This window comes from Kitasatospora sp. NPDC097643, from assembly GCF_040302625.1.
Classification (GTDB): Bacteria; Actinomycetota; Actinomycetes; order Streptomycetales; family Streptomycetaceae; genus Kitasatospora.
In genome coordinates, this window is the sequence record NZ_JBEOSA010000078.1 from 1 (window position 1) to 41,203 (window position 41,203).

The window sequence follows — 41,203 nt, forward strand, 5'->3', positions numbered from 1 at the left end:
GCTTGGGGCGCGCCTCGTGTGCGTGGGGGGGCGGGGGCGTTGTCTGTCCCCGCGGGGTGCTCGGTCAGGTAGGTGGGCTGCGGTTTGCCGACCTGGGGGCGGGCGCCGCGGCACGCGTCCGGCGGCGCCGGCGTCAGGTGGGTGTCGTTCGGCTCCCGCCCGGCCCGCGTTTCCCGATCGGTCATGACCGCGAGCCTACGGGATCCCGATGGTCGGGCGGCCTGCCGGAGCCATCGGAAATCCGATGGCCGCCATCGTCGTGCCCATTGGTCCCCGATGGTCGGGCACGGCTAGCGTCGAGGACGTGAGCGCCGCGGTGGTCCCACCGCGGCGGGGACCGCACCCCTGGAGACAGCACCATGGCCACCATCCTGTTCGTCATGACCGGCGCGACCGTCTGGACGCTGAACGACGGCACCGAGCACCCGACCGGCTTCTGGGCCGAGGAGGCCGTCGTTCCGTTCCAGGCGTTCACGGCCGCCGGACACCGGGTCGTGGTCGCCACCCCGGGCGGCGTCGTCCCGGTCGCCGACCGGTCCAGCCTCACCGACCCGGCGATCGCCGAGGCCCTCGACGGGATCGCCGAGCTGCGGCGGCCGGTGAAGCTCGCCGAGGTGGACCCGGCCGACTTCGACGCCGTCTTCTACCCCGGTGGCCACGGCCCGATGGAGGACCTGGCGGTGGACGCCGAGTCCGGCCTGCTGCTCACCCGGGCCCTGGCCTCCGGTCGGCCGCTCGGCGTGGTCTGCCACGGCCCGGCGGCGCTGCTGGCCGCGCAGGACGAGGACGGCGGCTCGCCGTTCGCCGGGTACCGGGTCACCGCCTTCACCAACGCCGAGGAGATCCAGGCGGGTCTGGCCGACAAGGCGAAGTGGCTGCTCCAGGACCGCCTGGTGGAGCTCGGCGTGGACTTCCAGGAGGGCGAGCCCTGGGCGCCGCACGTGGTCGTCGACCGCAACCTGGTGACCGGGCAGAACCCGGCCTCCTCCGGCCCGCTCGCTGCGGAGCTGCTGCGCATGCTGGGCTGAGCGTGCTGGGCCGAGCATGTTGGGTTGAATGGCCGGGCTGACCCTCGGCCGCGTTCGTTCCGGGCCGTCGCGCTGCACAGCACAGCGCGGCGGCCCGACCGTGTGCGGCTGGCGCTCGGCCCCGCCGGGCAGGCCCTGCACGAGGTCGAAGGCGATGGGGAAGTGGCCGTCCCAGATCCGGCGGGCGGTCTGCTCGGGGTAGGGCGCGGTCGTCGAGCGGGCGTCCAGACCGCGGGTGACTCGCGCTCACCGGGTTCACCACGCTGCCGGAACTGGACGTGGTCGCGCCCCGGGACGTCCTGGCGGCCGTCGACCAGCACCTCGACCGGCTCTTCGGCGCCCGGCGGGAGTGAACGCGGGAGTGGGCGGTGTGGGAGTGCGCGCGGGAGTGGGCATGGGAGGCTACCCCGGTATCACCGCAGCCTGTGACCGGGAGCACCGCCATGGACCGACCCCACGCCGCCCTCCGTCTCGACGCCACCGCCTCCGGGCACCCGGCCGGGATCCTCGATGCCGCCGAGCAGGCCGAACGCCGGGGCATGGACCGGCTGGTGGTTGCCGAGACCGCGTACGACCCGTTCCTGCAACTGGCCCGCGCCGCCGACCGGACCACGTCGATCGAGCTGGCCACCGGCATCGCGGTGGCCTTCGCCCGCACCCCGATGACGCTGGCCTACCAGGCCTGGGGGCTGCACGCGGCCTCCGGCGGACGGGCCGTCATCGGGTTGGGCTCGCAGGTCAGGCCGCACATCGAGAAGCGCTTCGGGATGCCCTGGGACCGGCCCGCCGCGCGGATGAGCGAGTACGTCCAGGCGGTGCGGGCGATCTGGCACAGCTGGCAGACCGGCGAACGGCTGCGCTTCCGGGGCGAGTTCTACACGCACACGATGATGACGCCGGTCTTCTCACCCGACCCGGTCGACGCGGGGGTGCCGCGGATCCTGCTGGCCGGCGTCGGGCCGCTGATGACCCGGACCGCGGGGGCGGTGGCCGACGGCTTCCTCAGCCACCCCTTCACCTCGGTCGCCTATCTGACCGAGCAGGTGCTGCCCGGGCTGACCGAGGCCCGGGCGCGGGCAGAGGCGGAGCAGGCCCCGTGGACCGGGCGGCCGTTCGAGATCACCGGGAACGTGCTCACCGCCACCGGCCGAACGGAGGAGGAGCTGGCGGCCAACCGGGCCGCGCTGCGGGAACGGCTCGCCTTCTACGCCTCCACCCCCGCCTACCGGCCGGTGCTGGCCCAGCACGGCTGGGAGGAGTTGCAGGAGCGGCTGCACCCCCTGTCGGTGCGCGGCCGCTGGGCGGAGATGGCCGCGCTGATCGACGACGAGGTGTTCGACACCTTCGCGGTGGCGGGGTCGGTGGAGGAGGTCGCCCGGGAGATCCGGCGACGGTACGCGGGCCTGGTCACCCGGCTGTCCGTCAGCCTGCCCGAGGACGCGGACCCGGCGCTGGGGCTGGACGTGCTGGACGCCGTGCGCGGGCTGGACTGAGGCGGGCGGAGTCGGGCAGAGGCACGCGGAAATCGGCGCCGATCGGTCGTTGACCGGTCAAGTCCGATCAGTTCCGGGCAGTCGGGTCGCGGGGCAGGCCGGGGGAGGCAGGATCGCCACGGCAGGCGGGTGAGGGCCGCTCGGGGCGGCACCGCCTTCCGGCCTGTCATGGCTTGGCCACCCGTCGACGACCGTGGGGGTGCCCGCTTGTCCGCGACCGACGATCCCACCGACCGTACCGCCGTCGCCGAACTCGACGACGCCGGCGGCACCAGTGACACCGGCCACCTCGGCGGCACCAGTGACACCGGCGACCTCGACGACACCGACCTCTGCGAGCTCGACGAGCTGGCCGACCTCGACGAGTTCCTGCGCGTGTGCGCCGAGTTGACCGGATTCGACGAGCCCGAGCTGCTGGCCACCGGCATGGCGCACGAGCATCACCGGACCACCCTGGCCCACCGGGTCCGCGACGACCACGCGCTGGTCCACCTCTGGTACGTCGGGGCCTGGCCGGGCGAGGCGCCGAGCTCCGCCCGGGCCCACGACCAAGGGCTGGTGTGGCGCACCTTCCACACCGACCCGCCCGGCGCCGCCGCCCCCGGCCACGGCAGCTGGGCCGAGCCGCCCCGCGGCGCCGAGCCGGCCCGAGGAGCTGAGGCACCCCGCGGCGCCGAGCCGGCCCGAGGGTCCGAGATGCCCCGCGGAGCCGAGCCGGCCCGAGCGGGGGAGCAGTGGTGAGCGGGCGCTGGGACGCCGTCGTGGTCGGGGCGGGCTTCGCCGGATCACTCGTCGCCCACCGCCTCGGCGCCCAGGGCTGGCGGGTGCTCGTCCTCGAAGCCGGCCGGACCGCCCGCCCCGGCCCCGAGACCGCCACCGCCTACCGTGCCGCCGGCGGCGGCCCGCCCACCTCGGCCTACCCGCACAGCCCCGACGCGCCCTCGCCGGACGTCGGCGACCTCACCGGCCACCCGGACGGCGGCTTCACCGCCACCGGCCACCTCCGCCAGCACGGGCCGCTGCCGTACGCCAGCGGCTACCTGCGCGCCAACGGCGGCACCGGACTCGCCTGGACCGGCCTCACCCCGCGCATGCACCCCGAGGACTTCCGCACCGGCGACCTCGGCCGCGGCCGCAACTGGCCGATCGACTACCACGACCTCGAACCCCACTACCGCGCCGCCGAACAGGAACTCGGCGTGGCCGCCGACGCCGAGGAACAGCGCACGGCCGTCGGACTGCCCATGCCCGAGGGCTACGCCTTCCCCATGCGGGCCATCCCGGCCAGTTACCTCGACCGGCAGCTCGCCGGCGCCCTCGACGGCCGGGCCGTCCACGACCCCGCCATGCCGGGCCCGGCCCGACTCGCCGTCACCGGCACCCCGCACGCCCGCAACGGACTGCCCACCCGGCCCGGCGACCCGGTCGGCCCGCCCTGCGCGGGCAGCGCCAGCTGCGTCCCGGTCTGCCCGACCGGCGCCAAGTACACCCCGCTGCGTACCCAGGCCCGCTGGGCGGCGGGCGTCGAACTGCGCACCGAGGCCGTGGCCGCCCGGATCCTCGCCGACCCGGTGACCGGGCGGGCCACCGGGGTGGAGTACCTGGCCGGCGGCGCCACCCACCGGGTGGACGCGGACCTCGTCGTCCTCGCCGCGCACGCCGTCGAGAACGCCCGCCTGCTGCTGCTCTCCGGTCTGGCCAACCGCAGCGACCAGGTCGGCCGGAACCTGATGGACCACCCGGCGCTGCTCACCTGGGGGCTGATGCCCCGCCCGGTCGGCCCGTACCGGGGACCGGGCTCCACCAGCGGACTGGAGGCCTTCCGGTTCGGCCCGGCCCGGGCCCGCCGGGCGCCCTTCCGGATCGAGATCGGCAACTGGGGCTGGGCCTGGGCCGGTGGACCGCCCGAGGCCGAGGCCGCCGAGCTGATCACCGCCGGGCTGCGCGGGAAGGAACTGCGCGACCGGCTCGGCGACTGGCTCGGCCGCCAGTTCTCGCTCCAGTTCGAGCTGGAACAGCCCGCCGACCCGGCCAATCGGGTCACCCTCGACCCGGACCGGCGGGACCCGCTCGGCCTCCCGCTCCCGGCCGTCCACTACGACCTCGACGAGTACGTCCGCGAGGGCATGGCCTCGGCCCGGGCGGTCTCCGACCAACTGTTCGCGCTGCTCGGCGCCGAGGACCACACCGGCTACCCGGCCGGGCCGCGCTGGCCCGGCCGGCTGGAACACCGGGGTACGGCCTATGGCTACCGGGGAGCCGGCCACGCCGGCGGCACCCACATCATGGGCGACTCGCCCGCGACCTCCGTCGTCGACCCCTGGCAACGCTGCTGGGACCACCCCAACCTGTACGCCGTCGGCTGCGGCTCGATGCCCTCGCTCGGCACCTCCAACCCCTCGCTCACCATGGCCGCCCTCGCCCTGCGCAGCGCCGAGCGGATGCACCAGGACCTGCTGGAGCTGCGCCGCCTGCCGACGGTGACCGTCGCCGCCCCTTCCGCCACCGACCGTTCGACGGACGTCCCTTCGCCCGCCGCTCGTTCGACCGCCCTCCCGGAGACGCCATGACCGGACTGCCGCTCCCGCCCGTACCGGAGCCGTACCACCTGCCGTTCCACTACGGCGCCCTGCACAACATCGGCGTCGACTACCTGGTCGAGCCCGAGCGGGCCCGTGAACTGCTGCGCAAGCGCCACCCCGGGCTGACCGCCGCGGTGTTCGACGGCGGGGCCTGCGTGTCGCTCAACTACCAGCTGTACTTCGCCCAGTACCCGAACGGCGGCGGCATCACCCAGGAGGTCGAGATCAACCTGGTCGCCCACCCGGTGTTCGCCGAGGACCGCCTGCCGGTGCTCAACTACGGCCAGTACGCCCGGGGTTACGACCAGACCAAGCTGCTCGGCATCGCCCGCCTGCACGTGCTCTGCGACAACCCGCTGGCCATCGACGCCGGCCGCCGCCTCTACGCCGAACCCAAGCACCCCGGCTGGTTCGAGACCACCCTGCCCTCGCTCAACGCGCCCGCCGTACGCGAACGGTGGTCCTTCTCCTGCCGCCGGGCCACCCTCGAACCCGACGGGCTGCGCCGCCACGACGAGCAACTGCTCGCCGTCGAGGCGGATCTGATCGGCCTCACCCCCGAACCGGTCAACAACACGCCGATCACCGGCTACGGCACCGACGAGGAGGGCAAGTTGCTGGCCGGCCCGCTCAACGTCTACCAGCCGTACCGCTACTACGCCCTGGACGACCGCACCGCCGACCGGGTCCGCCTCGACCTCGGCAACCCGGCCGAGGAGTCCGCCCGCGACCTCGCCCACCTGATCGCCGACGCCCCGGCTGCCGGCGTCTGGACCTACCAGTCCCCGCCGGTCGCCGCCCACAACCGGGCCTACTACGTCCGGTGACGCCACCCCCGCCTCCGGCCGCCGCCGGGCCCTTCCCGCCCGGCAGCACCGCCGTGCGCCGGGACATCGTGAACGGTGACGTCTGGACCGCCATGCCCCTGCGCGTCCTCGCGGGGACGTACTGACCCTCGCCGCCCACCCGGGCATCGAGACCCGATCTGTCGGACCACACCTGGAAGGACGAGGACGAGTACGCCAAGGCGCGGCGGCTCGGCCTGATCGACGAGGCCACCCACCGGCTGGTGGAGGCCGCCCGAGGCCTGGCCATCGGCCAACTCCGCGAGCGGCAGGGGCCGTTCGCCGCCGATCCCGACCTCTGGGCCCTGCCGCAGCCGGGATCCCTGCCCACCTTGCCGCCCACTGCGCTCAGCACGCCCACGGCGCGGGCCTGACGGGATCCTGTGGCGTCCTCGGGCGACCCTCGGGCGGTCCGGCCCCTGGTGCGGCCGGCCGGGCGGGGCCACAATGCGGGCATGCGGAGACGGCTCGCGGTGGTCGGCCTGGTCGCGGTGGCGGCGCTGTCGGGCTGCGGTGGCGGCTCTGCCGAGCCCCCGCCCGCCGTGGGCGCTCCGCCGTCGGGCAGCCTGCCGGCGCACAGCCTGCCGTCGGACAGCGCGCTGGCGGACTGCGTCGCGGGCATCACGCCCTGGCTCCAGATGTATCTCGACGGCGGCACGGATCTCGGCGACTACCAGGAGATGGGCCTGTCCAGCGCCCAGGGCGGCGCACTCCGGGAGCTCCAACGGCAGGCCGCTGCCCTCCGGGCGCAGGGACCGCTGCCGGCCGGCTGGGTCGCCACCGAGGTGCAGCGGTCCTGCACCGCGATCGTCGCCGCCAGGGCCACCGGCACCACCAGGCCGACCGGCTGGCCGTAGCCGCTCGCCCGGCGGCTAGGGTGAGCTGCTGACATGGACGAGACGGTGATGGACCACGAGCTTTCCGACATCGAGGCGTTGGACCACCTGCACGACGGTGGCGACTACCGCAGGCTGGCGCAGCGGACGGCGAGCGCGGACGTGCTGCGTGAACTGGCCCGCTGTGACTACCCGTTCGTCTGGCACGCCATCGCGGGGAACCCGGCCGCGCCGAGCGACCTGCTGGCCGCGCTGGCCGGGCGGCGGCACAGCACCTACAACGACAACCGGCTTCTCCTCCTCCTTTCCGAGCACCCGGCCGGCACCGGTGCGGCTCTGGACGCGCTGCTCGACACCGTGGCCGGGCGGCTGCGGGACGGCGAGCGCCCGTACGCGGCGGTGCTGAACCTGGCTCGGCGGTCCGACGTGCCCGCCGAGCGGGTGCGTTCGCTGGGCCGCCTCCCGGGGGCCTCCGCCCGGCTTCGCAGGGGGATCACCCGGGCGCTGGCGGCGCGCCCGGGGCCGTGCAGGCGGGCCGTCACTCCGTCACCGTCGTGAGCCGGCGGGCCGGCGGGACGAACATGCCGTCGTAGTGCTCGGCCGCGATGGATGCCGAGTAGATGTCGTGGACACCGATCAGGGGCGTGGCCCCGGGCCTCGCGATCTCCTCGCGGAGCCGCCGACCGTGGCCCGACGTCGTGTATCCGTCCGGCTGCGGCCGGTCAGCGCAGCAACGCGAAGACCAGCGCGGAGACGCCGCCGAGCGCCGTCCCGGCGAGCACCTGGGCGCGGGTGTGCGCCCGCAGCACCAGCCGCGACCAGCCGACCGCCAGGGGCACGGCCGCGGCGAACGGCAGCAGCCACGCCCCGAAGGCCAGCGCCAGGATCATCGCGACACCGCCCGCCACCGCGTTGTGGATCGAGATCTGCCACCCCACCGTGACGGCCAGCGCCGACAGCAGGCCGACCAGCATCGCGACCACCAGCGCGCGCACGTCCGCCGGGGCGTGCAGGCCGTACAGCAGGGCCAGTCCGGTGACCACCGAGAGCAGGCTCGCGGCCATCGGCAGCACGCGCTGGCGGCGGATCCGGATGTGCTTGTCGGTGAGCGCGCCGCGCCGCACCCCGAGCAGGATGAGGCCGATCGGCACGACGCCGCAGAACAGCGCCGCGAGCAGGCCCCAGCCGACCCCCGACCAGTCGGCGGTGCCGTGCGCGCCGATCACCAGCAGCAGGCCGATGACCAGGTTGGCGGGCGCCAGCGTGTCGGTCACCAGCCGCGCGGCCCGTTCACGCGGTGAGGCGACGGCGTAGGCCGGGGGCTCCGGCGGGACGAAGGCGCCGGTGCCGTTCACGCGGGCCGTCCGGAGCCGGTGGGCACGGGCGCGAAGCCGGGCTCGGCTATGCCGGCCGGAAGGTCGGGGAAGCCGGGCGTGTCGGGGCCGACCGGCGGGGTGGTACGAGGCACGCGGACGAGCGTACCGGTGGGCCTCAGGCTGTCGGCACCGGCCGGACGGCCCGGCGCTCGCGCAGCGTCCGGAGCACCCGACGGGTCGCGCGGGTGGCGACCGGCGGCAGCAGGTCCAGCGCCAGGCGGCGCGGCGCGGACTGCTGGACCGGCGCCTTGACCTGGTAGTTCAGCCGCAGCACGGGCTGCCCGGCGATGGTGTCCTCGTCCACGGTGTAGCCCTCGGCCCGCCAGTCGCGCTCCAGCAGCACCTGCCGGGCGGCCGCGGCGTCGCCCCAGGTGCCGTAGAACTTCATCGGGGTGAGCAGCACCGGCCGCAGGCCGCTGGTGAAGACCGCCTCCCAGACCGCCGCCGAGACCCCCGGGGTGTGCTCGGAGCGGTAGTCGTCCAGCGCGACCAGGCCGTCCTCGGCCAGCGCGGCCCGGCTGACGGCGATGTCCCCGGCGACGTGCTCGTACAGGTGGGAGGCGTCGACGTGGACGAAGCGGCAGCTGCCGGCCGCGATCCGGCCGTCGGCCAGCACCGAGGTGGGCGCCTGCACGATCTCGGGCAGCTCGTCGTGGAAGGCCAGGTAGTTGGCCTCGAAGGCGCTGCGGGTGAGGGTCTTGCGGTACGACATCGCCATCTCGGCGGCGTTGTCGGCGTCCCCCGCGTCGGAGTCGAACAGGTCGCAGACCGTCAGCCGTTCGCCCGGGCGGAGGTGGTCGCCGAGCAGGACGGCGCTGCGGCCGAGGTAGCTGCCGAGTTCGAGGATGTCGCCGGTGACGCCGGCCGCGCTCTGGGCGGACAGCAGGTGTTCGAAGGCCGCCCGGTCGAGACGGAAGAACCAGCCGGGGATGTCGTCCCGCTTCAGGGGCGCGGGGCGGGCTGCGGTCTCGGCAGTGGGCACGGCGGCCTCCTGGGGGCGCGGGGCGCGGCGAAGGGCTCACGTCGCGGGGGTGGTGCGGACCTGAGGCGGATCATCATAGCGACGGCCGACCCCCTGCGGACCAGGGTGGAACCGAACGGATTCCCGGTGATCGTTCAGGCATCCGGGGCTGGTCGGGCGGCGTCCGGCGAGGGGGTCGTCAGCTGCGCGATCGTCTCCGTCAGCCAGGCCCGCTCGGCCGTCCCGGAGGCCCGCGCGACCAGCAGCATGCCGCGCCGGAACGGGTTCGGCTCGCTCTCGGCGGTCACCGGCCGGCCGTCCCCGTCGTAGAAGAAGCTGCTCGGCGCCTCCAGGAACGCCAGCCGGCGGCGGAGCACGGCGGCCTGCTGCGCCGGGTCGGCGAGGTGGTGGAGGAAAGCGGCCAGGGCGAAGAAACGAATCTGGTCGGTGATCTCCGCCTGCTCGGGGTCGGCCAGCCGCCGCTCCAGCTCGGCCCGGCCCTCCTCGGTGAGCTCCAGCGTCTGGCGCGGCGCGGCGCCGCTGCCCGGTTCGGTGCGGCGGAGCAGCAGCCCGGCCTTCTCCAACCGGGTGATGGCGGGGTAGAGCGCGCCGTCGCTGACCGGCCGGACGTGCCCGGTCAGGCCGGTGATCCGGGACTTGAGCTCGTAGCCGTGCAGCGGCTGGTCGTACAGGAAACCGAGGATCGCGAGCGTCAGCACGGTTGAAGCCCTTTCGTCGGAGTGCGCCCCGTGGCGCGGCCATGCTACCTCTCGTCGAGATACCTCGTATCGATGTATCTCTCATCGAGATGCCTCTTGCCGAGCTACCTCGACACGAGGTATCTCTATTCGAGGCGGTCCGAGGGGCTGTCCGGTGCCGCCCGGTGGGCGGCCGAGTGGGCGATGCGCGCGGAACACGCGGCGCAAGGGGAGGACACATGCGCGGGCACCTGCCGCGACTGACCGCACTGGCCGGGCCGGTCTACGCCGAACTGCTGTCCGGCGTGGTCGCCTCGGTGATCGGCACCTACTGGGTGGCCGGCCTCGGCGGGTCGGCCGTCGCGGCCGTCACCCTGGCCGGCACCGTCGAGAACCTGCTGCTCGGCCTCGTCCTGGTGGTCAGCTCCGGCACCACCGTCCGACTCTCCCGCGCCCTCGGCGCCGGCGACCACGAGGACGCCGCCCGCACCGCCCGCGCGGCCTGGCGGCTCTGGGCGGTGGGCAGCCTGGCCCTCGCCGTGCCCGGCTTCCTGCTGCGCGAGCGCCTCGCCGGTGCCTTCCTGGACGGCCAGGCCGCCGCACTCGCCGCCGACTACCTGACCGTCGCCTTCCCGGCGTTCGCCCTGTTCTCCGGGCAGCGCGTCGCCGACGAACTCTTCAAGGGCGCCGGCGACACCCGCACCCCGATGCGGCTCGCCCTGCTGTCGAACGCGCTGCTGCTCGCCCTCGACCCGCTGCTCGTCCTCGGCGCCGGACCGCTGCCCGCCCTCGGCGTGACCGGCGCGGCGCTCGCCCTGGCGCTCTCCCGGGCCGTCGCCTTCGCCGTCACCCTGCGGCTGCGGCCGCGGATGTCCGCACCCGCCGGGGGAGTCGGCGCGGCGGCCCGCCGGATCGTCCGCGCCGGAGCGCCCTTCGGCCTCGACTTCACCGCCCGGATGGCCGTCGGGACGGCCCAACTCGCCCTGGTCGCGGGCTTCGGCGTGGCGGCGGTGGCCGGATTCGGCGTGGGCTACCGGGTGTTGCTGATCGTCACCATGGCCTTCTACGCGCTGCGCCAGGCCGCCGCCATCGAGGCCGCCCGCCTCACCGGCGCGGGGGACACGGCGGCGCTGCGCTCGCTCGGGCGCGACACCGGGCGGCTCGCGGCGCTGGTCGGCGCGATCGCGGCGGTGCTGAGCGCGGCGCTGGCCGGGCCGGTGACCGCGCTGTTCACCGACGACCCGGCGGTGGCCGGCCAGTCCGTGGGCTTCCTGCGGATGGCCGCGCTCTACCTGCTCCCGTACGCGCTGGTGGTGGCTCTCGCCGGAGTGCACCAGGCGGCGGGCGCGGGCCGGGCGCTGGTGCTGTCCGTGCTGGTCGGCCTGGCCGCTCAACTCGCCGCGGCCGCGGGCCTGTCCGGGCCGCTCGGGGTGGCCGGGGTGTGGCTGGGGCCGGCGGTCGGGGCGGTGGTCCAGCTGGTGCTGTTGGTGCTGCTCACGCGGCGTGCGCCCGTCGGGGACGCACCGGTGGCGGCGGGCGGCGCGGAGGTGCTGGAGCGGGTGGGGTAGCGCAGTCGTCCGGCGTGGACGGCGAGGGCGGACGGCGTGTGTGGACGTGGACGGCGTGCGTGGACGGACGGGGGGGCGCCGCAGCGGGCAGGGGAAACGGCGGGTGCCCCGGCCGCGCGCCGGGGACGGGCGGCGCGGGCCGGGGCCGGGAGGTGGTGCGGGGGCCAGGAGGTGGTGCGGGTCAGCCCGTCGTGGCCGGGGTGGGCGGGACGGTCATCAGCGGGTGGAAGTGGGCGAGTTCGGCGGGCTCGTCGATCGGGTGGCCGTCGGCCTCGATCCAGGCGTGGGCGCGGAACGGCTCGGTGCGGACGCCGGTGCGCCAGGTCGGCCAGGTGCCGCGGGTGCGGCACAGCAGCGCGGCGGCGATCGAGCGCTGGAGGCAGCCCTGGCCGGCGCAGCGCATGCTGAGCGCGACCACTGCCTGCCGGGCGGCGAGGGCCTCGGCCGGGTCCGCCGGGCGGGCGCCGCGCCGCAGCCGGAGCAGCAGCCGGCGGATGCGGGCCGGGGGCATCCGTTCGATCAGCCGGGCCGCGCCGATCGCGGCAAGCGCGGCCGGGCGTTGGCGCCACGGCGGCCGGCCCGCGCGGGTGGCGTGCGCGTGCAGGCTCATCCGGTGACCAGCCCGGCGGCGCGGAGGCTGTCGTGCAGCCGGGTGATGTCGGTCCGGGCCTGGTCGGCGGTGACCGGGAAGCGGTCGCTGAGGTCGGTGGCGATCTCGTCGGGGCTCCGCCCGTCGAGCAGGGAGCGCAGGATGAGCAGCCCGGTGCGGTTCAGCTGGAAGTACCGGCCGGAGTGCTCGTCCAGCACGACGGCGCCGCCCCCGGTCGGGGTGAGCGTGACATCGGGGCGCAACTCGACGGCCATTCAGGCTCCTTCGGGGGCGACGGTGACGGGGGTCCGGCCGCTCTCGTGCGCGCGCAGCCAGTGTTCGCAGGCGAGCGTGGCGTCCAGGGCCGCGTACGAGGTGCCGGGCGGGTAGAGCCCGAGGCAGGCCTGCCGGAGCGCGTCGGGGTCGACGAGCCCGGCGCGGGCGAGGGCGCTGTCCTCGGTGAGCGCGGCGAGTTGGGCCCGGTGCCGGGCGAGTCCCTGGTGCGCGTCCGGACTGAAGTCGCCCTTGCCGGTGCGGCGCAGGAGTTCGGCCGGGACGTCCGGTGCGACGGCGGCGGTGAGCAGCGGCTTGTAGTGGAACGGCGTGCCGCGGACGGCGAGTTCGGCGGCCAGGCAGGCGTCGAGCACCTGGTCGTCGAGGAAGGGCACGCTGTACGGGGTGCCCACGCGGGCGGTGGCGTCGACGAGCTGCCGCATCGCGGACGCGCTCTGCCGGACCATGTGCAGCACCTGGTGCTGGGCGTGTTCGGGGGCCAGCGGTTCGGCCTCCGGGCCGGGCAGGGCCCGCAGTTGGGCGCGGACGAGCTCGGCGGCCCGGGCGGTGGCCCAGGGCGGCAGTCGGGGTTCGAGCCCCCAGCCGAGGAGTTGGGTGGTGCGCGGCGGTTCGCGACGGGTGAGGTGGTCGGCGGCGTGGTCCAGCCAGGTCCGGTACGGCCGGGGGTCGGCGAGGGCGGTCAGTGCGGCGGGCAGGCTCCAGCGCAGCCGGGCCCGGTGGCCGCGCAACTGGCGTGCGGCCAGCGCAGGGTGACGTGCCGTCAGAGACCGCAGGTAGGACGGCAGGGCCTGGAGGACCTCGTCGCCGCCCTCGCCGCTGATCCGCAGCCGGGCGCCGCGCGCGGCGAGCAGCCGGGCGACGGCCTCGTCCCGGGCCCGGGTGCGGGTCCAGGCGAACGGCTCGTCGCCCTGCGGGCCGGCCGTGTCGACGTCAGCGAACATCGCGGGCAGGTCCTCGGGCGGCAGGACGAGCCGCCGGCCGGGCAGGTGGCCGGCGGCCTTGTCGGCCCAGGCGGCGTCCTCGTGGTGCGGGTCGAGCGAACCGACGGTGACGGTGAGCAGTTCGGCCGGGCCGTCGGCGGCCAGGAAGCAGAGCGGGGTGGAGTCGAGGCCGCCGGACAGGTCGGCGGCGACCAGTCCGCCGCTCCGGGTCCGGGTGGCGACGGCGCGGCGCAGGGCCTGGCCGAGGGCGACCGCGGCCTCCTCCGGCGCACGGCGGGGCGCGGGCGGCTGCCAGTGGGTGAACGTGCGGGCGGGGCGGCCGGGGGTGAGCACGGCCGCGTGGTGCGGGGGGACGGCGGTCACGCCGGGCCAGAGCGGCAGCCCGTCGAGCGGGTGCGGCAGCGGGTGGACGAGGCGCAGGGCGAGCCGCTCGACGGACGGGGTGCGACCGGTGCGAGCGGCGAGGACGTCGGCCCGGTCGGACAGCACGGGGACGCCGTCGATTTCGGCCAGGTGGAGGCGGCGCAGCCCGGAGAGCGCGCCACGGGCGGTGACGGTGCCGTGGGCGGTGGCGAGGAGGTGGAAGCAGCCCGCGAGGTCCCGGCCGAGGGCGAGGACGTCCTGCGGGTCGCGGATCCGGTCGGCCCGGCGGCGCAGTTGCTCGGGGTCGGTGTCGGCGGTGCCGAACACGGCCAGCGCGACCGGTCCGGCGTGGACGACCACCGGCTCGTCGGCCGGCCAGTGGCCGAGGATCCAGGGGCGTCCGCTGGGGTGGTGCAGGGCACGGCGCTCGGCCGTGCCCCACACCGCGGCCACCGCGGACGCGGCGTCGGTGTCCGGCAGGACCACGAACCAGGTCCGCCGGTGGCCGCTCATTGCTCGGCCCCTCAGATGAGGTAGAAGCCGTGGCCGTCGAACACGTCTCCGATGATGAAGCCCTGGGTGAGGGCGGCGAAGTCGCCGAGCTCGATCAGCATCGGGGTCTCGTAGACGTCGGTCATGACGGTTTCCTCTCGTTCACGGGGAGTTGGACGGGAGTGCTTGCCGGCGAGGACCACTCTTCCGTGCCGACCGGGTGGCGGACAACGGGTATCGGGAGCTTCGGCCGGAAGATGGTCACGGTCGGTGATGGGTGGTGACTGAGCGGACACCTCCGCTCCTGGGGCGGCCGGGTGCGCGTGTGTCGGGAGGCGATTCACCGGGCACCGCGCGTCGCTGCCGCTGTCCGCCGTCCGGGGGCCGACGGGGTCCGTAACCGGCCGCACGGTCGGCCCGCGGCGGCGGTGCGGGGGCTGGATTCGGCCGGGTCGGAGTAAAGGGGGCGCGGCCCCCGCGCGCCTCGCCCGCCTCGATCCCCCTGGCGTGCGCCGGATCTGACGGCTCGTCACGGACATGGCGAAGCCCCGGTCGGCGGGGTGGGCCGGACCGGGGCCGGGGTCGAACCGCGGGGGTGCGCGCTACTTCGGCGGGTCGTCGCGGAACTGGTTCTTGACCTGTTCCTGGGTGGCGTCCACCTGGCCGCTGAACCTGCTCTGGGTGCGGTCGTCGACGGCGTCGCCCGCCTTGTCGACGGCCTTCTCGGCCTGTTCCTCGTGGCCCTTCAGCAGGCCCTTGAGCTTATCCAACATGGACATCTGGTCACACTCCTGGATGAGACGGCCCCACCACTCCAGGATCACCGAGCCCGCCCGTGTCCGCATCCTGCCACCCCGCGCGGCGGGCTTGGCAGGCTCGCTCGGGTCATGTCAAATCGGGAGTCCACGGACCGTCGGAAGGACTCGCCTTGAAGCTGCGCACCCGCCGTCTGACCACTCCGCTCGACCGTCCCGCCGCCCGTACTGCCCGCGCCGCCCGCGGTGCGGGTGTCGCGCTGACCGCCGCCGCCGTGGTGACCCCGCTGCTGCTGGTCGGGTCCGGTACCGCGGCCGCCGATCCGGACCCGGCGCGCCGGGCGGCGAAGCTGGCGGCCCGGCTGGTCGAGGAGAGCAGCGCCGAGGACGCCCGCGACACCCTGGAAGCCTTGCAGGACATCGCGGACCGCAACGGCGGCACCCGGGTGGCCGGTTCGCCGGGGCACGAGGAGTCCGCCCGGTACGTCTACGAGCAGGCCCGCCGGGCCGGGCTGAAGGTCTCGCGCCAGGACTTCGTGTACACCTTCTTCGAGGCTCGCTCGCAGCGCCTGGACGTGGTGTCGCCGCAGGCCGAGAGCGTCCCGCTGATCGCCATGACCTACTCGGTCAGCACCCCGGACGCGGGCCTGAACGCCGAGTTGGCGGTCGTTCCGGTCGGCGCCGCCACCGGCTGCGCGCCCACCGACTACCCGGCCGGCGCGGTCACCGGGCGGATCGCCCTGATCCGGCGCGGCGGGTGCAGCTTCGCCGACAAACAGGCCGCCGCGGCGACGGCCGGCGCCGCCGCCGCGATCGTCTACAACAACACCGACGGCGACCTCAACGGGACCCTCGGGGACCCGGCGGCCGGCCGGATCCCGACCGCCGGGATCACCCGGGCCGCCGGGGAGGCGCTGGCCGCCAAGGCCGCCACCGGCCCGGTCCGGATCGCCCTCGACCTGCGGACCTTCATGGAGCCGCGCAGGACCTGGAACGTCCTCGCCGAGACCCGGGGCGGCGACGAGAACAACACCGTGTTCGTCGGCGCGCACCTGGACTCCGTCCCGGCCGGGCCCGGCATCAACGACAACGGCTCGGGCTCCGCCGGGATCCTGGAGGTCGCGCGCAACCTGAACGTCCACCCGGTGAGGAACAAGGTGCGGTTCGCCTGGTGGTCCGCCGAGGAGTTCGGTCTCAAGGGCTCGGAGGCGTACGTGAAATCGCTCTCCGAGGCCGACCGGAAGAAGATCCGGCTCTACCTCAACTTCGACATGATCGCCTCGCCCAACTACGCCCAGTTCGTCTACAACGGCTCCGGCAGTTCCGGCGGCGGCGCGGGCCCCGAGGGCTCGGCCCAGATCGAGCGCGACCTCACCGCCTACCTGGACGGCCGCGGCCTGCCGCACGACCCGGCGGCCTTCAACGGGCGCTCCGACTACGGGCCGTTCATCGAGGCGGGCATCCCGGCCGGTGGCACCGACACCGGCGCGGAGGTGGTCAAGTCGGCGCAGCAGCAGGCCCGGTACGGCGGCACGGCGGGCGTGGCCTTCGACGCCTGCTACCACCAGGCCTGTGACGACGTGGACAACATCGACACGGCTGCCTTCGACGTCAACATCGACGTGATCGCGCACGCCGTCGGCACCTACGCCTGGGACCTCTCCTCGCTCCAGCGGCCGGTGCCCCCGCAGCAGCCCCCGGCCGGTCAGCCGGGTGGCGGGCAGGGCGGTGGCGGGCAGGGTGGCGGCGGTCTGGCCGAGGACCACGCGCACCCGGTCACGTCCTGAGGCCGGCAGGCCGGCTGGCCGGCCAGGCCGGAGGCCCCGAGGGGCCCGACAGGCCCGGGTGGGCCCGCTGCCGTCCTCGGGCGGCGGGCCCACCCGCCCCGGCGACGCCCCGCGGCACCGCCATTCGGGTGCCCCTCGGGGCGTCGCCCCAGGTGGCGGGCGTGCCGGGACCGTAGCGGAGGCCACTGACAATTCGGCCCCGGGCCCTGTACGGTGCCGCGCGGAGCGCATCGACCGAGACCCGGTGGGTGCGCCGGGCCCGGTCCTGACACCATGGGACCGAGATCACGACACCGTGACACCCTCGGAGGAGTCAGCAACATGAGCACGCACTACGACGTCGTCGTCCTCGGCGCGGGCCCCGGCGGCTACACCGCCGCCGTCCGCTCCGCGCAGCTCGGCCTGAAGGTCGCGGTCATCGAGGCGAAGTACTGGGGCGGCGTCTGCCTGAACGTCGGCTGCATCCCCTCCAAGGCCCTGCTGCGCAACGCCGAGCTCGCCCACATCTTCACCAAGGAGGCCAAGACCTTCGGCATCAAGGTCGAGGGCCAGGTGACCTTCGACTTCGGCGAGGCGTTCCGCCGCAGCCGCTCGGTGGCCGACGGCCGGGTCAAGGGCGTCCACTACCTGATGAAGAAGAACGGCATCACCGAGTACGACGGCTGGGGCACCTTCGTCGACGACCACACCCTCCAGGTCGCGCTCAGCGGCGGCGGCTTCGAGGTCGTCACCTTCGACCACTGCGTCATCGCCGCCGGGGCCACCACCCGCCTCCTCCCGGGCACCAGCCTCAGCGACCGCGTGGTCACCTACGAGGAGCAGATCCTCACCGAGCAGCTGCCGGAGAGCATCATCATCGCGGGCGCCGGCGCGATCGGCGTCGAGTTCGCGTACGTGCTGCACAACTACGGCGTGAAGGTCACCATCGTCGAGTTCCTGGACCGCGTGGTGCCGCTGGAGGACGTCGAGGTCTCCACCGAGCTGGCCAAGCAGTACCGCAAGCTCGGCATCGAGGTGCTGACCTCGACCCGGGTCGAGTCGATCGACGACAGCGACCCGAACGCCAAGGTCCGGGTGACCGTCAGCAAGGACGGCCAGCAGCAGGTGCTGGAGGCCGACAAGGTGCTCCAGGCGATCGGCTTCGCCCCGCGCGTCAACGGCTACGGCCTGGAGAACACCGGCGTCAAGCTGACCGACCGCAACGCCATCGCGGTGGACGGTCGCGGCCGCACCAGCGTCGACCACATCTTCGCGATCGGCGACGTGACGGCGAAGCTGATGCTCGCGCACGCCGCCGAGGCGATGGCCGTGATCGCCGCCGAGACCATCGGCGGGGCGGAGACCATGGAGGTGGACTTCGCGATGATCCCGCGCGCCACCTACTGCCAGCCGCAGGTCGCCTCCTTCGGCTACACCGAGGCGCAGGCCCGCGACCTCGGCTACGACGTCAAGGTCGCCAAGTTCCCGTTCACCGCGAACGGCAAGGCGCACGGCCTCGGCCACCCGATCGGCTTCGTCAAGGTGATCTGCGACAACACCCACGGCGAACTGCTCGGCGCGCACCTGATCGGCCCCGAGGTCACCGAGCTGCTGCCCGAGCTGACCCTGGCCCAGCAGTGGGACCTCACCGTCCACGAGGTCGGCCGCAACGTGCACGCCCACCCGACGCTGGGCGAGGCGGTCAAGGAGGCCATCCACGGCCTGGCCGGGCACATGATCAACATGTGACACGGCAGGTGGCCGAGGGACCTGGCAGGGCCCGCCCGAACTTCCGGGCGGGCCCTGCTGTTTGACCTCTGCCTCACCCCTGCTCAGGGCTCGTCGGCGGGGGCCCGTCGGCTCACAGCCAGCCGCGCCGGGCCGCCTGCACGCCGGCCTGGAAGCGCGTGGTGGCGCCGAGCCGGGCCAGCAGCACGGACACCCGGCGCACCACCGTGCGCCGCCCCAGGCCGAGCCGCCGGGCGATGGCCTCGTCGGTGGCGCCGCTGGCCATCAGGCTGAGGATCCGGCGGTCCCGGTCGTCGATCTGCAGGCCGACGCCGTCCACCGAGGCCGGGACGGCGAGCTGCCAGAGCGTCTCGAACACCGCGGCGAGGGCGCGGAGCAGGGCGGACGGCCGGATCAGCAGTGAGACGACACCGCTGTGGGCGTCGGCGGGCAGGGTGACGATGGCGAGCTCGTCGTCGCCGAGGGCGAGTTTGAGCGGCGGGTCGTCCAGGGTGCGGGCCTGCTCCCCGGCCGCCATCATGCGCGCCATGTTGGGGCCCGCGACCGGGTCGTCGAAGGCGGTGCCCTGGTAGATCGAGCGGTAGACCACCCCGGCGGCCATCCGCCGGCGCTGCAACACCTCCTGGTCGAGGTAGAAGGCGGTGCTGCCGGAGTACGGCGGCACGTCGATGACCCGGACCTGGCGGCGGGCCACGAGCTGGAGCCGCCGACTGGCCGCCTGCACCTGGGCGATGTCCTCGACCACCTCCAGCGCGCCGTAGCCGCCGGCGTCCCGTCGGGCGTACCGGTACAGCTGTTCCAGCTCCGCCCCGGCCCGGCGCGCCCTGGCCTGGCGGGCGGCGTCGCACTGGAGCACGGCCTCGACGACCCGGCCGGGCGGCAGCGCCTCCCAGGTGCGGTCGGGGTGGTCGGGTCGGTCGGGGTGGTCAGGTCGGTCGTGGTGGTCGTGGTGATCGGAGGCGACGACGACGCCCTCGTCGGCGAGCTTCCCGAGGACGGTCCGGACGGCGTCCTCGTCGAGCCCGGCTCTGGCCGCCAACTCCGCTACCCGCGCCCGCGGATGGCCGACCAGGCAGCGGTAGACCCGGCCGCGCTCGGAGCCGGGATCGAGCACGTCGTGCACGAAGCCCCCTGTCGTCGTCTGGGTTCCGCCCGGTCGGGCGGGTGCCCGGAACCTACCCGGGTGTGCGGCGCACATGCGCCAGTGGCCCAGGTGCGCCGCCGATCTCCCTGGCGTCGGGGAGGCGGCGCGGGAAAAGTTGTCGGTGTCCAGACAGTTCGACGGGTGCCGGAACCTGCGGCCCCATGACGCCGAAGGGCGACCCATGACCCCAGCCCTGCCCGCGCGACGTCCGTCCCCGGGGCGCCCGTTCGCACGGCTGCTGCGCGCCAGGCCGGTGCTCGCCGCCCTGGCCGGCTGCCTGCTCCTGCTGGGCCAGGCCCCCGCGACGCACGCCGAGACCCCCGGCCCGCCGCCGATGAAGGACGGCTACGGGCTGACCCAGGTCGGCGCCGCCACCGGCAGCGCCACCAACTTCGTGCTCACCGTCACCACGCCCCAGGTCGCCGGGCAGCACACCATCCGGATCCTGCTGCCCGCCGACTACGCGGCCGACCCGGCCAAGCGCTACCCCGTCCTCTACTTCCTGCACGGCGCCTCCGACAACCCGAGCGACCCCGCGCTGGCCTTCCCGGCCCTGACCGCCGCGCAGTCGATGATCACGGTCATCCCGGACGGGGGTCTGCGCGGCTGGTACACCGACTGGCTCGACCAGGGCACCGCAGCCGGCGCGCAGAACTGGGAGACCTTCCACCTCGACCAGGTGGTCCCGTTCGTCGACGCCAACCTCCGTACCCTGACGGGCCGGAGGAGCCGGGCCGTCGGCGGCCTGTCGATGGGCGGCTTCGGCGCGCTGCACTACGCCCAGGACCGGCCGGAGCTGTTCGGCCAGGTGCTCACCATGTCCGGCGCGAACGACCTCTCCGCCGACGAGATGGTCATCCGCGGCGCGGTGGTGGGCACCCTGACCAACGTCGGCACCGTGCTGTGCGGCTCCAGCGCCGGCAAGCCCTGCGGCTACGACTTCGGGCCGACGGTGTCCAGCGACGCGGTCTTCGGCTCGCCGTACCCGGTCTTCAACGCCGACTGGCGCTGGAACGCCGTCGACCCGGCCGCCCGGCTGGGCCGGCTCGCCGACACCGGCATCGCCGTCTACACCGGCAACGGCAACGGCAACCCGGCCGACATGGAGTTCTGGGCCGAGGGCACCGCCAAGCGCGTCAAGGACCGCCTGGACGCCCTCGGTTACCGCTACCACTACGTCGACTACGGCAACGGCGCCGGCTGGGGGCCCGGTTGCGACGGCGGCCACACCCCGGGCTGCTGGGCGCAGGACCTCGTGGACTACGTCCCGCGCCTGGAGGCCGCCTTCGTGGCCGCCGGCGCCTGAGCCGCCGGGCCTGCTTGGGCCGCCTGAGCCGGCGTTCGCATCCCCCTGTTCCAGGATCCCCGACGAAAGGACCCGACCCGTGCCCACCACCGCGACCCCGCGCCGCCAGGCGCCGCCCTGGCTGCGCCTGATCGCCGCCGTCCTGGTGACCTGTTGCGCCGCCCTGGGGCCGACGGCCGCCCCGTTCGCGACGCCCCGGGCCGCCGCGGCCACCGCCGACTGTGCCGGCCCGCAGCAGTGCCTGACCCTCAGGTCCCTCAGCAACGGCCGCCAACTCGACGTGCAGAACGGCTCGATGGGCGACGGCGCCTACATCGTCACCAACTCGGCGCCCGGCTACCACCAGTCCTGGCGGCTGAACGTCGACCCCTCCGACTCCTCCTTCACCATCGTCAACAACGACACCGGCAAGTGCATCGACCTCGCCGCCTGGTTCACCCCCGCCCTGCGGCAGCAGACCTGCGCCGGGCAGGCCGGCCAGCGCTGGTTCCTCCAGCCGGTCGCCGGGTCCGCGGACGCGTTCATGATCCGGCACCAGGGCGACAACACCTGCCTGGACCTGCTGCTCGGCGCCAACTACGACGACGCCTGGACCGACCAGTACAGCTGCAACGGCACGGTCAACCAGCAGTGGTCCACCGGCTTTCCGGCGGCGGCCCGGAACCTGGCCGTCGACCACGCCGCCAAGCAGTGCCAGAAGGACGCCTCCAGCTGCTCCTGGGCGGTGAAGAGCGAGGCGCCCGCCGCGCCGCTGCCGAGGGTCTGCGTGTCCGCGGTGTGGTTCAACAACACCAGCGGCACCGTCCAGCAGTCCTTCTCCGTGACCAACATGAGCGGCTGGTCCAACAGCATCGGGGTCGACATGGGGACGCAGATCTCCGGCGGCACCCCGGGCGTCCTGACCGGCACGGTCAGCTCCGCGCTGCACTACAACAACGTCTGGCAGGGCTCGTCCACCGTCAACAACAGCGTCTCCGTCTCCGTCCCGCCCCAGCAGTACGGCTGGGTGACGCTGGCGGAGCTGGCCCGCAAGGTCACCGGCACCTGGACCTTCGACGCGCACGGCATGCCGTGGACGGCCGAGGACACCATCACCGTTCCGCTCACCTCCGACCCGAGCGGCGGCGCGACGCTCTACATCGCCAACACCAGCCCCACGTTCACCACCTGCGCCTGAGGCTGACGGTCCCCGTCACCTCCGTCACCCCCGCCGCCGCCCGGCCCCACCGGGCGGCGGCGCGGTTGGTGGTCGCAGCGCTCCCCGGTTGTCACACCCAGGCGCTACGGTCACTCGTGACGAATCGTCAGACCTGGCTTTGGGGGGCGATGTGGCGCGGTTGGGACAGGGGCGGCGGCAGGGGCAGAGCTCGGCGGCAGCCGGGAGCGGTGGCGGCGGGGTGGGCGAATGAGCACCGCCTGGCCCCGCTGGCCCGTCGGCGACCCGGCGAAGCTGCTGGCGTACGTCCAGTACCGGCGGGCGGGCGAGACCGCCCCGGCGACGCCCGCGGACCTGCTCGGCCTCGGCATGGCCCCGACCGGCGACGGCCCCGTCCTGGACGACCTCCGCGCCCTGTACGAGGGCTTCGCCGCCCGGGGGATCAGCTACGCCGACGAGCTGGCCGGCAGCGCACCCGGCCGCCAGACCGTCCGCGCGCCGTACGAGGTCCTGCACTCCCCACGGCACGCCACCTGCCTGGACCTGGCCGTCACCTTAGCCGGTGCCTGTCTCGACGCCGGTCTCCACCCGCTCCTCGCGGTGATCGCCGGCCGGGCCGGGGCGCCCGCGCACGCCCTGGTCGTGGTCTGGTTGGACGGCCGATGGCGCCAGGCCCCGCCGCACGTCGACTACCGGTCGGAGGAGACCGGGCCGGACTGGCACACCCTGCCCGAGGACCTGCTCGACCAACTCGCCGACACGGCCGACGCCCCCGGCGCCTTCCTCGCCCTCGACATCACCGACACCGCCGCACGGCCCAACGCCGCCGACCCGCGGCGCCGCAGCACCCACCCGTTCGAAGCGTCCGCCGCCCACGGTGCCCGACTGCTCCGCGAGGCCGCCGCGGAGCACCGGCTGGCCGTCACCCTCGACGTCGGCCTCGGCTGCCGGCAGCAGCAGCCGCTCCGGCTTCCGGACCAGCCCCGCGCACCCGTGCTCGCCCCGCCCTACCAGCCGCCGCCCGCCGACCTCGAGGAACGCGGACCGCTCAGCCTGCTCGGGGCCCGCCACGACGCCATCCGCTTCCACCCCCGCGACGAACTCGACTACCTGCGCGACTTCTACCAGCGGCCCGACCCGGCCGGACCGCGCACCAGGATCGCCGTCCTGCACGGCGCCGGCGGCGCGGGCAAGACCAGGCTGGCCGCCGAACTCGCCCACCGGCTCGCCCAGGAGGGTTGGTACACCGGCTTCCTCACCCGGGACACCGACCCCTACGACTGCGCCTGGCTCGCCCGCGTCGCCTCGCCCGTCCTCGCCGTCGTCGACTACGCCGAGGACCACCGGACCGCGGACGTCGTCCACCTGCTGCGCGCCCTGCGCGACCGCGAGGCGCCGACCTGCCTGCTGCTGACCGCGCGGTCCGTCGGCGACTGGTGGGAGCAGGAGATCGCCGCCACGCTCCGCCGCGACGGCCACCGGCACCTCAGCCAGGCCGTCGCCCTCCCGGCCCGCCACCCCCGCCGGACGGGCGTGTTCCGCGCCGCGCTGCGCTCCTTCGGCGCGCCCGACGCCACCGTGCTCGGCGCCGAACCGCCGCCGGACCCGGGCGACGGCGGATGGAGCACCCTCGACCTGGTCATGCACGCCTGGCTCCGTGCCCGGGCCGGCGACCACGACCACCCGACGGCCGAGGACGAGCTGTACGAGCGGATCCTCGACCACGAACTGGGCTACTGGATCCGCTGCTACACCGCCCAGATCGGCAAGCCCTCGGGGCGGACCCGCGAGCTGCTGCGAGAAGCCGGCGCCTGCATCAGCCTGCTGGCCCCGCGCCGCGACCGCCTCGACCGGGCCCTCGCCGCGCTCCCCGTGCTGGCCGAGGAGGCCACCCGTCGGGACGAGATCGCCGCGCTCTTCGAGGACCTGCTGCCCACCACACCCGAGGACGGCACCCTCGCGGTCCGCCCGGACCCGCTCGCCACCCACCTCACCGCGACCGTCCTGCTCGCCGACCCGGACCTGCTGGGGAGCTGCCTGGTCGCGGCCGGACGGCAGGAGCAGCTCAACGCCTGCATCGGCATCACCCGGGTCGCCGACTCCCCGCACGGCGCCGACGGGGCCCGGCTGGCTGCCGCCGCCCTGCGAGCGGCCCCTGACCTGTGGCAGGCGGCCCTCCCGGTCGCCGCCGCCCAGGGCGGGCCGTTCGTCGGTGCGTTGGAGGACCTCGTCCGCGCCGAACCCACCTCACTCCCGCTCGCCGAACTCGCCTTCAGCCTTCCGAGCGGGCACAGCACGCTGCGTGGGCTCGCCCTCGCCGTCGTCGAGCGCAGCCGGCCGGAGGGTGCACCGGAGGACTCCGACGAGCTGCGGGCCGCGCACGCCGCGTGGCTCGACAACCTCGCGATCCGGAAGGCGGAGGCGGGCGAGCACCGGGCGGCGGTTCAGTCCGCCACTCAGGCGGTGGCCCACCTCCGCCTCCTGGCCCGGGACTACTCGGGGGCCGTACCCCGCCTCGCCAGTGCGCTCACCAACCTGGCCTGTCACCAGGCGGTGGTGGGCGAGCGGCGGGCGGCGCTGCCTTCCGCCGGTGAGTCCGTCGTGCTCTTCCGCCAACTGGCCGAGCGTGATCCTGCGACCTTCCGGGCCGGATTCGCCGGCGCCCTCAACAACTTCGCCCTCCGGCAGGCGGAGGTCGGCGAGCGGCGCGCGGCGCTGGACTCGGCCACCGAGGCGGTGGCGCACTATCGGGCCCTGGCCGAGGAGGAGCCGAGCGCCTACCTGCCCGACCTCGCGATGGCCCTCAGCAACCTCGGCGGCCGCCAGGCGGAGCTTGGTGAGGGGCGCGCGGCGCTGGAGTCCGCCGAAGAGGCCGTGGCGCTGTACCAGGCCCTGGCCGAGGAGGACCCGACCGCCTACCTGCCCGCCCTGGCCACGGCCCTCAACGGTCTCGCAGGGTGCCGGGAAAGGGTCGGCGAGCGGCGGGCGGCCGTGGCGGCGGCCACCGAGGCCGTTCACCTCCTGCATCTCCTGGACGAGGCGCAGCCCGGCGCGTTCCGTTTCGTCCTCGCCACCTCCCTCGGCAGCCTCGCCGGACTCCAGGCGAGGGTGGGCGAGCGCCGGGCGGGCCTGGAGTCCGCGACCGAGGCGGTGACGCACCTACGCGGTCTGGCCCAGGGGGACCGGGAAGCCTTCCTGCCGCAGCTCGCCGAGGCCCTGAACGGCCTCGGGCTGCGACAGGCGGAGGCCGGCGAGCGGCGTGCGGCACTGGAATCGGCCGTCGAGGCCGTCGGCTACTTCCGGGCCCTGGCCCAGGACGACCCCGACATGTTCCTGCCCGGCCTGGCCAGGGCCGTCCGCAGCCTCTCGCTCCGCCACACGCAGGTGGGAGAGCGAGGCGCCGCGCTCCGCTTCGCTGCCGAGTCGGTGACCCACCTCACTGCCCTGAGCGGCAGGGATCCCGTCCGCTACCGCCCCGGTCTGGCCGCTGCCCTCGGCAACCTCTCCGGCTGTCAGGCGAACGCGGGTGAACGGCAGTCGGCCCTGCGGTCCGCGGTGGAGGCGCTGGCGCACTACCGCGCGCTGGACCAGGCGGATCCCGTGGTGTTCCTCCCCGACCTCGCCATGGCCGTCCACAATCTCTCCCTGCGACAGGCGGCCGTGGGGGAGCGGCGGGCGGCGCTGGAATCCGCCGAGGAGGCCGTTGACATCCGCCGTCGGCTCGTTCGGGAGGACTCCGCCGCCGTCCTGCCCGACCTGGCCGTGTCCCTCGGCAACCTCGCCAGCCGTCAGGCGGAGGCGGGAGACCGGCGCGCGGCCCTGGAGACGGCGACCGAGGCGGTGGCGCACCTGCGGGCGCTGGCCCGGGAGGATCCGGAAGCCTTCCGGCCCGCTGTCGCCATGGCCCTCACCAACCTCTCCAGTCGCCAGGCCGAGACGGGCGACCGGCGTGCGGCACTGGGCTCCGTGACGGAGGCCGTGGCGCACTACCGGTCCCTGGCTGAGGAGGACCCGGAGGCGTTCCTCCCCGATCTCGCCGGCGCCCTCAGCAACCTCGCCATGGAACAGGGCGAGACCGGTGCGTCGTCGGCGGCGCTGGACGCGATCACCGAGGCCGTCGACATCCGCCGGCAACTGGTCCGGAAGAACGCGGACGCCTTCCTCCCCGCCCTGGCCAGGGAGCTCAACAACCTCTCCAACTGCCAGTCGCTGACGGATGATCGGCGGGCGGCACTGGAGTCCGTCACCGAGGCCGTGGCGCACTACGAGGCCCTGGCCCTGGACAACCCCGCCTTCCTCCCGCAGCTGGCCAAGGCGCTCAGCAACCTCGCCGTCCGCCAGGGGGAGACGGGAGACCGGCGCGCGGCGCTCGAATCGATCACCGAATGCGCGGCGCGCTACCGCGTGCTCGCCGCGGAGGAGCCCGCTGCCTTCCTCCCCGACCTCGCGCTGGTACTGAACAACCTCGCGCTCGCCCAGGGCGAGGCGGGTGACCTGCCTGCCGCCGCGGAGTCGATCACCGAGGCGGTGGCGCGGTTCGCCGCCCTGGCCCGGGAGAGCCCCGAGGCCTTCCTGTCCGATCTCGCCAAGGCCCTCAACAACCTCGCCGCGCTGGAGACGAAGGCGGGCGGGCCGTTCGCGGGCACCGCGACCGCGGACGAGGTGGTCGCGGCCTTCGAGCCGGGGCCCGCCGCGGAGCTGCTGGTGGCCCGGGCCGTCTGGCGGTGGGGGGAGGGTGACCGCACCGGCGCCGCGGGCTGCCTGGAGGCCGCGGTCCGGGCGGCCGACGAGTCCGACGACCCCAGGTGGACGGGCCGCGCCCGGGTCTTGGTGCGGTCGTTCGCCATGTTCGTCCGGGAGGAGGCCGTCGAGGCCCCGCTGCTCGGCTGGATGCTCGTCGGCCTGCCGGTCTGGGCCACGGCGGACCTGCCCGAGGAGTACGTCGCCCTGATCGACCGGTGGATGGCCGCCGAGACGTGGGCCGAGCACGAGTCCGTCCTGCGGCAGGCCTACCCGCTGCTCAGCAGCGAGCGCGGGGGCGCCGCCCTTGACACCATGCGGGCCATCCAGCCGCACGTCCCCGGGCTCGACATACTCGCCGAGCTGCTGCAAGCCGCCGAGACCCGCGGTCTGGAAGCCGTCCTGGACGAGGAGCGCGCCTACCACGCCACCGTGGAGCTGGTGGACGGCTGGCTCGGCACCCCGGACTGGGCGGCGGACCTCGCGTACCTGCGCGCCCACCCCGGGCTGGTGGAGGACGCGCTCGCGCACGAACTCCTCGCCGCCGATACCGAGGAGCCGGAGATCCGCCGCCACCTCGGCATCCTGCGACTCGCCGGGCACCTGCCCTTGCCGGAGGTCTACGACGCCGTCACCGACCCCGCCACCGCCGTCGACACCGCGATGGACCTGGTCGGCGAGGGCCGGATCGACGCGCTCGGTGCCCTGCTGTGGGCCGCCGGGGAGCTCGCCGACGAGTACTTCGTGGGGCCGTACCTGGCCGGGGTCATCGCGGTCTGTTTCGGACCGGAGGCCCTGGAGTCCCTGCTCGGGTACGGTCCCACCGCCCACGGTTCGCCGCAGGCCCTGCTGTTCACCGAGGCGGCCGGGCAGGGCACGCCCGTCCAGCTCGCGGGTGCCGCCGCCCGGCTGCGGGCCCTGGCGGGTCGGCGCCCGCAGCAGGCCGCCGAACTCCTCGGCTACGCGGACCTGTTGGCCTCCGCCGCGACGGATCGGGCGGCCGAGTGAGCGCTGCGCCGACCGCGTCGGCGGCGGTCCGGCTCAGGTGAGGCGGTCGGCGTGGCGGGCGGCGGCTTCCCGGGTGAGCAGGGCGAAGCGGTGGCGGCTTTCCGCCTGCCGCTGTTCGGCCTCGGCGCCGGTCGGGTCGGCGCGCTCGTCGGGGCCGGCGCTGTCGGAGTCGGCGCTGTCGGGGCCGGAACCGTTGGTGTAGGCGCTGTGCAGGAGCCAGCAGCTGTGGATGCCGGAGAGCAGGTCCTCCAGGAGGTCGCGGGCGGGGCGCTTCGGGTCGAGCGGGGTCAGACGCAGGCCGGTGTCCTCCGGATCGATCGGGCCCTCGCCGAGCCGCTCGGCGATCTCCTCGTCGAACTCCACCAGCTGTTCGCGCAGACCGGCCGGGTCGGGCAGCAGGCCGTCGGCGATGTGCAGCGCGTGGTGGACCAGGCCGGTGACCGCGTTGTAGGGGGAGACGCCCGCCTCGATGAACTCCAGGACGAGGATGGGCGTTTGGAGCATCATGGCCTCGATGCCCTCGGCCTGCATGGCCACGCTGGTGAGGGAGTGGCCGCAGGCCGCGGAGCTCACCTCGGCGGCGGCCGCCAGCCAGTGCGCGGCGGCCACGGACGCGGCGGTCGGGTCGATGTCGGCGAACAGCGCGGTGGTGCCGAACGGGTCCTCCTCGAACAGGCGGTCGGCGGCGGCCACCTGGACCGGCGAGGCGCTCTGCCGGCTGAGCAGGGCGGCCTGCCGGGCGCGGCCGGTGAGGTCGCCGAGTTCGGCGCTCTCCACGGCGGCGAGCTCGGCGGCGGTCTCCGCGAGGACGGCCGCGGCCAGATCCGCGTTGTCGAGGGTGTGCAGGGCGCGGCCGATCCGGTGGGCGGACTCGACCAGCGTGCTGGGGGAGACGGTCAGCGTGCCGCCGTGCGGCAGGTTCGGCCGGACGACGGCCTCGGGCACCTCGGCGAAGCCCTTGCGCTCCTGTTCGCGCCGCCAGCCCTCGGTGTTGGACTCCAGCGAGCCGGCCGCGCTGGCCGGGTGGGTGTAGGTGCGCCAGGCGGCCTCGGACAGGCCGGTGAGGCCGCGGGCCAGGCGGAGCACCACGCCGAGGTCCGTGTCGGCGGGGAGGACGGCGATGCGTGCGGTCAGGTCCCCCTCGCTGGTCCCCCAGGTGGCGGTGAGCTCGCAGCGGACAGGGTCGACACAGTAGCGGGTCATGTGGCCGTACCTCCGGGGTGGACTGTGCGCGGGGCGTGACGCCGGAACCGATTCTGACGCATCGCCAGATCGCGCGGGGCGAATACCGGATCGGGTGAACGCTGGATCACCCCCGCCGGGCAGGCCTGCGCGGCGGACTGGAGAATGATCTGCGTGACGGACACCACGCTCAACCTCTGGCGGCAGCCGCTCGACCGTGTGCCGCGCGGCCTCTGGGACCGTGTCAACCTGACCGTGCTCATCCTCGCCGAGACCGGGATCAGCGAACTGCCGCCCGGGATCGGCCGGTTGCGACGGCTGCGTACCCTCGACCTCGGGCACAACCGGCTCACCGCGGTGCCCGAGGAACTGGGCGGGCTGGCCGGCCTGACCGATTTCCTCTACCTGCACGACAACGCGTTGACCGCGCTCCCGGACGCCCTCGGCCGACTCACCGCGCTGCGCTACCTCAACGTCGGCGAGAACCGGCTCACCGAACTCCCGGACACCATCGGCGCGATGGCCGCCCTGGTCGAACTGCGGGCCCAGCAGAACCGGCTGACCGCGCTGCCCGACAGCCTCGGCGGGCTCACCGCCCTGCGTGAACTCTGGCTGCGGGGCAACCGGTTGACCGCACTGCCGGCCGCCTTCGCACGGCTGGGCGAACTCCGCGAACTGGAACTGCGGGAGAACGCCCTCACCGAGGTCCCGCCGGCGCTCGCCGGGCTGCCCCGGCTGCGCCGCCTCGACCTGCGGGGCAACCGGATCACCGAACTGCCGGACTGGCTGGCCGCCCTGCCCGCGCTGGAGAAGCTCGACCTGCGGTGGAACCCGGTCGAGCCGGCGGCGCGGCTGCTGGACGCGCTCGCCGGGCGCGGCTGCGTGGTGCTGCTGTGAGGTCGGGAGAAAAGATCACCGCGGAGGCCGCCGGGCTGCTACCGTGGATCGCATGAAGCGCGCTGCACTCGCCACGACGACGCCGGAGAGAGTCCCGGCGCGCTGACTGCTGACCTAGTCCGAAGCCCCGGGGCGAGTGCCCCGGGGCTTCGCCGTGTCCGGTCCACTCGCCCGCCGACCCGAGTGGAGACCACCCGCCATGCACGACCAGCCCGTTCACGCGCAGCACGACCACCGAAAGCTCGGCCGCGAACTCGACCTCTTCGACACCGACCCGCTGATGGGCTCCGGCCTGCCGTACTGGCTGCCCGACGGCGCCGCCGTCCGGCACGCCCTGGAGGAGTTCATCCGCGAGCGCGAGCGGCGGGCCGGCTACCGCCACGTGTACTCGCCGGTGCTCGGCAAACGCGAGCTGTACGAGATCTCCGGCCATTGGGCGCACTACCGCGAGGACATGTTCCCGCCCATGCGGCTGGGCTCGGAGGAGATGGTGCTGCGGCCGAGCCTCTGTCCGCACCACGCGCTGATCTTCCGCTCCCGCCCCCACAGCTACCGGGAACTGCCGCTGCGGATCGCCGAGTTGGGCGGCATGTACCGCTCCGAGCTGTCCGGCGTGCTGGGTGGGCTGACCAGGGTGCGGTCGATCCAGCTGAACGACGCGCACGTCTTCTGCACCCCCGAGCAGGCCGCCGACGAGGCCGTCGCCGCTCTGGAGCTGATCCGCGAGGCGCATCGCGCGCTCGGCGTCCGACCGGTCCGCTACCGGCTCTCGCTGCCCGGCGAGGGCGGCAAGTACGTCGCGGACCCGGTGCTCTGGGAGCGGGCCACCGCGCTGCTGACCGACGTCCTGGAACGCTCGGGCGTGCCGTTCGAGGCGGCCGAGGGCGAAGCGGCGTTCTACGGGCCCAAGATCGACGTGCAGATCGCCGACGGCGCCGGCCGTGAGTTCACCCTCTCCACCGTCCAGATCGACTTCCACCAGCCCGAGCGGTTCGGCCTGCACTACATCGGCCCGGACGGCGCGAAGCACCGGCCGGTGATGGTCCACCGCAGCGTGATCGGCAGCGTCGAGCGGGTGGTCGCCCACCTGATCGAGCTGTACGGCGGTGCCTTCCCGGCCTGGCTGGCGCCGGTCCAGCTCGTGCTGCTGCCGGTCTCCGAGGCCGAACTGCCGCAGGCCGAACGGCTCCGGCGGCGCTGCCTGGAGCGCGGGCTGCGCGCCGAGGTCGCCGGGCCCGAGCAGGGCAGCCTCGGGGCCCGGATCCGGGCGGCGCGGCTGGTGCCCTACCAGGCGGTGATCGGCGCCAAGGAGGCCGTGGACGACCGGGTCGCGCTGCGTCTGCGGGACGGCCGTCGGCTCGAACCGCTGCCCGCCGAGGAGGTGTTGGACCGGATCGGCGCGCTGGTGGCGGCGTGCAGCGCCGAGCTGTGGGCGGACTGACGGCCCCACCTCGACGTTCCGGGCGGCGTGGCGTCGATCGGCTGGCTGTCGGCCGGTCGTCGGTCGTCGGCCGGAGGCATACGTACGACTAGTGCGGTGCGCGGTGTGTCGGTCGCGCCGGGGGAGGCGGCCGCCCGTCGAATGGGCGCGGGCGGCCGAGTCCCCGGCCGTCGTCCCCCTGCTCCGGAGGTACCCATGCGCATTCCGCGCGGGATCGTCGCTCCCACCGCCGCCGCCTGTCTCGCCCTCGTCGGGGTGGTGGCCGCCGCCCCGGTCCGGTCGGGGGCGCTCCGCCCGCTGCCGGTGCCGGACGTCCAGTACTGCGCCGCCGTCCTCGGCCACGTCCCGGGCGCGGACGGGCGCTCGCCGCTGCTCGGCCGGGCCTGCTCACCGGACTCCCGGGCCGATGCACTCGCCCGTAGCGAGGGCGTCACCGAGGGCGCCGCGGGCGGTGGCGCCCGGGCCGTGGCGAAGCCGGCCGACCGCACCCTGCTGCTGGAGGAGTACAAGGACGTCGACTACGGGGGCGGCGTCATCTACTCCTTCTACGGCGACGCGGGCGGCTGTGACGCCACCGGCTACCACCTCGTCAACTACTTCGAGGTGGCGCTGAGCGTGTCCTCGATGAAGGGCTACCACGATTGCAACACGGTGCACTTGACGTCCACACTGGGCAAGGAGGCGACCCTGGGCCTGCCGGCCGGCTACCTCGGTCCGGACTTCAACGACGCCGTGCGTGAACTCCAGGTGTTCCACAACTGAGCGGCGTGCGGCCGCCGGTGGCTCGCTGGCGCTGGTCGGGGGCCAGGGCTGCCGGGTGGGTGGCCGTCAGTAGGACTGCAGCTCGATCAGGTGGCCGTCCGGGTCGCGCAGGTGGGCGCTGCGGAGCCCGGGGCCCCACTCCGGGCGGTCGGTCGGGTCGACGACGGGGGTGCCGCCGTGGTGCCGGCAGAGGGCGAACGCCCGGTCCACGTCGTCCACTCGGAAGACGAGCATCGCGGCGTCCTGGGCGGGGGTGGCGGGCCGGGCGGGCAGTCCGGCGGTGCCCAGCGCCCCGGCCATCGCCGCGCGGTCGTAGAGCACCAGGACGGCCTGGTCGTCGACGTCCCAGTTGGCGTACGGGCCGTCGGGGGTGCCCTTGACCAGGGTGGCGCCGGTGAGCGGCGGCAGCACGGCTCGGTAGAAGCCGAAGCACTCGGCGAAGCGGGTGACGAGCAGGCGGGGGTAGAGGGCGTCCACGGCGGAACTCCTGGCGCTGGGAATTAGTGGGTCGCCACCCACTATAGGGAGAGACCCTAGACTTCTGCCATGGCCCCCGAACCCTCGCCCGCCGCCCGCGCGCTGCCGCCGACCCTGCTGGACCTCGGCACCTACCTGCTCTCCCGGATCGGCAAGACCGCCCGGGGCCGCCTCGCCGAGCGGCTGACCCGACGCGGCCTGCGGCTGTGGGACATGGCGGTCCTGGCCGCCCTCGCCGACTTCGGGCCGCACGCCCAGCGGGACCTGGTCCAGCGGCTCGGCATCGACCCGAGTGACATGGCCAAGGTCGTCGACCAGCTCGCCGCCGCCGGACACGTCGAGCGGACCAGGGACCAGGCCGACCGCCGGCGGGTGTCGGTGGCGCTCACCGGGGCGGGCCGGGCGCTGCTCGCGGAGCTGGAGGCCGAGGCGCGGGCGGTGCAGGACGAGGTGCTGGCGCCGCTGGACCCGGAGGAGCGGCGGGTGTTGCAGGAGCTGCTGCTGCGGGTCCAGCGGGGGTTGTCGGACGGCGGGTGAGTCGGACGGCGGGTGAGTCGGGCGGCGGATCGGTTCGGTCGGTGAGGTCGATCCGCCGGTTCCTCAGTCGAGCTTTCCGTCAGCTGGTCTCTTCGTCAGCTCGTAGGCCCGGGGCGGCGGGCGCCCGCGAACTCGCCCGCCCAGCGCGGGACGTCGAGCACGTCGTCGACCCGGGCGACCAGCGTCCCGGTGTGCTCGGCGTGGATCATCGCGCCGTCACCCGCGTAGACGCCGACGTGGTGCAGCGGCGCGTCCGGGCGGGAGAAAAAGAGCAGGTCCCCCGGGGCGAGGGCGTCGCGCTCCACCGGCGCGCTGCGGTGGAACTGGGCGAAGGTGTAGTGCCCGAGCTCGACCGTGCCGCGACTGGCCCGGTACCAGCAGTACAGCGCCAGGCCGCTGCAATCGAAGCCGACCGTGCTCTCGCCCAGGCACTGGCCGTTGAGGTAGCCGTTCTCCTCGTCGCAGAAGCCGAGGCTCGGGCCCAGCCGGTCGCCGCCGCCCCAGGCGTAGGGCACGCCGATCTGGGCGGTGGCCACCTCGGCGACCTGGTGGCCGAGGGTCGCGGCCCGGGTCCGCGCTGCCGACGGGACTGCCGGGGCGGCCGAGGCCGCCGGGGCCAGCGCCGGGACGAGGCCCGCCCCGAGCACCAGGCCCAGTGCTCGGCGGCGGCCGAGCCCGAAGCTCTGCTTGCGGAACGGCGGTTGGGGCTCCATCTGGGACTCCGTGGTGTCGGCGGGGCGGGGTGGACACCAGGATTCCGGTTCGGCGGGTCGCCGAGCTATCACCCGCAACGGTGAATCGTCGGCGGACGGACCCTGCAATGACGGGAAGTCCGCTGGTAAATGCTTTGACGGAGTGTCACGGGCGCCCAACGATGGGCGCGAAAGGTTCGACCGCGACCCTTGGAGGACTTCGTGACCGGTGCCGTGCAGCTGATCCGCAGCTCCCGCCTCACCCCGGCCGTCGACTACGCCTACGCGGCGCTGGTCGAGGCGCCGGCCCGCTCGCTCTGGCTCGCGGGTGCCTGCCCGCTCGACGCGGAGGGGCGGACGGTCGCCGTCGGCGACTACGAGGGCCAGGCCCACCAGGTGATGCGGAACCTGATAACCGCGCTGGAGGACGCGGGCGCCGGGCTGACGGACGTCGCCCGCACCACGGTGTACGTGGCCTCCTCCGAGCAGCGCGACCTGGTGAAGGTGTGGGAGGTGTACCGGTCGTACATGGGGGAGCACGACGCTCCCAGCACGCTGCTCGGGGTCTCGGTGCTCGGGTACCACGACCAACTCGTGGAGGTGGAGGCGGTGGCCGTGCTCCCGTGAGGGGTCAGTTGCTGAAGATCGCGACCGGGTCGCCGGTCAGCCAGACGTTCTCGATCCGCACGCGGTGCATCAGCCAGCGGTCGCCGTCGCGGAGCAGCTCGACGTCGTAGCGGTTCTTCAGCAGCGCGTGCGTGGCCGGGGTGGCGGTCAGCAGGTGCTGCGCCTCCACCAGGGCGGTGAGGCTGGCGTGGTCGCCGTCCACGGTGATGCGCGGATTGGTGACCTGGTGGGTGGTGTTCACCCGCTCGTGGAAGAGGGCGAGGATCGCCGTGACGATCGCGTCGCGGCCGACCATCAGGGGCGGCTCGGCGCCCCAGGCGGCGGCTGCGGGTCGGAAGTCGAGTTCGGCGTCGACGGTGAAGGAGGAGGCGAACAGATCGCGGTCCTTGAGGTCCTGGCCGAGGGCGAAGCGGTACAGGGCGTCCAGGATCTCGGTGCGGTCGCGCAGTTCGGCGGCCAGCGCGTCGAGGTCCTTGGCGGGGGCGGTGAGGGCGCGGTCACGGGTGACGTACACGGGAACTCCCGGGTGGGTGTTGGGCTTTGCCGGATGCCTCCACCTTGGCCCGGGCCGGCGGGGTGATCAACGGGCAGCTGTGCAACGATCGTGAAGGGAGAGTTCATGATGGGCGCGAGGTGAACCGCGGGCCGCGGCGCTGGATGCGGGGTGCGGGATGCGGGGTGCGGCACGAGATACGGGCTGCTGCGCGGGGCGCGGGGCACGCACGCGCACGGGGCATGCGGGACGCGACATGGGGGCGAGTGGTGGGCGGCATACCGGAGCGGCATGAGATCGAGACCTTCCTGGCGCTGACCGAGGAGTTGCACTTCGGGCGGACGGCCGAGCGCCTGCACGTCTCGACCGCACGCGTCAGCCAGACCGTGCGGAAGCTCGAACGCCGGGTCGGTGCCCAGCTGTTCACGCGGACGAGCCGGCGGGTCGAGCCGACCGAGCTCGGTCGGCAGCTGGCGGAGGAGCTGCGGCCCGCCTGGCGGGCGGTCGGGGCCGCCGTGCAGCGGGCCGCCGAGGCGGCGCGCGGCCGGACCGGGGTCCTGCGGGTGGCCTTCGCCGGGCCGGCGGCCGGGCAGTTGCTGATCGGGATCGCGGAGCTGTTCCGGGAGGGGCTGCCGGAGTGGGAGGTGGCGCTGCGGGAGGCCTCGTTCGTGGAACAGCTCGCGCTCCTGCGGGAGGGTGGGGTGGACCTGGTGCTCGCCGAGTTCGCGCTCCAGGACGCGGAGTTGGTGATGGGGCCGGTCCTGGTCAGCGAGCCCCGGATGCTGGCCGTGGCCGCCGGGCATCCGCTGGCCGGCGGCCGGTCGGTGGGGCCCGAGGACCTGGCCGGGGTGCCGCTCGTCCAACTGCCCGCCCAGCTGCCGGAGTCCTTCCGCGCGGACCGCACGCCCGCTCGGACGCCCGGGGGCCGGCCGATCCCGGCCGGGCCGGTCGGCGGCACGCTGAACGAGATCCTGACGCTGGTCGGGGCCGGCCTCGGGGTGTTCCCGGTCGGCGCGCAGGCCCGGCGGTACCACGCCCGACCGGATGTGGCCTACCTGCCCATGGCCGGCGCGCCGCCGGTGGAGTGGGGCCTGCTCTGGCACCGGGACCGCGACACCCCGGCCGGCCGGGCCTTCGGCCGTGCGGCGTGCCAACTCCTGGGCCTGGCCGGGGGAGCGGCGGACCGGCCGTAGCGATGCCGGCGGCCGCTGGTGCCTCCGGTGGTGGCGTCTGGGCTGGGCATGTGCGGCGCCGGCGTGTGCTTCCGCTATTCCGTCTTGCTAGGTACTGGTAGTCGGCGTTACTGTGTACCGGTACTCAACAGCGCTGACTAGTGCAAGGAGGGAGGTGCTGCATGGCCAAGCTGCTGACGGAGATGCTCAAGGGCACGCTGGAGGGCATCATCCTCGCGTCGCTGTCCGGCCGGCCCGCCTACGGCTACGAGATCACGGCGCGGCTGCGGGAGCAGGGTTTCTCCGACATCGCCGAAGGCACCATCTACGCGCTGCTCCTCAGGATGGAGAAGCGCGGTCTCGTCGACGTGGAGAAGGTCCCCTCCGAGAAGGGGCCGCCGCGCAAGGTGCACTCCCTCAACGCTCAGGGACGGGAGTACCTCGAAGAGTTCTGGAGGACGTGGAGCTTCCTCACGGAACGACTGGAACAGCTCCGCGAAGGGGAGGGCGAGTGACCATGTCCGATGTCGAGAAGGCCGGCTTCATCTCGAAGGTGATCGGGCCCAAGAAGCGCTGGAGGGCGTACAAGGCGCGGGTCAAGGAGCTTCCCGAGAACCACCGCACGGCGGTCGGGGCGATCGAGCGGTACCTGATGCACTTCGTGCCGACCGACGAGGACAGCAGTACCTCGATGTTCGAGGACCTCGCCGACCTGTTCGAGCAGGCCGCGGTGAACGGAACTCCGATCCGCGAGGTCGTCGGGGCGGATCCGGTGGAGTTCGTCGAGGCGTTCGTCCAGAACTACTCGGAGGGCGGCTACGTTCCCGCCCGTGCCCGGAAGCAGCTGACCGAGGACATCGAGCGCGCCGTCCGGAGCGAGACCGGGACAGCGGACCCGACGGTCTGACCGCGCCTCGGCCCTCGGCCTCGGCAGATCGGCAGATCGCCAGATCGGCCCCGAGGGTCGAGCGCCACTTTCACCGCCTGCCCGCACATCACCTGCACAGCGCGGCCGCGGGGCCACGCCCCGCGGCCGCCTCTCGCCGCACGTCCGCGGCGCCGTCGAGAACGACCACTGCGTGCAAGGAGACTCCTGATGGGAAACGGCAACAACGGCTTGTCCGAAGCAGGGCTGCGCCGACTGCGCGAGGTACTGGAAGCGCACGTCGAATCCAAGAAGATCCCCGGGCTCGTCGCCCTGGTCGGCCGGGGCGAGGAGACCCATGTCGAGGCGATCGGGACGATGCGCCATGACGGCGGCGCGCCGATGCGCCGGGACACCATCTTCCGGATGGCCTCGACGACCAAGCCGGTCGCGGTCGCCGCGACCATGGTCCTGCTGGACGAGTGCCGGCTGCGACTCGACGACCCGATAGACCCGTGGCTGCCGGAACTGGCCGACCGGCGGGTGCTCGAGCGGCCCGACAGCCCGCTGGACGACACCGTGCCGGCGCGGCGTCCGATCACCGTACGGGACCTGCTCACCTCCACCTGCGGGCTCGGGCTGGACATGACGGCGACGGGCTCCCCGATGATGACCGCCTACTTCGAGCAGCGGGTCTACGGCGAGAACGGGTGGATGCTGCCGGCGGTGGAGCCGGACGAGTGGATGCGCCGCCTGGGCGCGCTTCCGCTGATGCACCAGCCCGGAGAGCGGTGGCTGTACAACGTCAGCGACGACGTGCTCGGGGTGCTGGTGGCCAGGGTCACCGGCGAGTCGTTCGAGGCGTTCCTGCGCGAGCGCATCTTCGATCCGCTGGGGATGAAGGACACGGGGTTCCACGTGCCCGCCGAGAAGATGGACCGGCTGCCGCCCCTGTACGCCCCCGATCCGCGGACCGGGGAGTTCACCGTGGCGGACGAGGCCGAAGGGGGACACCACAGCAAGCCTCCGGCGTTCCAGTCGGGCGGCGGCGGGCTCGACTCGACCGTCGACGACTACCACGCCTACTTCCGGATGCTGCTCAACCACGGGATGCACGGCACCGAGCGGATCCTGTCCCGGCCCGCCGTCGAGCTGATGACCACCAACCGCCTCACGCCCGAGCAGACGACCGCCCTCCAGGCCTGGGCGCGCAGCGTGGTCCACCTGTCACACGGTCAGGGCCAGACCGGCGGCTGGGGCTTCGGGATGACGGTGCGCACCTACCGGGGTGACTACGCGCCGGTCGGCCAGTTCGGCTGGGACGGCGGAGCCGGCACCACGACCTACGCCGACCCGCACAACCGGCTCGTCGGCATCCTGCTCACCCAGACCGGGATGTCCACCCCGGACTCGGCACGGGCCGTGCAGGACTTCTGGACCACCCTCTACCAGGCGATCGACGGCTGACCCGCCACCCGGTTGAGGGCGGTCCGGTGGAAGCCCGGCCCCGGGGCGTCGTCAGAGGGAGGCGAGCAGGGCGTCGAGCTTCTGGTAGCCCTCGACCACGCCGTGCTCCATGCCGCTGGCCAGGATGGCGTCCCGGGCCTCCAGGCTGTCGACCACCGACAGCACGGTGACGCGGGTGCGGCCCTCTCCGGCGGGCTCGAACAGGGCGGTCTCCAGCGCGACGCCGTCCGGTACGCCCTCGTAGGTGAAGGTCTGGACGAGGCGGGTGTCCGGCCGGACCTCGTGGAACGAGCCGTAGAAGGCGGCGATCTCCTGGCCGTCGCGGTAGGAGGCGTAGCGGTAGTGGCCGCCGGTGCGGACCTCCCAGGTTTCGATCTTCAGGTCGAGGTCCTTGGGGCCGAGCCACTGGGTGACCAGCTCGGGCTCGATCCAGGCCCGGAACACCCGCGCCTGCGGGGCGTCGAACTCGCGGACGATCCGGATGGTGGGCAGCGTCGGGTCCGCTTCGATCCGGGTCTCGTGCCGGGTCTCGCGGCCGGTGGTGGAGGTCATGACGAGGCTCCTTCGTTCGGTGCGGCTTCGTGCCGGGGAGTGGGTTGCGGGGGTGGGACGTCGCCGTGGTCCATGGCCGCGAGGACGGCGTCCAGGCGGCTGAAGCGTTCCTCCGCCTGGCGGCGGTAGCGCTCTATCCAGGTCGTCATCAGGTCGAGCGCCTGCGGTTCGAGGTGGCACGGTCGGCGCTGGGCGTCCCGGCTGCGGCTCACGAGTCCGGCCTCCTCCAGCACTTTGAGGTGTTTGGAGACGGCCTGCATCGACATCGCGTAGGACTCCGCCAGCTCGCCGACGGTCGCGTCCCGGAGTGAGAGGCGGGCGACGATGTCGCGCCGGGTCGGATCGGCCAGGGCGACGAACGCCCGGGACAGCTGGTCGACGGCCACCGCACACCTCTGCTTGTTCTCAACCAATGGGTTGAGAACCACGCTACGCCCGCCCTCGGCCTTATTCAACCGCTTGGTTGTGGAAGGTGGGGTGATTGCTTTCCGCAGTCGATCGGAGCCAATCCAAAACCGCTTGGCCGGTTTTCTCCGGGCGGCCCGAAAGGGGTGGGGTAACCGTCGTCGTACCGGCCGTCAGGCCACTTCGGGTGGCCTGTGGGAAGGCCGGCGGCGCGTGGGGGAATCGCAGGGGGCGGGTGGGGGGAGAAGGAACGTTTGAGGAGATTCCCGGACATCACCTTGTGGCCCGTGGGTTACCGGTAGCTAAGATACGGGGTGTTTGGTTTGGTTTTCCGGAAGCTCAGGGCGGGTGGTTGCGAGTGGTGCGGCAGGAACGGGCGCTCCGGACGCGTCGGCTGATCCTGGAGGCGGCGGCTTCGGTCTTCGACGAGTTCGGGTACGAGGGCGCCACCATCGGCGAAGTGGTCTCCCGGGCCGGCGTGACCCGTGGCGCGGTCTATTTCCATTTCGCGTCCAAGCGTGATCTCGCGCAGGGTGTCGTCGAGGAACAGTTCGTCCAGGACGGAGTGCCCGAACGGGTCTGCAAGCTCCAGGAGTTCGTGGACGCCGGGATGGTGGTCGCACATCTGATGCCGCGCGATCCGCTGCTGAGTGCGGGGGCCCGGCTCTCGCTCGGGCAGGACGTCTTCGAGGACTTCGGGGGCGGTGCGATCCTCGGTTGGATCAGCCGGATGGAGGCGCTGCTGACCGCTGCCCGCGAGCGCGGTGAGCTGCTGCCACACGTCGCCCCGGCGGACACCGCGTGGCTGGTGACGGCCGCGTGGACGGGTGTGCAGATCCAGTCGCAGAAGCTGTCCGGGCGGGCCGATCTGGAGCGGCGGGTGGCCGCCCTGTACCAGCACCTGATGCCGAGCATCGCGGTACCGGGTGTGCTCGGCTCGCTGCAGATGGGGCCGGACCGCGGTGCCCGGGTGCTCGCCGAGGTGACCGCCAACCGCGCGCCCGAGCAGGGCGGCGGCGAGGCGCAGGCCGGAGAGCCGCTGGCGGCGCAGGTGGTCGAGGGCGGGGTCGGCGTGGGCTGAGCCCCGGGCCGGATGGCCCGACCGCACCGGACTGTGTCGGGCCGGAAGGCGGCCTGGGTGGTGCGGAGTTGACGTGGTGGTGAGCGGGGCCCGAGGGCTCCGGGCCCGCGGAGCCGGCCGGTGGACGGTCGGCGGCGGTGCGGGCGGAAGTGGTGGCGGCGCGAGATCCCTGGCGGATCCGACGCCGCCTTCGTCATGTCCGGGGGCCGGGGCCGGGGCCGGGGCCGGGTCGGGCCGGGGCCGAGTCGGGCCGGGGCCGAGTCGGGGTCGGGCAGCGGCGCTGGGTCGGTCGGCAAGGTCGGGCCAGTGTCGGGGCGTCTTCCCGCGCGCGACCAAACAAACAGCGCGGTCGGTTTTGTATTGACAAACCGCACGTCCTGTTTTTGACTGGTGACAGTCGCCCTTGGGGTGTCGACCCGGGTGCCGGCCGCGGCGGATCAGCCTGCGGCGTTCCGTGTGATTGGGGTGGTCATCGTGGAAATTCGGGTGCTCGGGGCGCTGGACGTCCGGGTGTGCGGGGTGCCGGTGGTGCCGTCGGCGCCGAAACCCCGGCAGGTGCTGGGGCTGCTCGCGTTGCGTGCCGATCAGGTCGTCCCGGCGGGGGTGTTGGCGGAGGAGTTGTGGTCGGGGCGGCCGCCGCGCAGTGCGCGCACCACCGTCCAGACGTATGTGCTTCAGCTGCGTGATCTGATCGACCGGGCGCTGGCCGAGGTGGGGGTGGCGGCCGGGGTGTCCTGCGCCAAGGACGTGCTGGTCACCTCGCCCGGCGGCTACATGCTGAACAGTGGTGGCGGGCTGGCGGATCTGCGGGAGTTCGAGCGTCTGGCGGGCATGGGCTACCGGGCGATGGACGGTGAGGACTA

41 protein-coding genes and 2 pseudogenes are annotated in these 41,203 nt (G+C 74.1%); 26 read left to right on the forward strand and 17 right to left on the reverse strand.

Annotation, left to right across the window (positions count from 1 at the left end):
• Window positions 1-185, reverse strand: a pseudogene (locus tag ABTY15_RS34240) (hypothetical protein); the annotation flags it as partial.
• A 174-nt stretch (window positions 186-359) separates the two neighbouring features.
• On the opposite strand from ABTY15_RS34240, the gene ABTY15_RS34245 reads away from it, so the two are divergent.
• From ABTY15_RS34245 to ABTY15_RS34285, 9 genes are all read left to right on the forward strand, one after another.
• The gene (locus ABTY15_RS34245) at window positions 360-1,028 is read left to right on the forward strand and encodes a type 1 glutamine amidotransferase domain-containing protein (protein WP_350604531.1); all 669 of its coding nucleotides are present in this window, start codon (window positions 360-362) and stop codon (window positions 1,026-1,028) included.
• 443 nt (window positions 1,029-1,471) lie between these two features.
• Entirely contained in the window at window positions 1,472-2,521 is a 1,050-nt protein-coding gene (locus ABTY15_RS34250) for a TIGR03617 family F420-dependent LLM class oxidoreductase (RefSeq protein ID WP_350604533.1), read from the forward strand.
• Between the two features lie 207 nt (window positions 2,522-2,728).
• Complete coding sequence (locus tag ABTY15_RS34255; protein ID WP_350604535.1) at window positions 2,729-3,262, forward strand: hypothetical protein; 534 nt, start codon at window positions 2,729-2,731, stop codon at window positions 3,260-3,262.
• On the forward strand, window positions 3,259-5,091 hold the full coding sequence (locus ABTY15_RS34260) for a GMC family oxidoreductase (RefSeq protein WP_350604538.1): 1,833 nt from the start codon (window positions 3,259-3,261) through the stop codon (window positions 5,089-5,091). The genes ABTY15_RS34255 and ABTY15_RS34260 overlap by 4 nt, the downstream gene beginning before the upstream one ends.
• Window positions 5,088-5,930, forward strand: coding sequence for a hypothetical protein (locus tag ABTY15_RS34265; protein WP_350604540.1), 843 nt, complete (start codon window positions 5,088-5,090; stop codon window positions 5,928-5,930). The genes ABTY15_RS34260 and ABTY15_RS34265 overlap by 4 nt, the downstream gene beginning before the upstream one ends.
• Window positions 5,927-6,055: a hypothetical protein gene (locus ABTY15_RS34270; RefSeq protein WP_350604542.1), complete on the forward strand. Its 129-nt coding sequence runs from the start codon at window positions 5,927-5,929 to the stop codon at window positions 6,053-6,055. The genes ABTY15_RS34265 and ABTY15_RS34270 overlap by 4 nt, the downstream gene beginning before the upstream one ends.
• Before the next feature lie 117 nt (window positions 6,056-6,172).
• Complete coding sequence (locus ABTY15_RS34275) at window positions 6,173-6,322, forward strand: hypothetical protein (protein ID WP_350604544.1); 150 nt, start codon at window positions 6,173-6,175, stop codon at window positions 6,320-6,322.
• 81 nt (window positions 6,323-6,403) lie between these two features.
• Window positions 6,404-6,805 (forward strand): hypothetical protein, encoded by a 402-nt coding sequence (locus tag ABTY15_RS34280; RefSeq protein ID WP_350604545.1) that lies wholly within the window; start codon window positions 6,404-6,406, stop codon window positions 6,803-6,805.
• Between the two features lie 33 nt (window positions 6,806-6,838).
• A complete protein-coding gene (locus ABTY15_RS34285; RefSeq protein ID WP_350604547.1) occupies window positions 6,839-7,342 on the forward strand; it encodes a hypothetical protein in 504 nt (167 codons plus the stop codon).
• 16 nt (window positions 7,343-7,358) lie between these two features.
• Here the strand turns inward: ABTY15_RS34285 and ABTY15_RS34290 are convergent.
• From ABTY15_RS34290 to ABTY15_RS34305, 4 genes and pseudogenes are all read right to left on the reverse strand, one after another.
• Window positions 7,359-7,448, reverse strand: a pseudogene (locus ABTY15_RS34290) (isocitrate lyase/PEP mutase family protein); the annotation flags it as partial.
• 58 nt (window positions 7,449-7,506) lie between these two features.
• Complete coding sequence (locus ABTY15_RS34295) at window positions 7,507-8,139, reverse strand: phosphatase PAP2 family protein (RefSeq protein WP_350604549.1); 633 nt, start codon at window positions 8,137-8,139, stop codon at window positions 7,507-7,509.
• 136 nt (window positions 8,140-8,275) lie between these two features.
• Complete coding sequence (locus ABTY15_RS34300) at window positions 8,276-9,142, reverse strand: class I SAM-dependent methyltransferase (RefSeq protein ID WP_350604551.1); 867 nt, start codon at window positions 9,140-9,142, stop codon at window positions 8,276-8,278.
• A gap of 134 nt (window positions 9,143-9,276) precedes the next feature.
• Window positions 9,277-9,840: a PadR family transcriptional regulator gene (locus ABTY15_RS34305; protein WP_350604552.1), complete on the reverse strand. Its 564-nt coding sequence runs from the start codon at window positions 9,838-9,840 to the stop codon at window positions 9,277-9,279.
• Between the two features lie 218 nt (window positions 9,841-10,058).
• Here ABTY15_RS34305 and ABTY15_RS34310 point away from each other — a divergent pair, with 218 nt between their 5' ends.
• Window positions 10,059-11,387 (forward strand): MATE family efflux transporter, encoded by a 1,329-nt coding sequence (locus ABTY15_RS34310; protein ID WP_350604555.1) that lies wholly within the window; start codon window positions 10,059-10,061, stop codon window positions 11,385-11,387.
• A 181-nt stretch (window positions 11,388-11,568) separates the two neighbouring features.
• On the opposite strand, the gene ABTY15_RS34315 is transcribed toward ABTY15_RS34310, so the two are convergent.
• The 5 genes from ABTY15_RS34315 to ABTY15_RS34335 all read right to left on the reverse strand — a co-directional run bounded on the left by ABTY15_RS34315 (window position 11,569) and on the right by ABTY15_RS34335 (window position 14,845).
• The gene (locus ABTY15_RS34315; RefSeq protein WP_350604557.1) at window positions 11,569-11,997 is read right to left on the reverse strand and encodes a lasso peptide biosynthesis B2 protein; all 429 of its coding nucleotides are present in this window, start codon (window positions 11,995-11,997) and stop codon (window positions 11,569-11,571) included.
• Window positions 11,994-12,251, reverse strand: a complete 258-nt coding sequence (locus ABTY15_RS34320) for a lasso peptide biosynthesis PqqD family chaperone (RefSeq protein WP_350604559.1) — start codon at window positions 12,249-12,251, stop codon at window positions 11,994-11,996. The genes ABTY15_RS34315 and ABTY15_RS34320 overlap by 4 nt, the downstream gene beginning before the upstream one ends.
• On the reverse strand, window positions 12,252-14,087 hold the full coding sequence (locus ABTY15_RS34325; RefSeq protein ID WP_350604561.1) for an asparagine synthase-related protein: 1,836 nt from the start codon (window positions 14,085-14,087) through the stop codon (window positions 12,252-12,254). It lies immediately after the preceding gene.
• An 11-nt stretch (window positions 14,088-14,098) separates the two neighbouring features.
• Entirely contained in the window at window positions 14,099-14,212 is a 114-nt protein-coding gene (locus ABTY15_RS34330) for a keywimysin-related RiPP (RefSeq protein WP_350604563.1), read from the reverse strand.
• A 456-nt stretch (window positions 14,213-14,668) separates the two neighbouring features.
• Entirely contained in the window at window positions 14,669-14,845 is a 177-nt protein-coding gene (locus tag ABTY15_RS34335) for an antitoxin (protein ID WP_350604565.1), read from the reverse strand.
• A 236-nt stretch (window positions 14,846-15,081) separates the two neighbouring features.
• Here ABTY15_RS34335 and ABTY15_RS34340 point away from each other — a divergent pair, with 236 nt between their 5' ends.
• Together ABTY15_RS34340 and lpdA are read left to right on the forward strand one after the other, a co-directional pair.
• Complete coding sequence (locus tag ABTY15_RS34340; RefSeq protein WP_502893658.1) at window positions 15,082-16,608, forward strand: M28 family metallopeptidase; 1,527 nt, start codon at window positions 15,082-15,084, stop codon at window positions 16,606-16,608.
• A gap of 321 nt (window positions 16,609-16,929) precedes the next feature.
• Complete coding sequence (lpdA, locus tag ABTY15_RS34345; protein ID WP_350604568.1) at window positions 16,930-18,336, forward strand: dihydrolipoyl dehydrogenase; 1,407 nt, start codon at window positions 16,930-16,932, stop codon at window positions 18,334-18,336.
• A gap of 112 nt (window positions 18,337-18,448) precedes the next feature.
• Here the strand turns inward: lpdA and ABTY15_RS34350 are convergent, their stop codons facing one another.
• Window positions 18,449-19,459 (reverse strand): LuxR C-terminal-related transcriptional regulator, encoded by a 1,011-nt coding sequence (locus tag ABTY15_RS34350; protein ID WP_350604570.1) that lies wholly within the window; start codon window positions 19,457-19,459, stop codon window positions 18,449-18,451.
• Window positions 19,460-19,661: 202 nt separating this feature from the next.
• Here ABTY15_RS34350 and ABTY15_RS34355 point away from each other — a divergent pair, with 202 nt between their 5' ends.
• The 3 genes from ABTY15_RS34355 to ABTY15_RS34365 all read left to right on the forward strand — a co-directional run bounded on the left by ABTY15_RS34355 (window position 19,662) and on the right by ABTY15_RS34365 (window position 27,690).
• Window positions 19,662-20,786, forward strand: coding sequence for an alpha/beta hydrolase (locus tag ABTY15_RS34355; RefSeq protein WP_350604572.1), 1,125 nt, complete (start codon window positions 19,662-19,664; stop codon window positions 20,784-20,786).
• Between the two features lie 79 nt (window positions 20,787-20,865).
• Window positions 20,866-21,963: an RICIN domain-containing protein gene (locus tag ABTY15_RS34360; protein ID WP_350604575.1), complete on the forward strand. Its 1,098-nt coding sequence runs from the start codon at window positions 20,866-20,868 to the stop codon at window positions 21,961-21,963.
• A gap of 228 nt (window positions 21,964-22,191) precedes the next feature.
• On the forward strand, window positions 22,192-27,690 hold the full coding sequence (locus tag ABTY15_RS34365; protein WP_350604576.1) for a P-loop NTPase: 5,499 nt from the start codon (window positions 22,192-22,194) through the stop codon (window positions 27,688-27,690).
• Window positions 27,691-27,723: 33 nt separating this feature from the next.
• On the opposite strand, the gene ABTY15_RS34370 is transcribed toward ABTY15_RS34365, so the two are convergent.
• Complete coding sequence (locus ABTY15_RS34370) at window positions 27,724-28,893, reverse strand: hypothetical protein (RefSeq protein ID WP_350604578.1); 1,170 nt, start codon at window positions 28,891-28,893, stop codon at window positions 27,724-27,726.
• A gap of 144 nt (window positions 28,894-29,037) precedes the next feature.
• On the opposite strand from ABTY15_RS34370, the gene ABTY15_RS34375 reads away from it, so the two are divergent.
• The 3 genes from ABTY15_RS34375 (at window position 29,038) to ABTY15_RS34385 (ending at window position 31,972) form a co-directional block, all read left to right on the forward strand.
• Window positions 29,038-29,769, forward strand: a complete 732-nt coding sequence (locus ABTY15_RS34375) for a leucine-rich repeat domain-containing protein (protein WP_350604581.1) — start codon at window positions 29,038-29,040, stop codon at window positions 29,767-29,769.
• Between the two features lie 199 nt (window positions 29,770-29,968).
• On the forward strand, window positions 29,969-31,210 hold the full coding sequence (gene thrS, locus ABTY15_RS34380) for a threonine--tRNA ligase (protein WP_350604582.1): 1,242 nt from the start codon (window positions 29,969-29,971) through the stop codon (window positions 31,208-31,210).
• Between the two features lie 195 nt (window positions 31,211-31,405).
• On the forward strand, window positions 31,406-31,972 hold the full coding sequence (locus ABTY15_RS34385) for a hypothetical protein (RefSeq protein ID WP_350604584.1): 567 nt from the start codon (window positions 31,406-31,408) through the stop codon (window positions 31,970-31,972).
• A 66-nt stretch (window positions 31,973-32,038) separates the two neighbouring features.
• Here the strand turns inward: ABTY15_RS34385 and ABTY15_RS34390 are convergent, their stop codons facing one another.
• The gene (locus ABTY15_RS34390) at window positions 32,039-32,449 is read right to left on the reverse strand and encodes a VOC family protein (protein WP_350604585.1); all 411 of its coding nucleotides are present in this window, start codon (window positions 32,447-32,449) and stop codon (window positions 32,039-32,041) included.
• A gap of 69 nt (window positions 32,450-32,518) precedes the next feature.
• Here ABTY15_RS34390 and ABTY15_RS34395 point away from each other — a divergent pair, with 69 nt between their 5' ends.
• Window positions 32,519-32,986 carry a MarR family winged helix-turn-helix transcriptional regulator gene (locus tag ABTY15_RS34395; RefSeq protein ID WP_350604587.1) on the forward strand — a complete coding sequence of 156 codons (468 nt, stop codon included), beginning with the start codon at window positions 32,519-32,521 and terminating at the stop codon, window positions 32,984-32,986.
• Window positions 32,987-33,081: 95 nt separating this feature from the next.
• Here the strand turns inward: ABTY15_RS34395 and ABTY15_RS34400 are convergent, their stop codons facing one another.
• Window positions 33,082-33,699: a C40 family peptidase gene (locus ABTY15_RS34400; RefSeq protein WP_350604588.1), complete on the reverse strand. Its 618-nt coding sequence runs from the start codon at window positions 33,697-33,699 to the stop codon at window positions 33,082-33,084.
• Between the two features lie 201 nt (window positions 33,700-33,900).
• On the opposite strand from ABTY15_RS34400, the gene ABTY15_RS34405 reads away from it, so the two are divergent.
• A complete protein-coding gene (locus ABTY15_RS34405) occupies window positions 33,901-34,305 on the forward strand; it encodes a RidA family protein (RefSeq protein ID WP_350604590.1) in 405 nt (134 codons plus the stop codon).
• Window positions 34,306-34,309: 4 nt separating this feature from the next.
• Here the strand turns inward: ABTY15_RS34405 and ABTY15_RS34410 are convergent, their stop codons facing one another.
• Window positions 34,310-34,819, reverse strand: a complete 510-nt coding sequence (locus ABTY15_RS34410; protein WP_350604593.1) for a nuclear transport factor 2 family protein — start codon at window positions 34,817-34,819, stop codon at window positions 34,310-34,312.
• A 248-nt stretch (window positions 34,820-35,067) separates the two neighbouring features.
• On the opposite strand from ABTY15_RS34410, the gene ABTY15_RS34415 reads away from it, so the two are divergent.
• The 4 genes from ABTY15_RS34415 to ABTY15_RS34430 all read left to right on the forward strand — a co-directional run bounded on the left by ABTY15_RS34415 (window position 35,068) and on the right by ABTY15_RS34430 (window position 38,302).
• A complete protein-coding gene (locus tag ABTY15_RS34415) occupies window positions 35,068-35,991 on the forward strand; it encodes a LysR family transcriptional regulator (protein ID WP_350604595.1) in 924 nt (307 codons plus the stop codon).
• Window positions 35,992-36,152: 161 nt separating this feature from the next.
• Window positions 36,153-36,485 carry a PadR family transcriptional regulator gene (locus tag ABTY15_RS34420; protein WP_350604596.1) on the forward strand — a complete coding sequence of 111 codons (333 nt, stop codon included), beginning with the start codon at window positions 36,153-36,155 and terminating at the stop codon, window positions 36,483-36,485.
• A 2-nt stretch (window positions 36,486-36,487) separates the two neighbouring features.
• Window positions 36,488-36,877 carry a DUF1048 domain-containing protein gene (locus tag ABTY15_RS34425; protein WP_350604598.1) on the forward strand — a complete coding sequence of 130 codons (390 nt, stop codon included), beginning with the start codon at window positions 36,488-36,490 and terminating at the stop codon, window positions 36,875-36,877.
• A 189-nt stretch (window positions 36,878-37,066) separates the two neighbouring features.
• Window positions 37,067-38,302 (forward strand): serine hydrolase domain-containing protein, encoded by a 1,236-nt coding sequence (locus tag ABTY15_RS34430; protein ID WP_350604600.1) that lies wholly within the window; start codon window positions 37,067-37,069, stop codon window positions 38,300-38,302.
• Between the two features lie 51 nt (window positions 38,303-38,353).
• On the opposite strand, the gene ABTY15_RS34435 is transcribed toward ABTY15_RS34430, so the two are convergent.
• The gene (locus ABTY15_RS34435) at window positions 38,354-38,854 is read right to left on the reverse strand and encodes an SRPBCC family protein (protein WP_350604601.1); all 501 of its coding nucleotides are present in this window, start codon (window positions 38,852-38,854) and stop codon (window positions 38,354-38,356) included.
• Window positions 38,851-39,240: an ArsR/SmtB family transcription factor gene (locus ABTY15_RS34440; RefSeq protein ID WP_350604604.1), complete on the reverse strand. Its 390-nt coding sequence runs from the start codon at window positions 39,238-39,240 to the stop codon at window positions 38,851-38,853. The genes ABTY15_RS34435 and ABTY15_RS34440 overlap by 4 nt, the downstream gene beginning before the upstream one ends.
• A gap of 380 nt (window positions 39,241-39,620) precedes the next feature.
• Here ABTY15_RS34440 and ABTY15_RS34445 point away from each other — a divergent pair, with 380 nt between their 5' ends.
• Window positions 39,621-40,340: a ScbR family autoregulator-binding transcription factor gene (locus ABTY15_RS34445; protein WP_350604607.1), complete on the forward strand. Its 720-nt coding sequence runs from the start codon at window positions 39,621-39,623 to the stop codon at window positions 40,338-40,340.
• A 474-nt stretch (window positions 40,341-40,814) separates the two neighbouring features.
• Window positions 40,815-41,203: AfsR/SARP family transcriptional regulator (locus ABTY15_RS34450; RefSeq protein WP_350604609.1), on the forward strand; the 389-nt coding region annotated here is incomplete at its 3' end.

Bases quoted from the DNA above. Each gene is read 5' to 3' on its own strand.
- ABTY15_RS34335 (WP_350604565.1), bottom strand. From the start codon at position 14,845: ATGTCCATGTTGGATAAGCTCAAGGGCCTGCTGAAGGGCCACGAGGAA.
- ABTY15_RS34315 (WP_350604557.1), bottom strand. From the start codon at position 11,997: ATGAGCCTGCACGCGCACGCCACCCGCGCGGGCCGGCCGCCGTGGCGC.
- ABTY15_RS34265 (WP_350604540.1), top strand. From the start codon at position 5,088: ATGACCGGACTGCCGCTCCCGCCCGTACCGGAGCCGTACCACCTGCCG.
- thrS (WP_350604582.1), top strand. From the start codon at position 29,969: ATGCACGACCAGCCCGTTCACGCGCAGCACGACCACCGAAAGCTCGGC.
- ABTY15_RS34430 (WP_350604600.1), top strand. From the start codon at position 37,067: ATGGGAAACGGCAACAACGGCTTGTCCGAAGCAGGGCTGCGCCGACTG.
- ABTY15_RS34250 (WP_350604533.1), top strand. From the start codon at position 1,472: ATGGACCGACCCCACGCCGCCCTCCGTCTCGACGCCACCGCCTCCGGG.
- ABTY15_RS34310 (WP_350604555.1), top strand. From the start codon at position 10,059: ATGCGCGGGCACCTGCCGCGACTGACCGCACTGGCCGGGCCGGTCTAC.
- ABTY15_RS34280 (WP_350604545.1), top strand. From the start codon at position 6,404: ATGCGGAGACGGCTCGCGGTGGTCGGCCTGGTCGCGGTGGCGGCGCTG.
- ABTY15_RS34375 (WP_350604581.1), top strand. From the start codon at position 29,038: ATGATCTGCGTGACGGACACCACGCTCAACCTCTGGCGGCAGCCGCTC.
- ABTY15_RS34365 (WP_350604576.1), top strand. From the start codon at position 22,192: ATGAGCACCGCCTGGCCCCGCTGGCCCGTCGGCGACCCGGCGAAGCTG.
- ABTY15_RS34370 (WP_350604578.1), bottom strand. From the start codon at position 28,893: ATGACCCGCTACTGTGTCGACCCTGTCCGCTGCGAGCTCACCGCCACC.
- lpdA (WP_350604568.1), top strand. From the start codon at position 16,930: ATGAGCACGCACTACGACGTCGTCGTCCTCGGCGCGGGCCCCGGCGGC.
- ABTY15_RS34325 (WP_350604561.1), bottom strand. From the start codon at position 14,087: ATGAGCGGCCACCGGCGGACCTGGTTCGTGGTCCTGCCGGACACCGAC.
- ABTY15_RS34320 (WP_350604559.1), bottom strand. From the start codon at position 12,251: ATGGCCGTCGAGTTGCGCCCCGATGTCACGCTCACCCCGACCGGGGGC.
- ABTY15_RS34425 (WP_350604598.1), top strand. From the start codon at position 36,488: ATGTCCGATGTCGAGAAGGCCGGCTTCATCTCGAAGGTGATCGGGCCC.
- ABTY15_RS34400 (WP_350604588.1), bottom strand. From the start codon at position 33,699: ATGGAGCCCCAACCGCCGTTCCGCAAGCAGAGCTTCGGGCTCGGCCGC.
- ABTY15_RS34330 (WP_350604563.1), bottom strand. From the start codon at position 14,212: ATGACCGACGTCTACGAGACCCCGATGCTGATCGAGCTCGGCGACTTC.
- ABTY15_RS34385 (WP_350604584.1), top strand. From the start codon at position 31,406: ATGCGCATTCCGCGCGGGATCGTCGCTCCCACCGCCGCCGCCTGTCTC.
- ABTY15_RS34395 (WP_350604587.1), top strand. From the start codon at position 32,519: ATGGCCCCCGAACCCTCGCCCGCCGCCCGCGCGCTGCCGCCGACCCTG.
- ABTY15_RS34420 (WP_350604596.1), top strand. From the start codon at position 36,153: ATGGCCAAGCTGCTGACGGAGATGCTCAAGGGCACGCTGGAGGGCATC.
- ABTY15_RS34355 (WP_350604572.1), top strand. From the start codon at position 19,662: ATGACCCCAGCCCTGCCCGCGCGACGTCCGTCCCCGGGGCGCCCGTTC.
- ABTY15_RS34285 (WP_350604547.1), top strand. From the start codon at position 6,839: ATGGACGAGACGGTGATGGACCACGAGCTTTCCGACATCGAGGCGTTG.
- ABTY15_RS34435 (WP_350604601.1), bottom strand. From the start codon at position 38,854: ATGACCTCCACCACCGGCCGCGAGACCCGGCACGAGACCCGGATCGAA.
- ABTY15_RS34245 (WP_350604531.1), top strand. From the start codon at position 360: ATGGCCACCATCCTGTTCGTCATGACCGGCGCGACCGTCTGGACGCTG.